Genomic DNA, 55,439 nt, shown 5'->3' on the forward strand with positions numbered 1-55,439 from the left:
GCTTGGGTCGGCGCAAGTCGTGCAGGTTCGGGGAAGCGGTGCTCGAGAAAGTCGGCCAAGCGTGAAATCCAGGGGAGCATCAACACGATGCCGAGCAGATTGAACAGAGTGTGGAACAGGGCCAGCTTGAGCGGCCAGGCCGTTTCGGCCAGTCCCACCAGTTCGGCGACGGCATCCACCAGCCAGGCCAGCGGCACCAGCAAAGCCAGGGCGACCGCGGCGGTGGCAAGATTGAAGATCACATGGGCGCCGGCCAGGCGCCGGGCGGCGATCCCCGCCGACAGGGCACCCAGCACGGCGGTTACGGTGGTGCCGATATTGGCGCCGATGGCGATGGCCAGAGCGGGCAGGTAGGGTAGCTGACCCGAAGCCAGGGCGGTCAGGGTGAGCAGTAGCGTGGCATGGCTCGACTGCATTACCACCGTGGCGACAATGCCGGCCAGTACGAACAGTGGCCAGTGCCACAGCCGGTCGCCGGCCAGCCCGTCCAGGCGAATCCCATCCTGCCACGTCTCGAAGCCGAGCTTCATGAAGTCGATGCCGAGAAACAGCAGGCCAACGCCCAGCAGCAGCCCAGCGATACCGCCCAGGGAACCGCTCAGCCGATAGCGGCCGAGCAGACCGAGGGCGAGCAGCGGCATCGCGTAATGGGCCAGGTCGAAGCGCAGGCCGAGCGAGGCGATCAGCCAGGCCCCGGTAGTCGTGCCCAGGTTGGCGCCGAACAACAGGGCGATGGCGCCGGGCAAGGCGACCAGGCCGGCACTGACGAAGGACATGGCCAGCAGCGTGATGAGTGAACTGGACTGGACCAGGGCGGTAGCCAAGGCGCCGACGCCGATGGCCCGCCCGGGATGACTCGTGGCGGTGTGTAGCCAGCGATCGAGGGTGCCGCCGGAGAGCCGCTTGATGGCTTCTTCCAGCAGTGTCATGCCCCACAGGAACAGGCCCAGGCCGGCGGCAAGAGTGGAGAGGTCGGGGCGTGACACCAGCAAGGCGGCCGCCGCCGCCAGGCCGAGCAGTTCCAGATACCCCCGCCTACCTCGGTGGTGCCCTGCGCCGGGGGTTGCTGCGCCTGACACTCTCAACGGCTCCGGGGGTCGAGGATCCTCACGGTCTGGATGGTGTTGCGCTGCTGCTCCTCGCGCTCACGGTTGACGCGCGTCTCCAGTTCGGCAGCCGTCTCGTCCACGATCGGTGCCTGCTCGAAGAAATCGCAGCTGACACAGTCGCGATAACGCACGCCGTTCTGCTCCCAGGAGCGAATGCGGTCCATCTCGGCACAGCGGGGACAGATAGCGCCGGCAATGAAACGTTTCTGAACGGCCATGGAACCTCCGAAGAGTGGCCGCCGGAGTGGTCCCGGCGGCGGTGTGGCTAACGATACCTTGCCGCGTTCGTGTTGTCAGGCGGCGCGAATGCCGCTATGTCGCAGCAGCGGTTCGACGCTGGGCTCGCGACCGCGGAAGGCCCGGAACAGCTCCGCGGCATCGCGAGCGCCACCCTGCTCGAGGATCTCGCGACGGAAGCGATGCCCGGTTTCCGGGTCGAAGATGCCGGCCTCCTCGAAGGCGCTCCATGCGTCGGCGGAGAGTACCTCGGCCCATTTGTAGCTGTAGTAGCCCGCTGCATAGCCGCCGGCGAAGATATGGCTGAAGCCGTTCTGGAAACGATTGAAGTCGGCCTTCGGCACGACCGACACGGCGTCGCGCACCTCGTCAAGCAGAGCCTGTACCTCGGCCGCGGTTGGCGCGCTGAGCTCATGATGCAGGCGCAGGTCGAACAGCGAGAACTCCAATTGGCGCAGCAGGCCCATGGCCGACTGGAAGTTCTTGGCGGCCTGCAGGCGCTCCAGCAGCTCGGCGGGAAGTGCCTCGCCGCTATCGACGTGTCCGGCGATCAGGTCGAGGCCCTCGCGCTCCCAACAATAGTTCTCCATGAACTGGCTGGGCAGTTCCACTGCATCCCAGGCCACGCCGTTGATGCCGGAGACTTCGGCGACCGTTTGCCGGGTCAGCATGTGGTGCAGGCCATGGCCAAACTCATGGAACAGGGTGGTGACTTCATCATGGGTCAGCAGCGCCGGCTTGTCGCCCACCGGGCGGGTGAAGTTGCAGGTCAGGTAGGCCACCGGCAACTGAAGCCCGCCATTCTCGTGGCAGCGGCGTACCCGGCACTCGTCCATCCAGGCTCCGCCGCGCTTGCCTTCGCGGGCGTAGAGGTCGAGGTAGAAGCCGGCAATGGGCTCTCCGTTCTCCAGGATGCGGAAGTAGCGAACCTCAGGATGGTAGCGGGGCGCCTGGAGATCCTCCTCGAAGGTGACGCCGTAGAGTCGTTCGACCACCTGGAACAGGCCGTCGACCACTCTTGGTGCGGGAAAGTAGGGGCGCAACTGCTCCTGGGAGATGGCGTGGCGGGCCTCGCGCAGCTTTTCGCTGGCATAGCCAATATCCCAGGGGGCAAGCTCGGGGAGGTCCAAGGTTTCACGAGCATAGGCTGCGAGTTCGGCGAACTCCTCCCGCGCTTGAGGTACCGCGCGGCGGGCAAGGTCCTCGAGAAAATCCAGCACTTGGCGGGGGGACTCGGCCATCTTGGTGGCCAAGGACAGGTCGGCATAGCTGGCGAAGCCCAGCAACTCGGCCAACTCTCGGCGCAGGGCCAGGGTCTCCTCGATGATCGGGGCATTGTCGTACTCGCCGGCATTGGGGCCCTGGTCCGAAGCGCGGGTGACGAAGGCGGTATAAACCTCGCGGCGCAGCTCGCGGTCGTCGGCGAAGGTCAGTACCGGGTAGAAACTGGGAAAATCGAGGGTGATGCGATAGCCCTTGACGCCCTTGGCCTCGGCATTGGCGGCCAGTGTCGCCAGGGCACTCTCCGGCAGACCGGCCAGCCTGGCCGTGTCGTCGAGGTCCTTGTGCCACGCCTGGGTGGCATCGAGCAGCTGGTTGGAGAAGGTGTTGGAGAGTTCCGACAGGCGTGCCTTGATCTCTCCGTAGCGCTTCTTCTGTGCTGTCGGCAGGTCGACCCCTGCCAGGCGGAAATCGCGGAGGGTATTGTCGACGCTGCGGCGCTGGGCTTCATCCAGCTCGGCCCAGGCCGGCCCCTCCTTGAGTGCCTGCCAGGCGCGGAAAAGCCCCTCGTGCTGGCCCAGCCAGGTGCTGTAGTCGGAGAGCTTGCCCAGGCAGGCCTGATAGGCCTCGCGCAGGGCCGGCGAATTCATGGTGCCGTTGAGGTGCGAGACCGGCGACCAGGCGCGGGACAATCGGTCGTTGAGCGCCTCGAGCGGAGCGGCCAAGCTCTCCCAGGTCGGCGCCTCCTGCTGCGCGCGTTCGACCAGAGCCTCGGTGCCAGCACGATTGTCGGCAAGCAGTTTCTCGATCGCCGGTACCACGTGTTCCGGCTTGATCTCGGCAAAGGGGGGCAGCTCATGGGGCTCAAGCAGCGGATTGTGGGACATGCGCACCTCGGGGTTGGAGTGGGCAGGGAAAGCGAATAGCCATTAGATGCGGCCGCCGGGGGCGGGTTTCAATGCCGCCAAGGGATTGGTGGCGGCGAGCCGGGCTGATAGGCTTGCGCCTCCACGAAAGTCGAGGTTAACGGCATGAACGCAACCCTGGAGCGCTGGAGCACACGGCGGGCCTTCATTCTGGCGGTAACGGGCGCTGCGGTGGGGCTTGGCAATATCTGGCGCTTCCCGTACATCACCGGTGAGAATGGCGGCGCTGCCTTCCTGTTGCTCTATGTGGTCTTCGTACTGTTGCTGGGTCTGCCGGTCATGATGGCCGAGATCCTGATCGGCCGCGCCGGACGGCGCGCGCCCATGCAGTCGCTGGGACACTTGGCCGGCTTGGCCGGAGCCAGCCCCCACTGGCGTTGGCTGGGGTTGTTCGGCGCCTTTACCGTGTTCTGCATTCTGTCGTTCTACTCCGTGGTCTCGGGATGGTCCATCGAGTTTCTCATCGCGGCGGTGAACGGCAACTTCGAGGGCCGTGGCGCCGCCGAGATCGCGGCCGGCTTCGAGGCCTTTCTCGGCGACTCGCGCCGAATGGCCTTCAATCACACGCTGTTCCTGTTCATGACCATGACCGTGGTCGCAGCGGGCGTGGCCAAGGGGCTGGAACGGCTCAACAACCTGCTGATGCCGCTGCTCTACCTGCTGTTGCTACTGCTTGCCGGCTACGCGGCCACCACCGAGGGGTTCGGCACGGCGTTGGCCTGGCTGTTCCGGCCGGACTTCTCGGCCATCACCCCGCTGGTGGTCATGCATGCCATGGGGCACGCCTTCTTCACCTTGGCGGTTGGCGCCTGTGCACTGATGGCCTACGGTGCCTATATGCCGGAGCGCCAGAGCCTGCCTCGTGCGGCCGGTGCGGTGGCCGTACTCGACGTCGGCGTGGCACTGCTGGCCGGCATCGCCATTTTCTCGGTGGTGTTCACCCAGGGCATGGACCCCGGCGAGGGGCCGGGGTTGATGTTCGTCACCCTTCCCATCGCCTTTGCCGAGCTGCCCTGGGGGGCGCTATGGCTCAGCGTGTTCTTCCTGCTGCTGCTGCTGGCAACCTGGACCTCGTCGATCAACCTGGCCGAGCCCATGGTGGCCACCCTTCAGGGGATGGGGCTGAGCCGCGGCAAGGCCGCTGCGGTGATCGGTATCTCGGTGTGGCTGGTGGGGCTGCTGTCGGTACTGTCGTTCTCTACCCTGGCCGAATGGCGCCCTCTGTTCGGCATGAACGCTTTCGACTTGGTCACCACGATTCCCACCGAGATTTTCCTGCCGGTGGGCGGTCTGTTGATCGCCGTCTTTGCCGCCTGGATCATGCCGCGGCGTGAGGCCCAGGCGGCCTTGGGTGTCGGCGGGACAGGCTTTCGCCTGTGGCACGTGGTGGTACGCTGGGTTTCGATCCCCCTGGCCGTCGTGGTGCTGGTGGCTGGGCTGCTGTAAATCATTTTGATGCGACCGGCCAGGTGCCGGCCTGGAGACATGCATGAGCGCGAACGATCCCATCCGCAGTTGGCAGGGCACACGGCCCACCCTGGGGGCGAGAGTCTACGTGGACCCGGCCAGTGTGGTGCTGGGCAACGTGACCTTGGGCGACGACTGTTCGGTCTGGCCCATGGCGGTGATCCGCGGTGACATGCATCGCATCCGCATCGGTGCGCGTACCAGCGTGCAGGATGGCAGCGTACTGCACATCACCCACGCCAGCGATTTCAACCCCGACGGTTTTCCATTGACCATCGGTGACGACGTCACGATCGGTCACAAGGCGATTCTGCACGGCTGTACCCTGGGCAATCGCATCCTGGTGGGCATGGGCGCCATCGTCATGGACGGCGCCGTTGTCGAGGACGAGGTGATCATCGCCGCCGGTGCCGTGGTGACGCCGGGCAAGCGTCTCGAAAGCGGTTTCGTCTATGCCGGCAACCCGGCCAGGGCGCTGCGTCCGTTGAAGGACAAGGAGCGCGCCTTCTTCCCCTATACCGCTGGCAACTACGTCAAGCTCAAGGATCAGTATCTGGCTCAACAAGGCGAGCCGTCGGCGGAGTAACGCTGCATTGCGTGCTTGACGATAAGAACCATCCAAGCCTTTGTTTCCCCGCGCTGGGCAAGCGATAATCTGTATATTTAAACAGTCTATAGAGGGTTTGCCCGGCATGGCTGATTTTCGCACCCATCTGAGCGCTGCCATAGGCGGCGGCGCCCTGTTGGCCTTTACCGGCTGGCAGGCGGAGTTCTGGACTCCGGGCGAGGCGCTGCCGCTGGGGGCGTTGACCGCCTTCGGCGGTATCCTGCCCGATATCGATGCCGACCATTCCCATGCCGTGCGCCTGATCTTCAATACCATGGCCGTGATGGCGGTGGTGGTGGGAGTACTCTTGCTGCACGCTCGACTCGAGCCGGGAGCGCTGCTGATGGTGTGCGGTGGGCTCTATTTAGGGGTGCGTCTCGTACTGAGCCCGATCTTCAAGCGTTTTTCCGTACATCGCGGCATCTGGCACTCGTTGCTGGCGGCCATGCTGTGCGGACTGGCGGTCAGCGTGGCCGGCTACCAGTGGCTCGACCAGCCGGCCTGGCTTGCCTGGGCCCAAGGGTTGGCGCTGCTGCTGGGCTATTGCATCCATCTGCTGCTCGATGAACTCTACAGCGTGGATCTGACCGGTGCGCGGCTCAAGCGTTCCTTCGGCACGGCACTCAAGCCGTTCGATTACCGCGCGCCAGGCAACTCTCTGCTCATGCTGCTTATCGCGATGAGCCTGCTGCCCTGGCTGCCGCCCTTCGCTTCCCTTCAGGAGCTGTTGCTTCAGGGCTCGACCTTTTGGCGGTAATCCTCGGCCCTGAGGCCATATTTCTTCAGCTTGTCGTAGAGTGTCTTGCGCGGCAGGCCGAGGTGCTCGCAGACCTCCGTGATACGCCCACGGTGACTGACCAGCGACTGGCTGATCAGGCTCTTCTCGAACAGTTCCACCTGCTGCGGCAGGGCCAGCTCGGCATTGTCGGCCTCGACGCCTTCCAGCAGCGCGTCGAGGCGATGATCGAAAGCGGAACCCAGCAACACGTATCGCTCGGCCAGGTTGCGTAGCTCACGTACATTGCCGGGCCAGTCATGGGCCATGAGGGTAGAAATGCCGCCGGCGCCCAGCGGTGGGGCTTCTTGCCCGCTGCGGTTGGCCGCAACCACGGCGAAATGCTGGAACAGCAGGGGAATATCCTCTCGCCGCTCGCGCAGTGGCGGGATCGGCAGGGTGACGACGTTGAGCCGATAATAGAGATCCTCGCGGAATTCGCCGGCCTCTGCGGCCAGCTTGAGATCGACCTTGGTCGCGGCGATGACGCGGATGTCCAGCGGTACGGCTTCATTGGCACCGAGACGCTCGACGCATCGTTCCTGCAGTACCCGTAGCAGCTTGACCTGAAGCGCCAGCGGCATGGATTCGATTTCGTCGAGAAACACGGTGCCGCCGTTGGCGTACTCGAACTTGCCGATGCGCCGCTCAACGGCGCCGGTAAAGGCGCCTTTCTCGTGACCGAACAGTTCCGATTCGATGATGCTTTCCGGTACTGCACCGCAGTTGATGGCGACGAAGGGATGCCCGCCGCGGGGGCTGCGCTCGTGGATGGCACGCGCTACCAGGTCTTTGCCGGTACCGGTCTCGCCGAACAGCAGCACGTCGGTTTCCACCTGGGCGATGCGCTGCACCATGGAGGCGAGGCGCTGGATGGCGGGCGTTCTTCCCACCAGCCGCGGGCCCGGCGCGGCCTGCTGTGCTTCCAGTTCAGCCTTCAGTTGGCGGTTCTCCAGGCTCAGGCGTCGCTTGTCGACCCCGCGGCGCACCATTTCGACCAGCCGCTCTCCGGCAAAGGGCTTCTCCAGAAAGTCCCAAGCGCCCTCACGCATGGCTTCCACGGCAGTGGAGATATCGCCGTGACCGGTGATCAGAATGACCGGCAGGTCGGGGTCGCGCAGGCGAACTTCACGCAGCAGGGCCATGCCGTCCATGCCGGGCATACGGATGTCGCTGACGATCACACCGGGAAAGTCGGGTGCGAGCGCTTCCAGGGCACTCTCGGCGCTGGCGTGGGGTTCCGGCTGGTAACCGGCCAACTCCAGGGTCTGGCCGGCGGTAATGCGCAGGTGGGGTTCGTCGTCGATGATGAGTACCGGGATGGCCGCCGGGTCATGCATGTGAGCGCTGCTCCTGGGTTGGCGATGACTGGGACGCGTCGGGACATTCCTCGCGGGGCAGGGTAATGGTGAAACAGGCACCTGCGCCAGGTTGATTGGTGGCTTCGATGCTGCCTCCCAGATCGGTGATGATGCGCGCCGAGATCGACAGGCCCAGGCCCAGCCCGCTGCCGGGGGATTTGGTGGTGAAGAAGGGCTCGAAGATCCGCGCCAGGTGCGGTTCGGGAATGCCCGGGCCGGTATCGGTGACGCTGATCCGCACCTGAGCCAGCTCGACCTCGATACTCAGCGTGAGCTTGGGCGCGGGCGATTCCGTCATGGCCTGGAGCGCATTGCCGATCAAGTTGACCAGCACCTGCTCGAGGCGTACCAGATCGGCATGCACCCAGACCTCGCCACTCCAGCAGCGTATTACCTCGACGTCGCGCAGGCGGTTCTGGTAGAGCCGCAGCGCATAATCGAAGCATGCCTGCACCGATACCGCCGTCAGTGAGCTGTCGCTCTTGCGCGAGAACTGGCGCAGTTGGGCGCTGATTTCGGCCATGCGCTCGGTCAGTTCGACGACCTGGGCCAGGTTGGCATCGACGGCTTCCAGACGCTGACGCTCGAGGAAGGCGCGAGCGTTCTCGGCATAGGCACGAATGGCGGCCAGCGGTTGGTTGAGTTCATGGTTGATGCCGGCGGCCAGTTGGCCGAGTACGGCAAGCTTGGCGGCCTGGATCAGTTCGTCGCGGGTCTGGCGAAGATTCTCCTCGGCCCGGCGTCGCTCCTCGATCTCGTCGGAGAGCAGGCGGTTGGTCTCCAGCAAGTCGCGGGTACGGTGCTCGACATTGCGCTCCAGCTCGTCCCGCGCTCGGGCCAGGGTATGGCGCTCGCGCTCGGCGAACAGCTCCCGTTCCCGGCGCAACCGCAGGCGCTGCCAGCCGATGCCGCCGGCCAGGACAACCACGCCGTAGAGTCCTCCGGCCAGCGCAGCGGCCAGCCATTGTGCCCGGTAGACGGTGCCGAGCGGCTTGAGGATGTGCATGTTCCACCCGAATGCCTCCATGGGGCGGGCCAGGCCGAGGTAACGGTTGCCGTTCAGCGGCCCCTGGGTGAAGTGCACCAGTTGGCTGCCATCGCTGCGCTGGGCGAAGACTTCGATACCGGATGGGGAGAGCGGCTCGTCGGCGTAGCGGCGGGTAGCCAGCAATGCCTGTCGCTCCTGCTCGGAGAGTGGGTGCAGTGCAGCCATGCGCAGGGCGGAATGGCTGGCCATGAAGATGATATCGTCCTCGTCGGTCACCATCAGCTCAGCGTCCTGCTCGGCCCAGCTCTCCTCGATCGCGTCGAGCAGCACCTTGATCACCATCACCCCGCTGGGACGGGCGTCAGGGGCGGTATCGTCGAGCCACACTGGGGCCGAGAAATAGTAGCCGCGCTCAAGCGACTGCACGCCCAGCCCGTAGAAACGGCCGCGTTTACCCTTGATCGCATCCTGATAGTAGCTGCGGAAGGCGTAGTTCTGGCCAATGAAGGTGTCGGGCCGATGCCAATTGCTGGCGGCCACGGTATTGGCGTTGGCATCCAGCAGGTAGACGTCCGAAACATCGGCGGTGGCACGGAACTGGTCGAGCAGCAGGTTGAGCGGCATCGGGTCCTGCTCTCCCTGATTGAGCAGGAAGCGTTGCACCATCTCACGCGAGGCCAGCAACTGCGGCAGGTAATCGTGGCGTGTCAGGTGGCCTTCCAGGCCGGCGGCGGAAAGACGCAGCTCGTTTTCTGCCTCTCGCATCAGGGTCTGCAGTGCCTGCTCGCGCGCCACCTGCGCGGCCTGCCACATGACCAGGATCAGGCCGAGCGGCAGCAGTAACAGCAGCAGCCAGCGTAGAGGGAGCGGCAGGCGAGGCGGACGATGTGGGCCTTTCACGAGACGGTTCCCTACAGCTGGATTTCCGGCAGCGCCTGGGCGCGTCTTAGTGCCCGCTGGGCGCGGGTCTCCGCCCGCTCCATCTCGAGCAGTTCCTCCTCGACGAAGACCAGATGCTCGTGTGACCGCGCTCGCGCATCCTCGGCCCGTCCTTCGAGGATGGCGTCGAGCAGGGCACGGTGCTGCTTCATCAGCATTGGCCGCGATTGAGGCTTCTCGAACAGGTGGGCGAGGTTGTCGACGATACTCTTTTCCAATAAATGGAAGATGCCACGAATGGTGTGCAGCAGCAGCACGTTGTGCGCCGCTTCGGCAATGGCCAGGTGGAAGGCTGCATCCGCCTTGGCTTCAAGCTCCGGGTCGCGGCCGGCGAAGCAGGCTTCCAGCTCTTCGAAGCGCTTGATAAGCATCGCGCGATCGGCCGGGGTGGAGCGAAGGGCGGCATAATAGGCCGAAATTCCCTCCATGGCATCGCGGAACTCGAGCAAGTCCAGATGGAACTCCTGATGCCTGGCCAGCATGTCGAGCAGCGGATCGCTGTAGCCGCTATTGAGCTCGCGCGTGACGAAGGTGCCGCCGCCCTGACGGCTGGTCAGCAGGCCACGGGTCGCCAGCTTCTGAATGGCTTCACGCAGCGAGGGGCGTGAGACACCGAAGCGTTCGGCCAACTCGCGCTCCGGTGGCAGGCGCTGGCCCGGTTTGAGGCTACCCTCGAGGATCATCGCCTCGAGCCGTTCGGTGATGACGTCGGCCAGCCGTGGCTGGCGTACGTTCTGGTAGGTCATGCGAGACTTCCTTGGAGAGCCCATGTCCGCTTAATTGGTCTTACCAATAATGGCCTGAAATAAGCCGCCTTGCAAACGGCTTGCGCTCATCTGCTTTTCAGCACGGCCAATGCAAACAGTATGTTTTGTTGCCATTTAGACGAAAGTCTATGCAAATCCAGCGCATAATGCAGAGCTCGGCGTTGACACTGGCAGTGGTGGGCCCTAAGGTTCAACGACTTTCGCGGGTAAATTGGTTTGACCAATTATCCAGGAGGGCTCAAAGCTATAATCAGCAAGACCGTTACTGCCCACGGCCGACAGTGAGGGAGCCTCATGACGCCAGTCAAGCTATACCCGCCCAAGCCGGAGAAGGTTTACTTCTTCGGTACCTGCCTGATCGATCTCTTCTACCCTGACGCCGGCCTGGATGGCATACGTCTGCTTGAGAGAGAAGGCATCGAGGTGATTTTTCCTCAGGGCCAGACCTGCTGCGGCCAGCCGGCCTATACGTCTGGCTATCACGACGAGGCTCGGGCCGTGGCGGCGGCGCAGCTCGATCTCTTCCCCGAGTCCTGGCCGATCGTTGTTCCTTCTGGCTCGTGCGGCGGCATGATGCGCACCCACTACCCTCAGCTCTTCGCCGGTGCCGAGCAGGAAGAACAGGCAAAAGAAGTGGCCGGGCGGATCTTCGAGCTGACCGAATTCCTGCTGCACGTATGTCAGCTCAGGCTCGAGGACCGCGGGCAGCCCGAAAAAATTGCCATGCATACTTCTTGCAGTGCCAGACGTGAGATGGGGCTGGCCGAAACCGGTCCGACACTGCTGGCGCGAATGGGTCAGGTCGAGCTGGTGGAACAAGCCCGAGCTGCCGAGTGCTGCGGTTTCGGTGGTACCTTTGCGGTGCGCCATCCGGAGGTTTCCGCCGCCATGGTCGAGGACAAGACCCTGGCAATCGAGGCCACCGGTGCGACGCGTTTCGTTACCTCCGACTGCGGCTGCCTGATGAACATTGCCGGCCGGTTCGAGCATCAGGACAAGGCGGTCGAGGGCGAGCATATCGCCAGCTACCTGTGGCGGAGAACCTCATGAGCTCAGCACACGAGTCGGTGCAGACCTTCACTCCGCGCGAGTTTCATCGTCAAGCCCACGATGCCCTCGGCAATCCCCAGATACGCGCCAACTTCCGTCGGGCCATGGATGGCCTGATGGCCAAGCGGCGCGACGTATTCAGCGACTGGGACCTCGAGACCCTGCGCGAGCTCGGCGCCAACATTCGCCTGCGAGCGCTGGCCAAGCTGCCCGACCTGCTCGAGCGGCTCGAGGCCAACTGCCAGGCCAACGGCATCCAGGTGCACTGGGCCGAGAACGGCGACGAGGCGTGCCGAATCATCCGCGATATCTGTCGGCGCCACGATGCCAAGGCCGTGATCAAGGGCAAGTCGATGGTCTCCGAGGAGATGCATCTCAATGCCCATCTGGAGGAGGCGGGCATCGAGGCGTTGGAGTCCGACCTCGGCGAGTATCTTGTGCAGCTCAACGAGCAGACCCCCTCCCATATCATCATGCCGGCGATTCATCTCAACACCGACGAGATCTCCGAGATCATGCACGACAAGACGGGTACCGAGCGTACCCGCGATGTCGACTATATGACCGCGGCGGCGCGAGCCCAACTGCGCGAACGCTTCATGGCCGCCGATGTCGGTATCTCGGGAGTCAACTTCGCGGTAGCCGAGACCGGCACCCTGTGCCTGGTGGAGAACGAAGGCAATGGGCGGATGACCACCGCCGTGCCGCCGGTGCATATCGCCGTCACCGGCATCGAGAAGGTTGTCGAGCACCTGCGAGACGTGCCGCCTCTATATGCGCTGCTCACCCGCTCGGCTACCGGCCAGCACGTCACCACCTACTTCAATATGGTCAGTTCGCCGCGAAAGCCCGGCGAGCGCGATGGGCCGAAAGAGGTCCACCTGGTGTTGGTCGACAGCGGTCGCTCCAATATCTATCAGGACGACGAGCTGCTCGATACCCTGCGCTGTATCCGCTGCGGCGCCTGCATGAACCACTGTCCGGTCTATACCCGAGTGGGCGGACATACCTACGGGACCACCTATCCGGGCCCCATCGGCAGCATCCTGATGCCGCACATGATGGGGCTGGAAGAGACCAAGGACCTGCCTACCGCCTCTAGCCTGTGTGGCGCCTGCGGCGAGGTGTGCCCGGTGAAGATCCCGATTCCCGATCTGCTGGTGCGGCTGCGCCGTGAGGCGGTGGGTGAGGGGCGAGGCAACGTGCCCGGCGCCGGCGTCAAGCGCACGAAGAAGGAAGCGGCAGCGTGGAAGGGCTTCCAGTGGCTGGCCACGCATCCCGCTGCCTGGCGCAGCGGCACGGCGCTTGCCGGTAAGCTGCGGGTATTGGCTCCGTCGAAGCTGGGGCCGTGGACCGAGTACCGCACAGCGCCCAAGCCGGCCAAGAAAACGCTGCATGAACTGGTCAGGCGGCACCAGGCGGAGAAGGCAAAAGGGGAGGAGCGTACATGAGCGCCCGCGAGAATATTCTCAAGCGCCTGCGCGAACGCGCCGACGGCCCGTTGACGGCTCCCGAGAGCGACTTCGCCGTGGTGACCGGGCGTGGCTGGAGCCAGGAGGAGCGGTTGGCCCGCTTCGAGCGGCTGATCATTTCGGTGCATGGCGAGGTGATCCATACCGCCCGCGACGCATGGACCTCGGCGCTGGCCGAGTTGCTCGAGGCCAAGGGCATCCAGCGCCTGGCGCTCGGTCGTAAGCATCCCGTGGCTGCCGAGGCACGTATGGCCTTGGCCGAGCGTGACGTTTCCCTGCTCGACGCCGATCGCGATGTCGAAGTCTGGCAGCGTGAGCAATTTCAGGAGACGGATGCCGGGCTGACCTCCACCCGCGGCGCCATTGCCGAGACCGGCAGCCTGTGGCTGTGGCCGACCCCCGACGAACCGCGCCTGCTGAGCCTTGTGCCGCCGATTCATATCGCCGTGCTGGATGTCGACACCATTGAGGACACCTTCTTCGACGTGATCGAAGCTCACGCCTGGGCTGGCGGCATGCCCACCAATGCCCTGCTGATCTCGGGGCCGAGCAAGACCGCCGACATCGAGCAGACCCTGGCCTACGGTGTGCATGGCCCTCGAGAGCTGGTGGTGCTGGTGCGCCACAGCGAGGAGCGTCCATGACGGCTGCAACGATGGCGCCGCCTGCCGACGCCTGGCGGGAACTCAGGCGTGAACTGCTCGCGATCATGCCTGCCGAGCGACTCATCGACGACCCGCTGCGCACCCTGGCCTACGGTACCGATGCCAGCTTTTACCGGCTGATTCCCAGGCTGGTGATACGTCCGGCGAGCGAAGACGAATTGGTGGCGGTGCTGGCCGGATGTCGCACGCGCAAGCTGCCGGTAACCTTTCGCGCCGCCGGCACTTCGCTTTCTGGGCAGGCCGTGACCGACTCGGTGCTGATCCAACTGCGTGAAGGCTGGCGCGGGCACGAGATCCTCGACGGCGGTCGGGCCATCCGCTTGCAGCCCGGCGTGATCGGTGCCCGGGCCAACCAACTGCTGGCGCCTTTCGGACGCAAGATCGGCCCCGACCCGGCCTCTATCAACAGCTGTATGGTTGGCGGCATCGCCGCCAACAATGCCTCGGGCATGTGCTGCGGCACAGCGCAGAACAGCTACCGTACGGTGCGCGACATTCGTATGATTCTGGCCGATGGCACCCGGCTGGATACCGCCGACCCGGCCAGCCGCGAGGCGTTCCGGCGTAGCCACGCCGAACTCGTCGAAGGCCTCGAGCGGCTCGCCGCCGAGACGCGGGCCAACGCGCCGCTGGCCGAGAAGATCCGCCACAAGTACCGGCTCAAGAACACCACCGGTTACGCGCTCAACAGCCTGGTCGACTTCGACGACGGTATCGAGATCCTCAAGCACCTGATGATCGGCTCTGAGGGCACGCTCGGCTTCATCAGCACCATCACCTACGACACCGTGATCGAGGAGCCACACAAGGCGGCGGCGCTGGTCTTTCTACCCGACATGGCCACCACCTGCCGTGCCACCATCGCGCTCAAGCCGGCGCCGGTCTCGGCGATGGAGCTGATGGATCGCGCCGCGCTACGCTCGGTGGAGGCCAAGCCGGGCATGCCCGAAGTGCTCAAGACCCTTCCTGACGGGGCGGCGGCACTGCTGATCGATGTGCGCGGCAACGACGAGGCGCAGCTCGAGTCCAGGCTCGATGCAGTGCAGGCCATCTTCGAGGGTATCCACACCCTGGAGCCGGTTACCTTTACGCGCGAGAAGAGCCTCTACGAGCTCTACTGGAAGATTCGCAAGGGGCTCTTTCCCGCCGTGGGTGCGGTGCGCGACACCGGCACCACGGTGATCATCGAGGACGTCGCCTTTCCCATCGAGCGCCTCGACGAGGGCGTGCTGGCACTGACCGAGGTTTTCCATCGCCACGGCTACTCGGAGGCGATCCTGTTCGGTCATGCGCTGGAGGGTAATCTGCACTTCGTCTTCCCCCAGGGCTTCGAGAGACCGGGCGAGGTGGAGCGCTACCAGGCGCTGATGGACGAGGTCGCGCAGTTGGTCGGTGTCGAGTACGGCGGTTCGCTCAAGGCCGAGCATGGTACAGGGCGCAACATGGCGCCCTATGTGGAGCTTGAGTGGGGGCCTGAGGCCTATGCGCTGATGTGGCAGATCAAGGCGCTATTCGACCCCGATAACCTGCTCAACCCCGACGTGATCCTGAGCCGCAACCCGACCCTGCACCTGGAGAATCTCAAGCCGCTGCCAGCCGCCGATCCAATCGTCGACAAGTGCATCGAGTGCGGCTTCTGCGAGCATGTCTGTCCTTCCCGCGACCTCACCCTGACGCCGCGGCAGCGCATCGTCATCGCGCGCGAGATGGCCCGGCTCGAGGCGTTGGGCGACGGCCTGGATGCTGAGGAGGTCGAGCGGCTGAAACGACTGCGCGAGGATTATCGCTACGCCGGCGACGAGACCTGTGCCGTCGACGGCCTGTGCGCTACCCAGTGCCCGGTAGGCATCAACACCGGCGAACTGATCCGCGAGCTGCGTCATGAACGGCTGGCTCAGCATGCTGATATGGCGCGGCGGGTAGGTCGGCATTTCTCCGGTACCACGCGGCTGGCGAGGGGCATGCTCAACCTGGCCGGTGCCGGGCGCGCCGTGCTGGGCGAAAAGGGCCTCTCCAAGGTGAGTGGCACCATCACCCGGGTCAGCGGCGGCAAGGTACCCCAATGGGTGCCCACCCTGCCCAAGGCGGCACCGGTACGCGTGCTGAGCCGGAAGCGGACTACTGATAGCGTGCGTGACAAGGTGGTCTATTTTCCTTCCTGCGCCACCCGGGTCTTCGGCGCCGCCCATGGCGACGGCGAGAGTCGCTCGATCATGGAGATCACCCTTTCACTATTGGAGAAGGCCGGCTTCGAGGTGATCGTGCCGGAAATGCCGGGGCATCTCTGCTGCGGCATGGCGTTCCAGTCCAAGGGCCAGTTCGAGGAGGCGACGCACAAGGCGCGCGAGCTCAACCGCGAGCTGCTGGTGGCCAGCCAGAACGGCCGCTATCCCATTCTCAGTGACACAAGCCCCTGCGTGCTGCATATGCAGGGACGGCTGGACGAACGTCTCAGCGTTCAGGAGCCGGTGGCCTTTGCCCACGATCACCTCCTGCCGCGGCTCAATGTCACTCCGCTCGACGAGCGCATAGCGGTTCACGTGACCTGCTCGAGTACCCATATGGGGCTCGCCGAGCGCATGGTAGCCCTGGCTAGGGCCTGCGCCCGTGAAGTCGTGGTGCCGGCCGAGATCACCTGCTGCGGCTTCGCCGGCGACAAGGGGCTGGTCACGCCGGAACTCAATGCCTCGGCCCTGAAGGGGCTGGCCGATCAGGTGGGCGATTGCGATGCGGGGTATTCCAACTCGCGTACCTGCGAGATCGGCCTGTCGCTGCATGGCGGCATCCCGTATCGTTCGATCCTGTCACTGCTTGACCGTGCCAGTCGCGAGCGCAAGGAATTGGTCGACATGGCTTGAATCATCCACAACCGCTCGCTTACGAGCGGTTGTGGATAAGCTTTGCGTCACTCCCCTGAAATTTTTTTACAAACGGCCCTTGCAGGGGCGCGGGGAAAACCGTAAAGTACGCATCCGCTGCCGGCAACGGGCAACGTTGCCAGCGGTGGAGAGAGTGGTAAGTGGCTGTCTTGCTTTGGGTTTTTCGAATCGCTTCGCAAAAATCCCACTTGACGCCCACGGCGGATTCGGTAGAATGCGCCCACTCATGAGAGGCCTCGCTGAGGGCTCTCGCGACCCCTGCGACGCAGGGCTTCACGGCCAGGTTCACCTCGGTGACGACCATGAAGCGAGTTGACAAGCTCGGTCGAATCGGTAGAATACGCCTTCCTCGCAGGGCGCTGGCGAGCCCCCTCGGTCCTTGGGTCGACGGCCACGGCAGCAAGCGAGACGCTCCACTCTTCATGTTGTGTTTTGAAGAGGGTTTGGAGCCGCTCTTTAACAATCGATCAGGTAATTCATGTGGGCGCTTGTCGACGAGGTGGTGAGAAGTCACACCATATCGAGGCAAGCGACTCGTCGAAGACCTTCGGGTCTTTTTGAGAAGCTTTGACCTTGAGCCAAGTTTGGTTCGCTTTTGTCCTTTTCTTCGGGAAGGGATGAGTAAGAACCGCAATGATTTGAAACTGAAGAGTTTGATCATGGCTCAGATTGAACGCTGGCGGCAGGCCTAACACATGCAAGTCGAGCGGCAGCACGGGAAGCTTGCTTCCTGGTGGCGAGCGGCGGACGGGTGAGTAATGCATAGGAATCTGCCCGGTAGTGGGGGATAACCTGGGGAAACCCAGGCTAATACCGCATACGTCCTACGGGAGAAAGCAGGGGACCTTCGGGCCTTGCGCTATCGGATGAGCCTATGTCGGATTAGCTGGTTGGTGAGGTAATGGCTCACCAAGGCGACGATCCGTAGCTGGTCTGAGAGGATGATCAGCCACATCGGGACTGAGACACGGCCCGAACTCCTACGGGAGGCAGCAGTGGGGAATATTGGACAATGGGCGCAAGCCTGATCCAGCCATGCCGCGTGTGTGAAGAAGGCCCTCGGGTTGTAAAGCACTTTCAGTGGGGAAGAAAGCCTTCCGGCCAATACCCGGGAGGAAGGACATCACCCACAGAAGAAGCACCGGCTAACTCCGTGCCAGCAGCCGCGGTAATACGGAGGGTGCGAGCGTTAATCGGAATTACTGGGCGTAAAGCGCGCGTAGGTGGCTTGATAAGCCGGTTGTGAAAGCCCCGGGCTCAACCTGGGAACGGCATCCGGAACTGTCAGGCTAGAGTGCAGGAGAGGAAGGTAGAATTCCCGGTGTAGCGGTGAAATGCGTAGAGATCGGGAGGAATACCAGTGGCGAAGGCGGCCTTCTGGACTGACACTGACACTGAGGTGCGAAAGCGTGGGTAGCAAACAGGATTAGATACCCTGGTAGTCCACGCCGTAAACGATGTCGACTAGCCGTTGGGTCCTTCGCGGACTTTGTGGCGCAGTTAACGCGATAAGTCGACCGCCTGGGGAGTACGGCCGCAAGGTTAAAACTCAAATGAATTGACGGGGGCCCGCACAAGCGGTGGAGCATGTGGTTTAATTCGATGCAACGCGAAGAACCTTACCTACCCTTGACATCCTCGGAATCTGCCGGAGACGGCGGAGTGCCTTCGGGAACCGAGTGACAGGTGCTGCATGGCTGTCGTCAGCTCGTGTTGTGAAATGTTGGGTTAAGTCCCGTAACGAGCGCAACCCTTGTCCCTATTTGCCAGCGATTCGGTCGGGAACTCTAGGGAGACTGCCGGTGACAAACCGGAGGAAGGTGGGGACGACGTCAAGTCATCATGGCCCTTACGGGTAGGGCTACACACGTGCTACAATGGTCGGTACAAAGGGTTGCGAGCTCGCGAGGGCAAGCTAATCCCAGAAAGCCGGTCTCAGTCCGGATCGGAGTCTGCAACTCGACTCCGTGAAGTCGGAATCGCTAGTAATCGTGAATCAGAATGTCACGGTGAATACGTTCCCGGGCCTTGTACACACCGCCCGTCACACCATGGGAGTGGACTGCACCAGAAGTGGTTAGCCTAACCTTCGGGAGGGCGATCACCACGGTGTGGTTCATGACTGGGGTGAAGTCGTAACAAGGTAGCCGTAGGGGAACCTGCGGCTGGATCACCTCCTTAAACGACGTATCACGCCTCGCGGCAAGTGCCCACAATGAATTACCTGATCGGCCAGAGCAAAGACTGTTTGGGTCGCCGACCCAGTGGTTGTAAGCCGGGTCTGTAGCTCAGTTGGTTAGAGCGCACCCCTGATAAGGGTGAGGTCGGCAGTTCAAATCTGCCCAGACCCACCATTCTCGAGCTTCGGCCGGGTCTGTCGCTCAGTTGGTGAGAGCGCACCCCCGGAAGTGCTGTCAAGAGAAGGGTGAGGTCGCCGGGTTTATTTCAAATCTGCCCAGACCCACCAAATTTGCGTGATACGTTGTTGAAAGTCTCACACAAATTACTTTCGGGGCCATAGCTCAGCTGGGAGAGCGCCTGCCTTGCACGCAGGAGGTCAGCGGTTCGATCCCGCTTGGCTCCACCAAACTTCCTGATGCGTCGTTGAAAGGCTCCTCGCATAGCGAACTATGCGTCGTCACCTTTCGCCTAGCCTCAGATCGTTTGGCTTCGCCACTTCCCCACAGTCTACCTGATCGGATCTGCAGTCATAAGCCAGCGTCGCACCGTGCGATGTCGGGTTTATGACTGTCGATTGACAGTCTGCTCTTTAACAATGTGAATCATGCTGACACGTTTTCTCCGCAAGGAGAAAGCAAAAGTGATACGTCTCAAGCGTATCCGGCAATTGTCGTACGTAATCGCGGACCAGACCCTTTCGGGTTATATGGTCAAGCGATTAAGCGCATACGGTGGATGCCTTGGCAGCCAGAGGCGATGAAGGACGTTGTAGCCTGCGATAAGGCTCGGTGAGGTGGCAAACAACCTGTGACCCGGGCATTTCCGAATGGGGAAACCCACCCAGCACAAGCTGGGTATCCCACACTGAATCCATAGGTGTTGGGAGGCGAACCGGGGGAACTGAAACATCTAAGTACCCCGAGGAAAAGAAATCAACCGAGATTCCCCCAGTAGCGGCGAGCGAACGGGGACTAGCCCTTAAGCATGTGACTGGTTAGGCGAACGAGCTGGGAAGCTCGACCATAGCGGGTGATAGTCCCGTAGCCGAAAACCTGAGCATGTGAAATCGAGTAGGTCGGGGCACGTGAAACCTTGACTGAACATGGGGGGACCATCCTCCAAGGCTAAATACTCCTGGCTGACCGATAGTGAACCAGTACCGTGAGGGAAAGGCGAAAAGAACCCCGGCGAGGGGAGTGAAATAGATCCTGAAACCGTATGCGTACAAGCAGTGGGAGCATGCAAGTCATGTGACCGCGTACCTTTTGTATAATGGGTCAGCGACTTATTTTCAGTGGCGAGCTTAACCGAATAGGGGAGGCGTAGCGAAAGCGAGTCTTAACTGGGCGACCAGTCGCTGGAAATAGACCCGAAACCGGGCGATCTATCCATGAGCAGGTTGAAGGTTGAGTAACATCAACTGGAGGACCGAACCAGGATCTGTTGAAAAAGATTTGGATGACTTGTGGATCGGAGTGAAAGGCTAATCAAGCCCGGAGATAGCTGGTTCTCCTCGAAAGCTATTTAGGTAGCGCCTCACGTATCACCACCGGGGGTAGAGCACTGTTTCGGCTAGGGGGCCATCCCGGCTTACCAACCCGAGGCAAACTCCGAATACCGGTGAGTGCAAGCGTGGGAGACACACGGCGGGTGCTAACGTCCGTCGTGAAAAGGGAAACAACCCAGACCGTCAGCTAAGGTCCCGAAATCCTGGTTAAGTGGGAAACGATGTGGGAAGGCTCAGACAGCTAGGAGGTTGGCTTAGAAGCAGCCATCCTTTAAAGAAAGCGTAATAGCTCACTAGTCGAGTCGGCCTGCGCGGAAGATGTAACGGGGCTAAACCAGGTACCGAAGCTACGGGCTTGCCGAATGGCAAGCGGTAGAGGAGCGTCGTGTAAGCCGATGAAGGTGGATTGAGAAGTCTGCTGGAGGTATCACGAGTGCGAATGCTGACATGAGTAACGACAAGGGGAGTGAAAAACTCCCCCGCCGGAAGACCAAGGGTTTCTGTTCGACGCTAATCGGAGCAGAGTGAGTCGGCCCCTAAGGCGAGGCCGAAAGGCGTAGTCGATGGGAAACGGGTCAATATTCCCGTACCTCACTGTATTGCGATGGGGGGACGAAGAAGGCTAGGTGAGCCAGGCGTTGGTTGTCCTGGTGAAAGCCCGTAGGCTGGGGATTCAGGCAAATCCGGATCCCCAAGGCCGAGAGGCGAGACGAACTGACCACGGTCAGGAAGTCATCGATGCCACGCTTCCAGGAAAAGCCTCTAAGCTTCAGATACAGTGGGACCGTACCCCAAACCGACACAGGTGGTCAGGTAGAGAATACCAAGGCGCTTGAGAGAACTCGGGTGAAGGAACTAGGCAAAATGGTGCCGTAACTTCGGGAGAAGGCACGCCGGCGTAGGGTGAAGGCACTTGCTGCTGGAGCTCGAACCGGTCGAAGATACCAGGTGGCTGCAACTGTTTATTAAAAACACAGCACTCTGCAAACGCGCAAGCGGACGTATAGGGTGTGACGCCTGCCCGGTGCCGGAAGGTTAAGTGATGGTGTTAGCCCTCGGGCGAAGCTCTTGATCGAAGCCCCGGTAAACGGCGGCCGTAACTATAACGGTCCTAAGGTAGCGAAATTCCTTGTCGGGTAAGTTCCGACCTGCACGAATGGCGTAATGATGGCCACGCTGTCTCCACCCGAGACTCAGTGAAATTGAAATCGCAGTGAAGATGCTGTGTACCCGCGGCTAGACGGAAAGACCCCGTGAACCTTTACTATAGCTTCACACTGGACGCTGATGTTGCTTGTGTAGGATAGCTGGGAGGCTAGGAACCCCGGACGCCAGTTCGGGTGGAGCCAACCTTGAAATACCAGCCTGGCATCATTGGCGTTCTAACTCAGGTCCGTGATCCGGATCGAGGACAGTGTGTGGTGGGTAGTTTGACTGGGGCGGTCTCCTCCCAAAGAGTAACGGAGGAGCACGAAGGTACCCTCAGCACGGTCGGAAATCGTGCATTGAGTGCAAGAGCATAAGGGTGCTTGACTGCGAGACAGACACGTCGAGCAGGTACGAAAGTAGGTTCTAGTGATCCGGTGGTTCTGTATGGAAGGGCCATCGCTCAACGGATAAAAGGTACTCCGGGGATAACAGGCTGATACCGCCCAAGAGTTCACATCGACGGCGGTGTTTGGCACCTCGATGTCGGCTCATCACATCCTGGGGCTGAAGTCGGTCCCAAGGGTATGGCTGTTCGCCATTTAAAGTGGTACGCGAGCTGGGTTTAGAACGTCGTGAGACAGTTCGGTCCCTATCTGCCGTGGGCGTTGGATGTTTGAGAAGAGCTGCTCCTAGTACGAGAGGACCGGAGTGGACGCACCTCTGGTGTTCCGGTTGTCACGCCAGTGGCATTGCCGGGTAGCTACGTGCGGACGGGATAACCGCTGAAGGCATCTAAGCGGGAAGCCCCCTTCAAGATGAGACATCCCCGAGGCCTCGAGCCTCCTGAAGGGCCCAGCGAGACCAGCTGGTTGATAGGCCGGGTGTGGAAGCGCTGCAAGGCGTTGAGCTAACCGGTACTAATGGCCCGTGAGGCTTGACCATATAACCCCAAGGGGTCTGCGCATTGCGCACACGATTGACGGATACGCAGGCACGGTGAGCGCCGTGCCGAGACGATCACGCCAGCATGATTCCAACCGTTTTCGCCTGACGACCATAGCGAGTGGGAACCACCTGATCCCATGCCGAACTCAGCAGTGAAACCGCTCAGCGCCGATGGTAGTGTGGGGCCTCCCCATGCGAGAGTAGGTCATCGTCAGGCATCTATTCAGAAACCCAGCTTCGAAAGAGGCTGGGTTTCGCCGTTTCAGGGCCTCCCATGGAGCGTAGCGGAGCGCCGCCCGCCGGATGGCCGGCCCGAACATCGTCAGGCATCACTCCCAAAACCCCGAGTTCGAAAGAGCTCGGGGTTTTTCTTTATCCAAACAACGCGTTTCCGCAGAAGCGGCAGTTCGCTAGAATGAATCTTTTCCCATTGGGGCACAGGGCATGACCATTGGCGACCTCATTCGTCTGCTGAGTGATGGAGAGTTCCACTCCGGCGAGCAGTTGGGCGAACGGCTGGGCGTATCCCGTACCGCGGTCTGGAAGCAACTGAAGAAGCTCGAGGCGATGGATATCCCGCTCGAAGCGGTCAAGGGGCAAGGCTATCGCTTGTCCGCGCCGCTGGAGCTGTTGGATGGCGGTATGATCGTGGCCGGTCTGTCACGGCGAGGGCGCCAGCATCTTGCCAGGTTGTTCGTCGAGGAAACTCTGCCATCCAGTAATGAATTCATTCGTCAGCGCTTCGCACAGGGCGCTGGTCACGGTGAGGTTTGCTTGGTCGAGCAGCAAAGTGCGGGGCGTGGCCGACGAGGGCGGGTCTGGTCGACCCCTTGGGGCCGGGCCCTCATGCTATCCGTTGGCTGGCGTTTCGAGACCGGGATCGCATCGCTGGAGGGGCTGAGCCTGGCGGTGGGCGTGGCATTGGCACGGACGCTGGAGCGCCATGGTGTGGCTCCCAGCCTCAAGTGGCCTAACGACGTACTGCTTGCCGATGGAGAGGGGTGTCTCGGCAAGCTGGCCGGAATCCTGGTCGAGATCAGCGGAGACACGGCGGGCCCTTGTGAGGTGGTGGTCGGCATGGGGATCAACTTCGATTTGCCGACCGGCTTTCGCGAGAGGATCGAGCAGCACGTGGCGGCGGTTCACGATCAGGCTCCCTCTCTGTCGCGTAATCGCCTGGCTGCGGAATTGTTGGACGAGCTGATGCCGCTGCTGGCAGGCTACGAGTCGGCCGGCTTTGCTGCCTGGCAGGGAGAGTGGAATCAGCGGCATGCTTTCCAGAATTGTGAAGTCGAGGTACTGCGCGGACAGCAGCGCCTCGTAGCAACGGCCGATTCCGTAGACGAGTCGGGCAACCTGTGGATCCGATATGGCGATCGACGAGAACGCTTGGGGGGAGGGGAGATCAGCGTGCGTGGGCGTACATGATCCTTGATCTGGATATCGGCAACACACTTTCCAAGTGGCGATTGAAGGATGCCGACAGCAGCGAGATACGCTCGCGTGGCGCCGTCTGGACCCGCGAGGAGTGGAAGCCTGGCTCCGATATCCCCGACCTGGATGTGGTCGAGGCGGTGCGTATTTCCAGTGTCGCTCGCCAGGCCGTGCTAGAGCAGACCGTGGCGCTGCTGCAGAGCCGTGTGCGCGGCGTTCACGTGGCGCGTTCTGTGCCGGAGGCGCTTGGCGTCGTGAATGGCTACGAAGAGCCTCATCGACTGGGTGTCGACCGCTGGATGGGAGTGCTGGCCGGTTACCAGTTGGCCGGTGGCTGCTGTGCCGTGGATTGCGGCAGTGCCATCACCATTGATTTTGTGCTTCCTGGGGGGCGCCACCTGGGGGGGTATATTCTGCCCGGCCTGCGCCTGATGAAAGAGAGCCTTCAGCTGGGTACGCGGAACGTGGCCATCGATCCTGACAGCGAGGCAGAGGAGCTTCTGCTGCCGGGGCGTCGTACCGTCGAAGCCGTGAATCACGGTATCTACCTGGCGGCCGTCAGCGCCGTGAACCGTATCTATGCCGAGGTTTGCGACCGCGAGGGAGTGGCACTGCCGATGCTGCTGACCGGTGGGGATGCGCGAGTCGTGGCGCGCGGCGTGCATTCCCCTCATGCGGTATGGCCCGACATGGTCTACGGTGGCCTGGAGGCCTGCTTCCCACTGACCGCGGCAGAGCGGGCCGGTCGCATGTCGGGGGCGCCGCGCGTGCCCGCCCCGGCAGGGCTGGAAAAAATCCGAGCCGGCCTTGCATTCTCGATGTTGCTTTGACACAATGCAGCGCGTTCCGAAGCCAAGGGCTCGCTCGCTCGGTGTGCGCCAAAGGCAAGTGGCTGAAAAACAAGCACTTGACATGGCTTTGGTAGGCGGTAGAATAGGCCGCCATCTGGAGGGGTTCCCGAGTGGCCAAAGGGAGCAGACTGTAAATCTGCCGCGAAAGCTTCGAAGGTTCGAATCCTTCCCCCTCCACCAGATTGTCCGGTCGAGACCTCGGTCTGGGCTGGAAGAGTGGGTAGGCGGGCATAGTTCAATGGTAGAACCTCAGCCTTCCAAGCTGATGGTGCGGGTTCGATTCCCGCTGCCCGCTCCAGGTATCCTGCTGGGCAGGTAGGTGTTGAGCAGGTGAGTTTTGGTAAAGTTGCGCTCATGTAGCTCAGGGGTAGAGCACACCCTTGGTAAGGGTGAGGTCGACGGTTCAAATCCGTCCATGAGCTCCAATTCGGAAGGCGAGCAATAGCTCGCCTTTCTTTTCTTCGCGGCGATGGTTCGTCGGGAAGGGTTGTCAGTCGGCGGTTCATCCGCTATCATGGCGCCCGCTGTTGTGCATGCTGCCTGCAAGAGGTAATGCATACCAGATACAGGCCAGTAGCTCAATTGGCAGAGCAGCGGTCTCCAAAACCGCAGGTTGGGGGTTCGATTCCCTCCTGGCCTGCCAACCTTCCCCAGGTTGGCATCTTCATACGAACATACTCGATTGCCGCACCCTGAGGAGTCTCGTTTTCATGAAACACAGCGCCGAGGTGCAGGAGTCGCGCCGCGACGGGCTCAAGTGGGCGGTTGTCGTCACCTTGGTAGTGCTGGCGGTGGTGGGGAATACCTATTTTGCCGACCAGGCGCTTCTCTATCGCGTGCTGGGTGTCGTCGTGCTTTGTGCGGGTGCCGCGGCTGTCGCGCTGACTACCGCCAGAGGGCGAGATCTCGCCGAACTGGCCAAGAATGCCAAGAAAGAAATACAGCGCGTGGTGTGGCCGACCCGTCCCGAGACCGTGCAGACGACCGCCATCGTGTTGGTGGCCGTGCTGGTCGTCGGGCTGATGCTGTGGCTGATCGACACCATTCTTAGCTGGGCGATGTCCGGCGTCATCGGTTAGGAGTCTTCATGTCCAAGCGTTGGTACGTCGTTCACGCCTACTCCGGCTTCGAGAAGCATGTCATGCGTTCCCTGAAGGAGCGCGTGAAGATGTACGCCATGGAAGATCGCTTCGGCGAGATCCTGGTGCCGACCGAAGAGGTCGTCGAGGTGCGTGACGGCAAGCGCCGCAAGAGCGAGCGCAAGTTCTATCCCGGCTATGTACTGGTCGAGATGGAAATGGACGACGCGACCTGGCACCTGGTGAACGAGACGCCTCGCGTCATGGGGTTTATCGGTGGCACCAAGGAGAAGCCGGCGCCGATCACCCAGAAAGAGGCCGACGCCATCCTGCGTCGGGTGCAGGATGGCAGCGACAAGCCGCGGCCCAAGACGATGTTCGAGCCGGGCCAGTCCGTGCGTGTCGTCGATGGCCCTTTCGCCGACTTCAATGGCGTGGTCGAAGAGGTCAACTACGACAAGAGTCGCCTGCAGGTCAGTGTACTGATCTTCGGCAGGGCGACGCCGGTCGAGCTGGAGTTTTCCCAGGTCGAGAAAGAGTGACGCTTCTCGATCGTTGATTTGCTGTGCGGCCACTGCGGTGGCCGTTTAACCCGGGGAGCCGCGAGGCGCTACTACCCAACTGGAGTCCATCATGGCCAAGAAAGTACAGGCTTACATCAAGCTGCAGGTCGCAGCAGGTAAAGCCAACCCGAGTCCCCCCGTGGGCCCCGCGCTGGGTCAGCACGGTGTCAACATCATGGAGTTCTGCAAGGCGTTCAACGCTGCTACCCAGGACATCGAGCCGGGTCTGCCGACTCCCGTGGTGATTACCGTCTATTCCGACCGCAGCTTCACCTTCATCACCAAGACGCCGCCCGCGGCCGTTCTGCTGAAGAAGGCGGCTGGCATCAAGTCCGGCTCTGGTGAGCCGAACAAGAAGAAGGTCGGTACCGTGACCCGCGAGCAGCTCGAGGAGATCGCCAAGACCAAGGAGCCGGATCTGACGGCTGCCGATCTCGACGCCGCGGTGCGTACCATTGCCGGCAGCGCCCGTAGCATGGGCCTCAACGTGGAGGGTCTCTGATCATGGCCAAGCTATCCAAGCGCGCACAGATGATTCGCGAGAAGGTCGATGCCACCAAGGCTTATTCCCTCGAGGAAGCCGTGGCGCTGCTCGCTGAGCTCTCCACCGTCAAGTTCAAGGAGTCTTTGGACGTCGCCATCAATCTGGGCGTCGATCCGCGTAAATCCGACCAAGTGGTGCGTGGTGCCACCGTGATGCCCAACGGTACCGGCAAGGACGTGCGCGTCGCCGTGTTCACCCAGGGCGCCAACGCCGATGCTGCCAAGGAAGCCGGTGCCGACATCGTCGGCATGGACGACCTGGCCGAGCAGGTCAAGAAAGGCCAGCTCGACTTCGACGTGGTCATTGCCTCGCCGGACGCCATGCGCGTCGTCGGTCAGCTGGGTCAGATCCTCGGTCCGCGCGGCCTGATGCCGAACCCCAAGGTCGGTACCGTGACGCCGGACGTGGCGACTGCGGTCAAGAATGCCAAGGCAGGCCAGGTGCGCTTCCGTACCGACAAAAACGGCATCATCCATACCACCCTGGGCAAGGTCGATTTCGATGCCGACGCGATCCGGGGCAACCTGGAAGCGCTGGTCGCCGACCTCAAGCGTCTCAAGCCGAGCACGTCCAAGGGTATCTACTTCAAGAAGGTCACGCTGTCCACCACCATGGGCCCGGGCGTGACCCTCGATCACTCTGCCTTCGCCTAAGGCGCGAGCAGAGCGAAGCGTAGCAAGAACTTTGCGGTCCCCGAGGTCCTGTCAGCAGGACAGGAGGGGCGCCGTCAAAGACCGCAGGTGCCGCCCTCTTTCGAGTGGGTGGCTTAATCTCCCCTAGAGGGATGCCTGCGCAGATGGTGTGGCCGCCAGAACGCTGGTGAGCACCATCACCCGGGACTTCCGCCGACGCCTGGCGTCAGCGGAAGAGATGGTAACCTCCGGAGCCTGCTGTAAGCGGTTCCGGCACGAAGGAGTGATCACTGTGCCACTAGCACTCGAAGGCAAGAAGGCGATTGTTGCCGAGGTCAGTGAAGCTGCCAAGAGCGCACTCTCCGTCGTAGTTGCCGATTCTCGTGGCGTCACGGTCGAGAAGATGACCGGTCTGCGTAAGCAGGCGCGCGAGAATGGTGTCCAGTTGCGTGTTGTTCGCAACACCCTGGCACGCCGCGCCCTCTCCGGCACTCAGTGGGAGTGTCTGAATGAGAGCTTTGTGGGTCCGACTCTGCTGGCGTTTTCTACCGAGCACCCGGGCGCTGCCGCCCGCTTGTTCAAGGATTTTGCCAAGCAGGATCAGAACTTCGAAGTCAAGGCGCTGGCCTACGAAGGCGAGCTGATTCCGGCAAGCGACATCGACCGTCTGGCAACCCTGCCGACTTATGACGAAGCCATTGCCAAGCTGATGTCCGTCATGAAAGAGGCATCCGCAGGCAAGCTGGTTCGTACTCTGGCCGCGCTGCGCGACCAGAAGCAGGGAGAGGCCGCCTGATCGGCGAACTCATTGCTGCAGCCTGAATCGAACACTGAACAGAGCGCTCGGTGCGCCGAGGCTCCCGCAAAGTTAGGAATATCGAAATGGCACTGACCAAAGAAGACATCATCAACGCCGTCGCCGACATGTCCGTCATGGAAGTCGTCGAGCTGATCGAAGCGATGGAAGAGAAGTTCGGCGTTTCCGCCGCTGCCGCCGTCGTGGCTGGCCCGGCTGCTGGCGGTGACGCCGCTGCTGCCGAAGAGCAGACCGAGTTCGACCTGGTGCTGACCAGCGCTGGCGACAAGAAGGTCAACGTGATCAAGGCTGTTCGCGAGATCACCGGCCTGGGCCTGAAGGAAGCCAAAGGTGCCGTCGACGGCGCTCCGGCAACCATCAAGGAAGCGATGTCCAAGGACGAGGCCGAAGCGGCCAAGAAGAAGCTGGAAGAAGCCGGCGCTACCGTGGAACTCAAGTAACCCTTTGGTTTCCATGGCTTCACGCGCTGCGTAAGCTTCCATGGCTGGTGGCGGGCCTTCCCGCTGCCGGCCTTTTTCTGTTGCACTAGCGCCTCGCTGTCGCAGCGTCGCTAGAAGAATCCCGACGGCGAGCTATCCCTTGTGGAGCTTGCCGTCAGCGCCTGACGGGGGCGGTCTCGTCGGGCGGCGCCGACCACGCATCGGTCACCCATGGTGAACAAGCTGGGGAATACAGATGGCTTACTCATACACTGAGAAAAAACGCATCCGCAAGGATTTCGGCAAACTGCCCCAAGTGATGGATGTGCCCTACCTGCTGGCGATCCAGCTTGATTCCTACTACGACTTCCTCCAGCAGGACCGCTCGCCCGAGGAGCGCCTCGAGGTGGGGCTGCACGCGGCGTTCAAGTCCGTGTTCCCGATCGAGAGCTTCTCCGGCAACGCCGCGCTCGAGTACGTCAGCTATCGCTTCGGCACCCCGGCATTCGACGTCAAGGAGTGCCAGCTGCGCGGTGTGACCTACTCCGCGCCCCTGCGAGTCAAGGTTCGCTTGATCATCTATGATCGCGACTCCTCGAACAAGGCCATCAAGGACATCAAGGAGCAGGAAGTCTACATGGGGGAGATCCCCCTGATGACCGAGAACGGCACCTTCGTGGTCAACGGCACCGAGCGCGTTATCGTCTCCCAGCTGCACCGTTCACCGGGCGTGTTCTTCGACCATGACAAGGGCAAGAGCCACTCCTCCGGCAAACTGCTCTACTCTGCTCGCGTGATTCCTTATCGCGGCTCCTGGCTCGACTTCGAGTTCGATCCCAAGGACAACGTCTTCGTGCGTATCGACCGTCGCCGCAAGCTGCCGGCCACGGTGCTGTTGCGTGCACTGGGCATGAGCGCCGAAGAGATCCTCGACGAGTTCTTCGACACCAGCACCTTCCACATCGAGAAGAGCGGTTTCTCCGTGGAGCTGGTGCCGTCGCGCCTGCGCGGCGAGACCGCGACCTTCGACATCAAGGATGCCGACGGCAACCTGATCGTCGAGGAAGGTCGCCGCATCACCCAGAAGCATATCCGCCAACTGGAGAAGGTCGGCCTCGAGCGTCTCGAGGTGCCGATGGATTATCTGTTCGGCAAGACCCTGGCCAAGGATCAGGTCGATGCCAGCACCGGTGAGCTGATCTGTCCCTGCAACAGCGTAATCACTCCCGAATTGCTGGAGAAGATCGGTCAGGCCGGGATCACCAAGCTCGAGACCCTCTATACCAACGATCTCGATTGCGGCCCGTTCGTCTCCGAGACGTTGCGCCTGGATACCACCGGCTCCCAGCTCGAGGCGCTGGTCGAAATCTATCGCATGATGCGTCCCGGCGAGCCGCCGACCAAGGAAGCGGCCGAGACGCTGTTCCACAACCTGTTCTTCACCGAAGACCGCTACGACCTGTCCGGCGTCGGTCGCATGAAGTTCAACCGTCGCCTGCGCCGCGAAGGCGATACCGGCTCCGGGGTGCTCGACAACCGTGACATCCTCGATGTGCTCAAGGAGCTGATCTATATCCGCAACGGCTTCGGCGAAGTCGACGATATCGATCACCTGGGCAACCGTCGCATCCGCTGCGTCGGTGAGATGGCCGAAAACCAGTTCCGCGTCGGCCTGGTGCGCGTCGAGCGCGCGGTCAAGGAACGCCTCTCGATGGCTGAGAGCGAAGGCCTGATGCCGCAGGACCTGATCAACGCCAAGCCCGTTGCCGCGGCGGTCAAGGAGTTCTTCGGTTCGAGCCAGCTCTCCCAGTTCATGGACCAGAACAATCCGCTCTCCGAGGTCACCCACAAGCGCCGCGTCTCCGCGCTTGGTCCGGGCGGCTTGACCCGCGAGCGTGCCGGTTTCGAAGTGCGCGACGTTCACGCCACGCACTATGGTCGCCTGTGTCCAATCGAGACGCCGGAAGGTCCGAACATTGGCCTGATCAATTCGCTGGCCACCTACAGCCACACCAACAGCTATGGCTTCCTCGAGACGCCGTACCGCAAGGTGGTGGATCGCCAGGTGACCGACGAGGTAGTGCACCTCTCGGCGATCGAGGAGGGCGACTTCGTCATCGCCCAGGCCTCGGCCACCGTGGATGAGTCCAACAAACTGGTCGACGACCTGGTGCAGGTGCGCCACAAGGGCGAAACCACTTTCATGCGTCCCGAGCAGGTGACGCTGATGGACGTCTCCCCACGCCAGGTGGTATCCGTGGCGGCGGCGTTGATCCCGTTCCTCGAGCACGACGACGCCAACCGCGCTCTGATGGGCTCGAACATGCAGCGTCAGGCGGTGCCCACCCTGCGTGCCGAGAAGCCGCTCGTCGGTACCGGTATGGAGCGCTTCGTTGCGCGCGACTCCGGTGTGTGCGCGGTGGCCCGTCGTGGCGGCGTAATCGACTCGGTCGACGCCAAGCGCATTGTCGTACGCATCAATGAGGATGAGATCATCGGCGGCGAAGCCGGCGTTGATATCTACAACCTCACCAAGTACGTGCGTTCCAACCAGAACACCTGCATGAACCAGCGCCCCATCGTGCGCCCCGGCGACGTGGTGGCGCGCGGTGACATCCTGGCCGACGGTCCCTCCGTCGACATGGGCGATCTGGCCTTGGGTCAGAACATGCGCATCGCCTTCATGCCCTGGAACGGCTACAACTTCGAGGACTCGATCCTGCTCTCGGAGCGCGTGGTGCAGGAGGATCGCTTCACCACCATCCACATCCAGGAGCTGACCTGCGTCTCTCGCGACACCAAATTGGGGCCGGAGGAGATCACCTCCGATATTCCCAACGTCGGCGAATCGGCGCTCTCCAAGCTCGATGAGGCCGGCGTGGTCTACATTGGCGCCGAAGTGGGCCCGGGCGACATTCTGGTGGGTAAGGTCACGCCCAAGGGCGAGACCCAACTGACGCCGGAAGAGAAGCTGCTGCGGGCAATCTTTGGCGAGAAAGCCTCCGACGTGAAGGATACCTCGCTGCGTGCGCCGACCGGGATGAAGGGTACGGTCATCGATGTTCAGGTCTTCACCCGCGACGGCGTGGAGAAGGATTCCCGAGCGCTTGCCATCGAGCAGATGCAGCTCGACGAGGTGCGCAAGGACCTGCAGGAGACCTACCGCATCGCCGAGGATGCCACCTTCGAGCGCCTCAAGCGCACGCTTGGCGGCCAACCGGTCAATGGAGGCCCCAAGCTGAAGAAGGGCGACCTGCTCTCCGACAGCTATCTCGAGGAGTTGCCGCGTCAGCAGTGGTTCAAGCTGCGCCTGCAGGACGAGTCGCTCAACGAACTGCTGGCCCAGGCCGACGAGCAGCTGGAGAACCGTCGCAAGGAGATGGAGGAGCGTTTCGAGGACAAGAAGCGCAAGCTGACCCAGGGCGACGACCTGGCGCCGGGCGTGCTCAAGATCGTCAAGGTCTACATGGCAGTCAAGCGCCGCATTCAGCCGGGCGACAAGATGGCCGGCCGCCACGGTAACAAGGGCGTCATCTCGGCGATCATGCCGGTAGAGGACATGCCTTTCGACGATAACGGTGTGCCGGTGGACATCGTCCTGAACCCGCTGGGCGTGCCGTCGCGGATGAACGTAGGCCAGATCCTCGAGACCCACCTGGGACTGGCGGCCCAAGGGCTCGGTGTCAAGATCGATGCACTACTACGCGATGCCCGCAGCCAGCAGGTGGCCGAGATCCGTGAATTCCTGGGGCAGGTCTACAACACCACGACGGGAACGCGGGTAGAAGATCTCGACTCGCTCTCCGACGACGAGATCATCGCCCTGGCCAAGAACCTGCGTGGTGGCGTACCGATGGCATCGCCGGTGTTCGACGGTGCCGCCGAGAACGAGATCAAGCATCTGCTGCGCCTGGCCGATCTGCCGGATTCCGGCCAGATGGCCCTGTACGACGGGCGCACCGGTGACGCCTTCGATCGCCCGGTGACGGTGGGCTACATGTACATGCTCAAGCTCAACCACCTGGTGGACGACAAGATGCACGCCCGTTCCACTGGCTCCTACTCGCTCGTTACCCAGCAACCGTTGGGCGGTAAGGCGCAGTTCGGCGGCCAGCGTTTCGGTGAGATGGAGGTGTGGGCGCTGGAAGCCTACGGCGCTGCCTACACCCTCCAGGAGATGCTCACGGTGAAGTCCGACGACGTGGAAGGTCGCACCAAGATGTACAAGAGCATTGTCGACGGCGACCACACCATGCATGCCGGCATGCCGGAGTCCTTCAACGTACTGGTGAAGGAAATCCGTTCGCTGGGCATCGATATCGAGTTAGAGAGCTAGGAGCCGACTCCATGAAAGATTTGGTGAAAGTCCTCAAATCGCAGTCACAGTCCGAAGAGTTCGACGCGATCAAGATCTCGCTCGCCTCCCCGGACATGATTCGCTCCTGGTCCTACGGCGAGGTCAAGAAGCCCGAGACCATCAACTACCGCACCTTCAAGCCGGAGCGGGACGGGTTGTTCTGCGCCAAGATCTTCGGGCCGGTGAAGGATTACGAGTGCCTGTGCGGCAAGTACAAGCGCATGAAGCACCGCGGCATCATCTGCGAGAAGTGCGGCGTCGAGGTGACCAAGGCCGCCGTTCGCCGCGAGCGCATGGGCCACATCGAGCTTGCAAGCCCGGTGGCCCACATCTGGTTCCTCAAGTCGCTGCCGTCGCGCATCGGCATGTTCCTCGACATGACCCTGCGCGACATCGAGCGGGTGCTCTACTTCGAGAGCTTCGTGGTCATCGACCCGGGCATGACCACGCTCGAGCGCGGCCAGTTGCTCAATGACGAGCAGTACTTCGAAGCGCTCGAGGAGTTCGGCGACGACTTTGATGCCCGCATGGGCGCCGAGGCGATCCAGGCGCTGCTCAAGGACATCGACCTCTCCGAGGAGGTCGATCGCCTGCGCGAGGAGATCCCTCAGACCAACTCCGAGACCAAGATCAAGAAGCTCTCCAAGCGGCTCAAGCTGCTCGAGGCCTTCCTCAACTCCGGCAACGATCCGGCGTGGATGGTGATGGAGGTGTTGCCGGTGCTGCCGCCGGACCTGCGTCCGCTGGTGCCGCTGGACGGCGGCCGTTTCGCCACTTCCGACCTCAACGACCTGTACCGTCGGGTGATCAACCGCAACAACCGCCTGAAACGCCTGCTCGACCTCAATGCGCCGGACATCATTGTGCGCAACGAGAAGCGCATGCTGCAGGAAGCGGTCGATGCGCTGCTCGACAACGGTCGTCGCGGTCGTGCCATTACCGGCTCCAACAAGCGTCCGCTGAAGTCACTGGCCGACATGATCAAGGGCAAGCAGGGGCGTTTCCGTCAGAACCTGCTGGGCAAGCGCGTCGACTACTCCGGCCGCTCGGTCATTACCGTCGGTCCGACCCTGCGTCTGCACCAGTGCGGCCTGCCCAAGAAGATGGCGCTCGAGCTGTTCAAGCCGTTCATCTACTCCAAGCTGCAGTCGCTGGGCTATGCGTCCACGATCAAGGCGGCGAAGAAGATGGTCGAGCGTGAGCTGCCCGAGGTGTGGGACATCCTTGCCGACGTCATCCGCGAACACCCGGTACTGCTCAACCGTGCACCGACCCTGCACCGCCTGGGCATCCAGGCGTTCGAGCCGCTGCTGATCGAAGGCAAGGCGATTCAGCTGCACCCGCTGGTGTGTGCCGCCTACAACGCCGACTTCGACGGCGACCAGATGGCGGTACACGTGCCGCTGACGCTGGAAGCCCAGCTCGAGGCGCGGGCGCTGATGATGGCCACCAACAACGTGCTGTCGCCGGCCAACGGTGATCCGATCATCGTGCCGTCCCAGGACGTGGTGCTGGGCCTCTATTACATGACTCGCGAGAAGATCAACGCCAAGGGCGAGGGCATGGTCTTCTCCGGTCTCAATGAGGTCGAGCGTGCCTTCGGCAGCCAGAACGTGTCGCTGCACGCCCGCGTCAAGGTGCGCCTCACCGAGGTGCTGGCCGACGAAGAGACCGGTGAGCTGAGCACGACTCGCACCATCTATGACACCACCGTGGGTCGTGCGCTGCTGTTTCGCATCCTGCCCGACGGCGTGCCCTTCGAGCTGGTCGACCAGCCGATGAAGAAAAAGGCGATCTCGAAGCTTCTCAACGAGGTGTATCGTCGTGCCGGTCTCAAGCCGACCGTGATCTTTGCCGACCAACTGATGTACACCGGTTTCCGCATGGCGACCTGGTCGGGTGCTTCCATCGGCGTCAACGACTTCGTCATCCCGGAGGCCAAGACCGAGATCGTCGAGGCGGCCGAGGCCGAGGTCAAGGAGATCGAGGATCAGTTCTCCTCCGGCCTCGTCACCGCCGGCGAGAAGTACAACAAGGTCATCGACATCTGGTCCAAGGCCAACGACAAGGTGGCCAAGGCGATGATGGCGGGCATCTCCAAGGAGACCGTGGTCGATCGCGACGGCAACGAGGTGGAGCAGGACTCGTTCAACAGCGTGTTCATCATGGCCGACTCCGGGGCCCGGGGTAGCGCCGCCCAGATCCGTCAGCTGGCGGGCATGCGAGGCCTGATGGCCAAACCGGACGGCTCGATCATCGAGACGCCGATCGTGGCCAACTTCCGTGAGGGCCTCAACGTACTTCAGTACTTCATCTCGACCCACGGTGCGCGAAAAGGTCTGGCCGATACGGCACTCAAGACCGCCAACTCCGGTTACCTGACCCGTCGCCTGGTCGACGTGGCCCAGGACATGGTGATTACCGAGCCTGACTGCGGCACCGAGCAGGGCCTGACGCTGCACCCGGTCATCGAAGGCGGTGACATCATCGTCTCTCTGGCCCAGCGCGTGTTGGGCCGCGTGGTGGCCCAGGACGTCATCGATCCGAGCTCCGAGGAGGTGCTGATCGAGAAGGGTACGCTGCTCGACGAGGCGTGGTGTGAGCGTCTCGATACCATGGGTGTCGACGAGATCGTGGTGCGTAGCGCCATCGCCTGTGAATCGACTCACGGCGTCTGCTCGACCTGTTACGGTCGCGATTTGGCGCGTGGGCACCAGGTCAACATCGGCGAGGCGGTCGGTGTTATCGCTGCTCAGTCGATCGGTGAGCCGGGTACCCAGTTGACCATGCGGACCTTCCACATCGGCGGTGCCGCGTCGCGCGCCTCGGCGGTGGACAGCGTTCAGGTCAAGCACGGCGGCAAGGTGCGCCTGCACAACATGAAGTTCGTCGAGCGCGCCGACGGCAAGCTGGTGGTGGTGTCCCGCTCCAGCGCCCTGGCGGTGGCCGACGACCATGGACGCGAGCGCGAATACTACAAGCTCCCCTACGGCGCCGAGCTGTCGATCAAGGATGGCGATGCGGTCGAGGCCGGCCAGATGGTCGCCAAGTGGGATCCGCACACCCACCCGATCATCGCCGAGGTCGAGGGCAAGGTGCAGTACGTCGACATGGTCGAAGGTGTCACCATCCACCGCAGCGTGGACGAGATGACCGGCCTGTCGTCGATCGAGGTGATCGAGTCGGCGGCGCGTCCGCAGGCGGGCCGCGACAGTCGACCGATGATCCTGCTCACTGACGAGAGCGGCGAGCCAATCAGCGTGACCGGCTCCAACACCCCGGTGCAGTACCTGCTGCCGGGCAAGTCGATCGTCTCGGTCGACAACGGCGCCAAGATCGGTATTGGCGAGATCGTCGCGAGGATTCCGGTCGAAGCTTCGGGCAACAAGGACATCACCGGTGGTCTGCCCCGCGTGGCCGACCTGTTCGAGGCGCGCAAACCGAAGGAGCCCGCCATCCTCGCCGAGGTCAGCGGTACGATCAGCTTCGGCAAGGAGACCAAGGGCAAGCGTCGCCTGACGATTACGCCGGAAGACGGCAGCGATCCGTTCGAGGCGCTGATTCCGAAGTGGCGCCAGATCGCGGTCTTCGAAGGCGAGACGGTGGAGAAGGGCGAGGTTATCTCCGACGGTCCGAGCAACCCGCACGACATCCTGCGGCTGCTGGGCGTGGCGGAGCTGGCCAAGTACATCACCGCCGAGATCCAGGAGGTCTACCGCCTGCAGGGCGTGGGCATCAACGACAAGCACATCGAAGTGATCGTGCGTCAGATGCTGCGCAAGGTGGAGATTACCGAGTCCGGCGACTCCGAGTTCATCCCTGGCGATCAGGTCGAACTGGTGCGAGTGCTCGAGGAGAATGCCCGCCTGGTACAGGCCGAGAAGTTCCCGGCCAAGTACCAGCGCGTGCTGCTGGGTATCACCAAGGCCAGCCTGGCCACCGAGTCGTTCATCTCCGCGGCCTCCTTCCAGGAGACCACGCGGGTGCTGACCGAGGCGGCGGTTACCGGCAAGCGCGATTACCTGCGTGGCCTGAAGGAGAACGTGGTGGTGGGTCGCCTGATCCCGGCGGGAACGGGGCTGGCTCATCATCAGGAGCGTCGCCGCAAGCGGGAAGATACCGAGCGTCTGCTCCATCCGTCGGCCTTCGACGTCGAGCAGGAGCTGGGTGCCCAGCTCACCGCGCTCGATTCTGACGACGACGAGCTGTAGGCGGTGCGGGGCGTCAAGGCGTGGGCCAAGCCCAATCGCTTGACGCCCCACCCCGTTAGACCTTAGAATTCGCAGCCTTTAACAGTGGGGTGGGTGCGCCCGCGCCCGCTGAAAAGGCAAGGCAACCATTGGAGTCAGCTACACAACATGGCAACGATCAATCAGCTCGTGCGCAAGCCGCGCAAGCGCCCCGCCGCCAAGAGCGACGTGCCGGCGCTACAGGCCTGCCCACAGAAGCGCGGTGTCTGCACCCGCGTCTATACCACTACCCCGAAGAAGCCGAACTCGGCCCTGCGTAAGGTCTGTCGCGTGCGTCTGACCAACGGGTTCGAAGTGTCGTCCTACATCGGCGGTGAAGGCCATAACCTTCAGGAGCACTCCGTCGTGCTGATCCGCGGCGGCCGTGTCAAGGACTTGCCGGGTGTGCGTTACCACACCGTACGCGGCGCCCTCGACACCTCCGGCGTGCAGAACCGTAAGCAGGGCCGTTCCAAGTACGGCACCAAGCGTCCCAAGTCCTGATCGGCCTCGGTACGCATCCAGAATCAATTTTGGTCTGATAAGAGTAAGGTCGGGCGTCGCGAGTTCGAAGAGAGCGTGCGGGAGTTCCGGGTTTGCCTGAAAGACCCTTCGCTAGAGGGCTTGTCATGCCTAGAAGAAGAGTAGTAGCCAAGCGCGAAATCCTGCCGGATCCCAAGTTCGGAAGCGAGCGCCTGGCCAAGTTCATGAACCACTTGATGGTCAGCGGCAAGAAGTCCACAGCTGAGCGTATCGTTTACGGTGCGCTGGACACGGTTGCCGAGCGTAGCAAGGAAGAGCCGCTGGAAATCTTCGATCGCGCGCTGGAAGCCATCCAGCCGATGGTCGAGGTCAAGTCCCGCCGCGTCGGCGGTGCGACCTATCAGGTGCCGGTAGAGGTTCGCCCCTCGCGCCGCCAGGCGCTAGCCATGCGCTGGCTGGTGGATGCGGCACGCAAGCGCGGTGAGAAGACCATGGTGCAGCGTCTCGCTGGCGAGATGCTCGATGCCGCCGAAGGCAAGGGTTCTGCGGTCAAGAAGCGTGAAGACGTGCATCGCATGGCTGAGGCCAACAAGGCGTTCTCGCACTACCGCTTCTAAGTGCAGCGCTTCTAAACGCATCGCCAATCAACGGGGAGTTCCACCGTGGCTCGCAAGACTCCACTCAACCGCTATCGTAATATCGGCATCGTCGCCCACGTCGATGCCGGCAAGACCACCACGACCGAGCGTGTCCTGTTCTACACCGGTCTCTCCCACAAGGTGGGCGAGGTTCATGATGGCGCGGCCACCATGGACTGGATGGAGCAGGAGCAGGAGCGTGGCATCACCATCACCTCCGCGGCGACCACCTGCTTCTGGCAGGGCATGAACAAGCAGTTCGATGAGCATCGCATCAACATCATCGATACGCCCGGACACGTCGATTTCACCATCGAGGTGGAGCGCTCGCTGCGCGTGCTCGACGGTGCCGTGGTGGTGCTGTGCGGCTCCTCCGGCGTACAGCCGCAGACCGAGACCGTCTGGCGTCAGGCCAACAAGTACGAAGTGCCGCGCATGGTGTTCGTAAACAAGATGGATCGCACCGGTGCCGACTTCTTCATGGTCGTCGATCAGCTCAAGAAGCGCTTGAATGCCAATGCCGTGCCGATCCAGATCAACTGGGGCACCGAGGAGGAGTTCAAGGGCGTCATCGACCTGATCCAGATGAAGGCTATCCTGTGGGATGAGGAGAGCCTGGGCATGAACTACGAGCTGGTCGATATCCCGGCCGAGCTCCAGGAGACTGCCGAGGAGTACCGCGAGCAGATGGTCGAAGCCGCTGCCGAGGCCTCCGAAGAGCTGATGGACAAGTACCTCGAAGAGGGCGAGCTTTCCATCGAGGAGATCAAGTCCGGCTTGCGTCGTCGTACGCTCGACAACGAGATCGTGCTGGTCACCTGTGGTTCGGCGTTCAAGAACAAGGGCGTGCAGGCCGTGCTCGACGGTGTCATCGAGTACATGCCGTCACCCACCGAGGTCAAGGCCATCGAGGGTGAGCTGGACGACCGGGATGGTACCGTCGCGACTCGCGAGGCGGACGACAGCGCCCCCTTCGCTGCGCTGGCGTTCAAGATCGCCACCGACCCCTTCGTCGGCACGCTGACCTTCATTCGCGTCTACTCCGGCGTTCTCAACTCCGGTGACAGCGTCTACAACTCGGTCAAGCAGAAGAAGGAGCGCGTGGGTCGTATCGTGCAGATGCACGCCAACTCGCGTGAAGAGATCAAGGAAGTGCGGGCCGGCGACATCGCCGCCTGTATCGGCCTGAAGGACGTCACTACCGGTGATACCCTGTGCGATCTGGAGAACAAGATCGTTCTCGAGCGCATGGAGTTCCCGGATCCGGTCATCTCCGTGGCCGTGGAGCCGAAATCCAAGGCCGACCAGGAGAAGATGGGCGTAGCGCTGGGCAAGCTGGCCCAGGAGGATCCGTCGTTCCAAGTGAGGACCGACGAAGAGACCGGCCAGACCATCATCTCCGGCATGGGCGAGTTGCACCTCGACATCATCGTCGACCGCATGCGTCGCGAGTTCAAGGTCGAAGCCAACATCGGCAAGCCGCAGGTGGCCTACCGCGAAACCATTCGTGGCAAGGTCGAGCAGGAAGGCAAGTTCGTGCGTCAGTCCGGCGGTCGTGGCCAGTACGGCCATGTCTGGCTGCGCATCGAGCCGCTCACCGAGGCGGACAAGGGCGAAGACGAAGACATGCACTTCAAGTTCGCTTCCGAGATCGTCGGCGGTGTGGTACCCAAGGAGTACGTGGGTGCCGTCGAGAAAGGGGCCTATGAGCAGCTGCAGAACGGCGTCATCGCGGGTTACCCGATGATCGACGTCAAGGTCACGCTGTACGATGGTTCCTACCATGACGTGGACTCGAACGAGAACGCGTTCAAGGTCGCCTCTTCCATGGCAGTCAAGGAAGGGGCCCGCAAGGCCAAGGCCGTGCTGCTGGAGCCGGTGATGAGGGTCGAAGTCGTGACGCCCGAGGATTTCATGGGTGACGTCATGGGTGACCTGAACCGTCGCCGTGGTCTGGTGCAGGGCATGGATGATTCTTCCTCTGGCAAGATCATCCGCGCGATGGTGCCTCTGGGCGAGATGTTCGGTTATGCGACCGACCTGCGCTCCCAGACCCAGGGTCGTGCGAGCTACACCATGGAGTTCGCGAGCTACGAAGAGGCGCCCTCCAGCATCGTTGAAGCCGTCATCAACCAGAAAGGCTAACCGCTAGCAAACGTAAAGAGGTTATCGAAGTGGCTAAGGAAAAATTCGAACGTTCCAAACCGCACGTCAACGTCGGCACCATCGGTCACGTCGACCACGGCAAGACCACTCTGACTGCGGCCCTGACTCGCGTTTCTGCTGAGGTCTTCGGCGGTGAATGGCGTCAGTTCGACTCCATCGACAACGCTCCGGAAGAGCGTGAGCGTGGTATCACCATCGCTACCTCTCACGTCGAGTACCAATCCGAGCAGCGCCACTACGCGCACGTCGACTGCCCCGGGCACGCCGACTACGTCAAGAACATGATCACCGGTGCCGCCCAGATGGACGGCGCTATCCTGGTCTGTTCCGCTGCCGACGGCCCCATGCCGCAGACTCGCGAGCACATCCTGCTGTCGCGTCAGGTTGGCGTGCCTTACATCGTCGTGTTCCTGAACAAGGCCGACATGGTCGATGACGAGGAGCTGCTCGAGCTGGTCGAGATGGAAGTTCGCGAGCTTCTGAACGAGTACGACTTCCCGGGCGACGACACTCCGATCATCACCGGTTCCGCGCTGATGGCGCTGAACGGTGAGGACGAGAACGGCATGGGCACCACTGCCGTTGCCAACCTGATCAAGGCGCTGGACGATTACATCCCGGAGCCGGAGCGTGCCATCGATCAGCCGTTCCTGATGCCGATCGAGGACGTGTTCTCCATCTCCGGTCGCGGTACCGTGGTTACCGGTCGTATCGAGCGTGGCATCGTCAAGGCCGGCGAGGAAGTCGAGATCGTCGGTATCAAGGACACCACCAAGACCACCGTTACCGGTGTCGAGATGTTCCGCAAGCTGCTCGACGAAGGTCGTGCCGGTGAGAACGTCGGTGCCCTGCTGCGTGGTACCAAGCGTGACGAAGTCGAGCGTGGTCAAGTTCTGGCCAAGCCGGGTTCCATCAACCCGCACACCGTCTTCGAAGCCGAAGTCTACGTGCTGTCCAAGGAAGAGGGTGGTCGTCACACCCCGTTCTTCAAGGGCTATCGTCCGCAGTTCTACTTCCGTACCACTGACGTGACCGGTACCTGTGAACTGCCGGAAGGCGTCGAAATGGTCATGCCGGGTGACAACGTCAAGATGGTCGTCACCCTGATCGCTCCGATCGCCATGGACGAAGGTCTGCGTTTCGCCATCCGTGAAGGCGGTCGTACCGTCGGCGCCGGCGTCGTGGCCAAGATCGTTCAGTAAGCTTCAGGCTTCTGACTGATCGAAGGGGGCTCCGCGAGGAGCCCCCTTTCTGCGCACCCTGGAGGAGTGTTTGACTCTCGCCCTCGGCGTGCATATAATGCGCATCCTTTGAATGCGTGGGTAGGCGGCAGGTTGCCGTCGACTTCCATTGGAGTTTAGGGCAAATGCAGAACCAGAAGATTCGCATTCGGTTGAAGGCATTCGACCATCGCCTGATCGACCAGTCCGCCGCGGAGATCGTTGATACCGCCAAGCGGACCGGTGCGCAGGTGCGTGGTCCGATCCCGCTGCCGACGAACCGTGAGCGCTACACCGTACTGATTTCGCCGCACGTCAACAAGGATGCGCGCGATCAGTACGAGATCCGCACTCACAAGCGCGTGCTCGATATCGTCGAGCCGACCGAAAAGACTGTCGATGCCCTGATGAAGCTCGACCTCGCCGCCGGCGTGGACGTGCAGATCAAGCTCGACTAACCACACTAGACACCCGCGGCCCAGCGCTCTTTCAAACGAGTTGGAGCAGCAGCCGCCACGCCGTGATGGCGTCATACAACGTGCTAGTGGAATGCTCTGGAAAGGGCAGCCATAGCGGGTGATAGCCCCGTACACTAAAGGAGACTGAGAATGACTATCGGTTTGGTCGGTAGAAAGGCCGGTATGACCCGTGTCTTTACCGAAGATGGCGCCTCCGTGCCCGTAACCGTGATCGAGGTTGAGCCGAATCGCGTCACCAGCGTCAAGACCGTCGAGTCCGACGGCTACGCGGCGATTCAGGTCACAACCGGCTCCCGCAAGGCCAAGCATCTCACCAAGGCGCAAGCAGGTCAGTTCGCCAAGGCAGGTGTCGAGGCCGGTCGTTCGCTGATGGAGTTCCGTTTCGCCGAAGGCGATGAGGCTCCGGAAGTGGGCGGCGAACTCACCGTATCCCTCTTCGAAGCTGGTCAGATGGTCGATGTGACCGGCACCTCCAAGGGCAAGGGCTTCCAGGGCGCCGTCAAGCGCTGGAACTTCCGTACCCAGGACGCCACCCACGGCAACTCTCTGTCGCATCGTGCGCCGGGTTCCATCGGTATGTGTCAGACCCCGGGACGCGTGTTCAAGGGCAAGAAGATGGCCGGTCAGATGGGCAATGTCCGCTGTACCGTCCAGAGCCTTGAAGTCGTGCGGGTCGATGCCGAGCGCAACCTGCTGCTGATCAAGGGCGCCGTGCCTGGTGCTACTGGCAGCGACGTCATCGTTCGTAGCGCCGTCAAAGCTGGCTGAAGGGGATAGAACCGATGAATCTGAATCTTGCTGCAGGCGCGGGTACTGTCGAAGTCGCCGACGCCACCTTTGGCAAAGAATTCAACGAGGCGCTGGTTCACCAGGTCGTCACCGCCTATCTGGCTGGTGGTCGTCAGGGTACCCGTGCCCAGAAGAACCGTTCCGACGTGCGTGGTGGCGGCAAGAAGCCGTGGCGCCAGAAGGGTACCGGTCGCGCACGCGCCGGGACCATTCGCTCGCCCCTGTGGCGTAGCGGTGGCGTGACCTTCGCGGCGCGTCCGCAGGATCACTCGCAGAAGGTCAACCGCAAGATGTACCGCGCAGCAATGCGCTCCATCCTGTCCGAGCTGGTGCGTCAGGAGCGCCTGGTCGCCATCGACGAGTTCACCGTCGATGCACCCAAGACCAAGCAGCTGGTCGCCAAGCTCAGCGAGCTGGGCCTGGAGAAGGCGCTGATCGTCACCGAAGAGGTCGACGAGAAGCTCTATCTGGCCGCTCGCAACATCCCCAACGTGGATGTGGTGGATGTGGCTGCCGCCGATCCGGTGAGCCTGATCGCCTTCGACAAGGTGCTGGTCACCGTCTCTGCTCTGCGTAAATTCGAGGAGAAGCTGGCATGAACCAGGAGCGCGTATTCAAGGTTCTGCTTGGTCCGCACGTGACCGAGAAGGCCGCTTTCGCCGCCGAGCGCAACCAGTATGTGTTCAAGGTGGCCAGCGACGCGACCAAGCCGGAAATCAAGCAGGCCGTGCAGGTGCTGTTTGGCAAGAAGGTCGATCGCGTCCAGGTGCTGAACATGAAGGGCAAGACCAAGCGCAGTGCGCACGGTCTGGGCCGCCGCCAGGGCTACCGCAAGGCCTATGTGACCCTGGCTGCTGGTGAAACGCTCGAAGACTTCACTGGCGCCGAATAAGGGCAGGAGTACGGATCATGGCAATCGTCAAGACAAAACCCACATCCGCCGGTCGTCGCCACGTCGTCAAGGTCGTCAGCGAAGGCCTGCACAAGGGCAAGCCCTACGCTCCGCTGCTCGAGAAGCAGTCGCGTAACGGCGGTCGCAACAACAACGGTCGCATCACCACCCGTCACGTGGGCGGTGGTCACCGTCAGCACTACCGGCTGATCGATTTCAAGCGCACCAAGGATGGCGTTCCCGCCGTCGTTGAGCGTCTCGAGTACGATCCCAATCGTAGCGCTCACATCGCGCTGCTGAAGTATCTGGACGGCGAGCGTCGCTACATCATCGCGCCCAAAGGCGTGAGCGTGGGTGACAAGCTCGAGTCCGGCGTGAATGCGGCGATCAAGAAGGGCAATACCCTTCCGCTGCGCAACATCCCGCTGGGTTCCACCGTTCACTGCGTCGAGCTCAAGCCCGGCAAGGGTGCGCAGATCGCTCGCAGTGCCGGTACCAGTGCTCAGTTGGTCGCTCGTGAAGGCAGCTATGCCTCCCTGCGTCTTCGCTCCGGCGAAATGCGCAAGGTGCTGGCGGACTGCCGCGCGACCCTGGGTGAAGTGGGCAACTCTGAGCACAGCCTGCGTCAACTTGGCAAGGCCGGTGCGAAGCGCTGGAGAGGCGTGCGTCCGACCGTTCGCGGTGTGGCCATGAACCCGGTGGATCACCCGCATGGTGGCGGTGAAGGCCGTACCAGCGGTGGTCGTCACCCGGTGACCCCGTGGGGCGTTCCCACCAAGGGCCACAAGACCCGTAAGAACAAGCGCACTGACGCGCTGATCGTTCGTCGCCGCAAGGCCAAGTAACAGACATTAAGGGGTAACGGCTGTGCCACGTTCACTGAAGAAAGGTCCTTTTATCGACCTTCATCTGCTGAAGAAGGTTGAGGCTGCAGTGGAGAAGAACGACCGCAAACCGATCAAGACCTGGTCGCGTCGTTCCATGATCCTGCCGAACATGGTCGGGCTCACCATTGCTGTCCATAACGGTCGCCAACACGTCCCGGTGCACGTCTCCGAGGAAATGGTTGGCCACAAGCTGGGCGAATTCGCTGCCACCCGCACCTATCGCGGTCATGCGGCGGACAAGAAAGCCAAACGGTAAGCCAGAGAGGATTGAGAGATGGAAGTCACAGCTAAGCTGCGTGGCGCTCGTTTATCCGCCCAGAAGGCCCGTTTGGTGGCTGACCAGGTGCGCGGTAAACCGGTCGCCGAGGCGCTCGACCTGCTGACCTTCTCACCGAAGAAGGCTGCCAAGCTGGTCAAGAAGGTGCTGCAGTCCGCCATCGCGAATGCGGAAGAAAACAACGGCATGGATATCGACGAGCTGCGTGTCTCGACCATCTGCGTCGATGAGGGCATGACGCTCAAGCGCATCAAGCCGCGGGCCAAGGGTCGTGCGGATCGCATCCTGAAGCGCACTTGCCACATCACCGTCAAGGTAGCCGAGAAGTAGGAGTCGACCAGATGGGTCAGAAAGTACATCCGACAGGTATTCGGCTGGGTATCGTCAAGGACCACTCCTCGGTGTGGTATGCCGAGCGCGGTGCTTATGCCGACAAGCTGAACAACGATCTCGAGGTGCGTCGCTTCCTCGAAGAGCGTCTGAAGAATGCGTCCGTGAGCCGCATCCATATCGAGCGTCCGGCCAACAACGCCCGTATCACCATTCACACCGCCCGTCCGGGTATCGTGATTGGCAAGAAGGGCGAGGACGTCGACAAGTTGCGTCGTGACGTCACCGCGATGATGGGCGTGCCCGTGCACGTCAACATCGAGGAAGTCCGTAAGCCGGAGCTGGACGCCAAGCTCGTCGCGCAGAACATTGCCGGCCAGCTCGAGCGTCGCGTCATGTTCCGTCGTGCCATGAAGCGTTCCGTGCAGAACGCCATGCGCCTGGGTGCAGGTGGTATCAAGGTGATGCTGTCAGGTCGCCTCGGTGGCGCCGAAATCGCACGTACCGAATGGTACCGCGAGGGCCGCGTGCCGCTTCACACCCTGCGTGCGGACATCGACTACGCCACCTACGAAGCAAAAACCACCTACGGCATCATCGGTGTCAAGGTTTGGGTCTTCAAGGGTGAAATCCTCGGGGGCATCGAAGAGGTCCGCGCCAAGGCCAAGCAACAGCCGCAGGCAGCGCCCTCCAAGAAGAAAGGTTCCAGGTAAGGGGAGAGCGAGTCGATGTTACAGCCCAAGCGCATGAAATTCCGCAAGATGATGAAAGGCCGCAATCGTGGCCTGGCGCATCGCGGAAGCAAGATCAGCTTCGGGGAATACGGCCTCAAGGCAACCGGTCGTGGCCGCATCACTGCGCGTCAGATCGAAGCCGGCCGTCGTGCGATCACCCGTCACGTCAAGCGTGGCGGCAAGATCTGGATCCGCGTCTTCCCCGACAAGCCGATTTCCAAGAAGCCACTCGAAGTCCGTATGGGTAAGGGCAAGGGTTCCGTCGAGTACTGGGTTGCACAGATCCAGCCGGGCCGGGTCCTGTATGAAATCGAAGGTGTGTCGGAAGAGTTGGCCCGTGAGGCCTTCACTCTCGCCGCCCAGAAGATGCCCATATCCACCACCTTTGTGAAACGGACGGTGATGTGATGAAAGCCCAGGAAATTCGTGAAAAGTCAGTCGAGCAGCTCCAGGAGCAGCTCTTCGAACTCCTCCGCGAGCAGTTCAACCTGCGCATGCAGAAGGCCACCGGCCAGCTCAGCCAGACTCATCTGCTCAAGCAGGTTCGTCGGGACATCGCCCGGGTGAAGACTGTGCTCAACGAGAAGGCAGGTGACTGAGATGGCCGAAGAGAAGAAAGCCCGTACGCTCACCGGCAAGGTGGTGAGCGACAAGATGGAAAAATCCATCGTCGTCATGATCGAGCGCCGCGAGCGGCACCCGATCTATGGCAAGTACGTCAAGCGCTCCACCAAGCTGCACGCCCATGACGAGGCGAACCAGGCCAAGGCCGGCGACACGGTATCCATTCAGGAATGCCGTCCGCTGTCCAAGAAGAAGGCCTGGACGCTGGTCGAGGTGATCGAGCAGGCCAAGGGCTGAGCTCGGCGAGAGCAGTCAGATTAGGTTTGGAGAAAACCGATGATTCAGACTCAGACAATGCTGGATGTCGCCGACAACAGCGGAGCGCGCCGGGTGCAGTGCATCAAGGTGCTTGGCGGCTCACACCGCCGCTACGCGCGGGTCGGTGACATCATCAAGGTCACGGTGAAGGAAGCCATTCCGCGTGGCAAGGTCAAGAAAGGCCAGGTTCTCAAGGCGGTGGTGGTTCGCACCCGCAGCGGTGTCCGTCGTTCCGACGGCTCGCTGATCCGCTTCGATGGAAATGCGGCAGTTCTGTTGAATAACACCAACGAGCAGCCGATCGGCACCCGTATCTTCGGGCCGGTGACTCGTGAACTTCGCACCGAGAAGTTCATGAAGATCATTTCCCTGGCGCCTGAAGTGCTGTAAGGAGCGAAGCGGACATGCAAAAGATCAAACGTGACGATGAAGTGATCGTCATCGCCGGCAAGGACAAGGGCAAGCGTGGCACCATCAAGCGCGTCCTAAAGGACGAACGCTTCGTCGTGTCCGGTGTGAACATGATCAAGCGTCACACCAAGCCCAATCCTATGGCGGGCAATCAGGGCGGTATCGTCGAGCGCGAGGCTCCGATTCACGCGTCCAACGTGGCGATCTTCAACTCGGAGACCGGTAAGGCGGATCGCGTCGGCTTCCAGGTAAAGGAAGACGGTACCAAGGTACGTATCTACAAGTCGACGCAGACGCAGATCGACGCCTAACGCGAGTCGGGTAGCAAAATGGCGAACTTGAAAGAACGTTATCAGAACGAGGTGGTGGCTCAGCTCAAAGAGCAGTTCAGCTACGCCAACGTGATGCAGGTGCCGCGGATCACCAAGGTGACCCTCAACATGGGCATCGGTGACGCGACCAGCGACAAGAAGCTGATCGAGAATGCCATCGGCGACCTGGAGAAGCTCTCCGGTCAGAAGCCGCTGGTGACCAATGCGCGCAAGTCCATCGCGGGCTTCAAGGTGCGCGAAGGTTGGCCGATCGGCATCAAGGTGACCCTGCGTGCCGAGCGCATGTGGGAATTCCTCGATCGTCTGGTCAACATCGCGATCCCCCGCGTACGTGACTTCCGTGGTCTCAACCCGAAGTCCTTCGACGGTCGCGGCAACTACTCCATGGGTGTGCGTGAGCAGATCATCTTCCCGGAGATCGAATATGATAAGATCGACCGGATTCGTGGTCTGGATGTCACCATCACCACTACTGCCAACACCGACGAGGAAGGTCGTGCGCTGCTGAGCGCGCTGAACTTCCCGTTCAAGAAATAAGGGTGGGATCATGGCAAAGAAGAGCATGATTGAACGCGAGCTCAAGCGCACCAAGCTGGTCGCGAAGTATGCGGCCCGCCGTGCCGAGCTCAAGGCGATCATCCAGAACGTGAATACTTCCGACGAAGAGCGCTTCGAGGCGACGCTGAAACTGCAGCAGTTGCCGCGCGACTCCAGCCCGGTTCGTCAGCGTAACCGCTGCCGGATCACCGGTCGTCCGCACGGCTACTACAACAAGTTCGGCCTTGGCCGTAACAAGCTGCGTGAAGCCGCTATGCGTGGCGAGGTCCCTGGGCTGAAGAAGTCCAGCTGGTAAGCCGCCACGGAAACATCAGGAGCGCAATGTAAATGAGCATGCAAGACACTCTGGCGGATATGTTCACCCGTATCCGCAATGCGCAGATGGCCACCAAGGAGACGGTTACCATGCCGTCCTCCACGCTCAAGGTCGCGGTGGCCCGCGTTTTGAAGGAAGAGGGCTATATCACCGACTTCGCGGTCGCTGAAGGTACCAAGCCCGAACTGACCGTGACCCTCAAGTACTTCGAGGGCAGGCCGGTCATCGAGCACCTGCAGCGGGTATCCAAGCCGTCTCTGCGCCAGTACAAGGGCAAGGATGCACTGCCCAAGGTGGCGGACGGCATGGGTGTGGCGATCGTCACCACCTCCAAGGGCGTGATGACCGACCGTGCCGCTCGCCAGGCGGGCGTCGGTGGCGAAGTCATCTGCACCGTATTCTAGGAGTCTGGAATGTCCCGCGTAGCCAAATATCCGGTTAAAGTGCCCGCCGGCGTCGACGTCAAGCTCGACGGCGACCAGCTGACCGTCAAGGGCAGCCAGGGCACGCTGTCCATGACCGTTCACCCGGACGTGGCCATCGGTCAGGAAGAGGGTCAGCTGACCTTCAACCCGAGCGAGAGCGCCAAGTCCTGGGCCATGGCCGGCACCACTCGTGCTCTGGTCCAGAACCTGGTCACCGGCGTCTCCGAGGGTTTCACCAAGACCCTCGAAATCGTTGGCGTCGGCTATCGTGCCCAGGCAAGTGGCCAGACGCTGAATCTGTCACTGGGCTTCTCACACCCGGTCGAGTATTCCCTGCCTGAGGGTGTCTCCGCGGAAACGCCGAAGAACACCGTCATCGTGCTGAAGAGCGCGGACAAGCAGAAGCTGGGCCAGGTCGCCGCCGAGGTTCGTGCCTTCCGTCCGCCTGAGCCCTACAAGGGCAAGGGTGTGCGGTATGCCGACGAGCAAGTGCGTCGTAAAGAAGCCAAGAAGAAGTAAGGCAGGGTTATGAACGCGAAGAAAGAATCTCGTCTCCGTCGTGCCCGCCGCGCTCGTGCCAAGATGCGCGAGCTGGGCGTGTATCGCCTGTGCGTCAACCGTACCCCGCGTCACATCTACGCGCAGATCATCTCGCCGGATGGTGGCAAGGTGCTGGCCAGCGCTTCGACGCTGGACAAGGACCTGCGCGAGGGGGCGACCGGCAACTCGGACGCCGCCGCCAAGGTGGGTGCGCTGATTGCCGAACGCGCCAAGCAGGCTGGCATCACCCAGGTGGCCTTCGATCGTGCCGGTTACAAGTACCACGGTCGTGTGAAGGCCCTGGCCGACGCCGCACGTGAAGGCGGCCTGGAATTCTAAAGGGTTTTACGATGGCGAAGAACGAACAGAACACCGGCGACCTGCAGGAAAAGCTCGTGCAGGTCAACCGCGTCGCCAAGGTGGTCAAGGGTGGCCGAATCTTCGGTTTCACCGCTCTGACCGTCGTGGGCGACGGCAATGGTCGTGTCGGCTTCGGCCGCGGCAAGGCGCGTGAAGTGCCGGTCGCGATCCAGAAAGCCATGGACCAGGCGCGTCGCAACATGGTCAAGGTGAGCCTCAAGGGCCATACCCTGCAGTACCCGGTCAAGGCCCGTCACGGCGCCTCCAAGGTGTACATGCAGCCGGCCTCCGAAGGTACCGGGATCATTGCCGGCGGCGCCATGCGCTCCGTGCTCGAGCTGGCTGGCGTCCATGACGTCCTGGCCAAGTGCTACGGCTCCACCAATCCGGTCAACGTGGTGCGCGCGACCGTCAAGGGTCTCGCTTCCATGCAGTCGCCGGACGACATCGCCGCCAAGCGCGGTCTGTCTGTCGAAGCGATCACGGGGTAAATACCATGGCAGCCACACTCAAGGTTACCCAGACCCGTAGCACCATCGGCACATTGCCCAAGCACAAGGCCACCATGAAGGGCCTGGGGCTGCGCCGCATCGGTCATACGGTTGAACTGGAAGACACCCCTGCCGTGCGCGGCATGATCCACAAGGTCAACTACCTTGTGCGGGTAGAGGGAGAGTAATCCATGAAACTCAATAGCCTGAGCCCGGCACCGGGCTCCAAGCATGCCGAGAAGCGCGTCGGTCGTGGCATCGGCTCCGGTCTGGGCAAGACCGGCGGCCGTGGTCACAAGGGCCAGAAGTCGCGTAGCGGCGGCAGCGTGAAGCCCGGTTTCGAAGGCGGTCAGATGCCGCTGCAGCGGCGTCTGCCCAAGTTCGGCTTCACCTCCATGAAGTCGCTGGTCTCCGAAGAGGTGCGTCTGAGCGAGTTGGCCAAGGTCACAGGTGACGAAGTCACCCTCGAGACCCTGAAGCAGGCCAACGTGCTCAAGAATGCCACTCTGCACGCGAAGATCATTCTTTCCGGCGACGTCAACAAGGCGGTCACGGTTCGCGGTATCAAGGTCACCAAGGGTGCCCGGGCCGCGATCGAAGCCGCTGGCGGCAAGGTAGAGGACTAAATGGCCAAGTCAGGAAACATGCCGGCGATGGGCAGCGGTCTGAGTGAACTGTGGGCGCGTCTGCGCTTCGTGCTCCTCGCCATCGTGGTGTACCGTATCGGTGCCCATATTCCCGTTCCCGGTATCAATCCTGACCAGCTTGCTGCCTTGTTCAGGGAGCAGCAGGGCACCATCCTGGGACTGTTCAACATGTTCTCGGGTGGTGCGCTGGAGCGCATGAGTATCTTCGCCCTGGGCATCATGCCCTACATCTCGGCGTCGATCATCATGCAGCTGCTGACCGCGGTCTCGCCCCACCTCGAGCAGTTGAAGAAGGAGGGCGAGGCCGGCCGTCGCAAGATCAGCCAGTACACCCGCTACGGTACGGTGGTGCTGGCCTTGGTGCAGGCCACCGGCATGTCGGTGGGTCTGGCCAGCCAGGGCATCGCCTACACTGCTGATTTCAGCTTCTATTTCACTGCCATCGTCACTTTCGTGTCGGGTGCGGTGTTTCTGATGTGGCTGGGTGAGCAGATCACCGAAAAGGGTATCGGCAACGGTATCTCGCTGCTGATCTTCGCCGGCATCGTCGCTGGCCTGCCGGGTGCGGTGGGGCAAGCGTTCGAGCTGGCTCGCAACGAAGGTGCGTGGAACGTGCTGCCGTTGCTGGCCCTCTCCGTGCTGGGCGTTGCGACCGTGGCCTTCGTGGTGTTCATCGAGCGCGGCCAGCGCCGCATCACGGTGAACTATCCGCGGCGTCAGGTCGGTAACAAGATGTATGCCGGGCAGAGCAGCTACCTGCCGCTGAAAGTGAACATGGCGGGCGTTATTCCGCCCATCTTCGCTTCCAGCATCCTGCTGTTCCCTGCCTCCATTGGGCAGTGGGTCGGTGCCGGCGACGGCATGGAGTGGCTGCAGCGGGCGTCCCAGGCCCTGGGGCCGGGACAGCCGTTGTACATCTTGCTTTTCGCGGCGGCGGTGGTATTCTTCTGCTTCTTTTACACAGCGCTGGTCTTCAACCCCAAGGATGTCGCTGACAATCTCAAGAAGTCAGGGGCGTTCCTGCCGGGTATTCGTCCTGGTGAGCAGACCGCTCGCTATGTCGACAAGGTCATGACCCGTCTGACCCTGTTCGGTGCCCTTTACATCACTGCGGTTTCCCTGATGCCCCAGTTCCTGATCGTGGCGTGGAACGTGCCGTTCTTCTTCGGCGGTACCTCGTTGCTGATCGTGGTCGTGGTCATCATGGACTTCATGGCTCAGGTGCAATCGCACCTCATGTCGCACCAGTACGAGTCGGTGATGAAGAAGTCCAACCTGAAAGGCTATGGCAGCGGCGGCATCATGCGCTGAGTCGCGCCGCCGGTGATCTGGCGCGCCGTGTGTCGATTTTGGAGAAGGAACGATGAAAGTTCGAGCTTCCGTCAAGAAGATGTGCCGCAACTGCAAGATCATTCGGCGTAATGGCGCGGTCCGCGTCATCTGCACCGAGCCGCGGCACAAGCAGCGCCAGGGTTGATTCTGGCGCTCATGAAAAGCGGTGCCAGCGTACCCCTTGCCCGAAGGTGGGTAAAGGGGTATGCTGTTGCGCCTTTTGTAGTAACTAATCGAGCAAGCCGCTCAAATTTCGGAGAAAGCTGATGGCCCGTATTGCAGGCGTCAATATCCCGGACAACAAGCATGCGGCGATCTCGCTGACCTATATCTTCGGGATTGGCCGCACGCGTGCACAGGAAATCTGTGTCGCTACCGGCATCGCGCCGACCACCAAGATCCAGGAGCTCTCCTCTGAAGAGGTCGATGCCCTGCGTGCCGAGGTTGGCAAGTACACCGTGGAAGGCGACCTTCGTCGTGATGTGACGCTGAACATCAAGCGTCTCATGGACCTGGGTTGCTATCGTGGTCTGCGTCATCGTCGTAGTCTTCCGCTGCGTGGTCAGCGGACCAAGACTAACGCGCGTACCCGTAAGGGCCCGCGTAAGCCGATCCGCAAGTAACACGCACGTTCTGGCGTAAAGACAGGAATAGACATCAACATGGCTAACCCGCGTAGCAACCGTAAAAAGGTTAAAAAGCAGGTAGTGGACGCCGTCGCGCACATCCACGCCTCTTTTAACAACACGATCGTGACGATCACAGACCGCCAGGGCAATGCCCTTTCCTGGGCAACAGCCGGTGGTTCGGGTTTTCGTGGTTCTCGCAAGAGCACCCCGTTCGCTGCTCAAGTGGCAAGCGAACGTGCAGCGACCGCTGCAGCCGAGTATGGTGTGAAAAACGTCGACGTGCTGGTCAAGGGCCCCGGTCCTGGCCGTGAATCCGCCGTGCGCGCACTGAGCGCTGCCGGCTTCCGCGTGCAGAGCATCACCGACGCGACGCCCATTCCCCACAATGGCTGCCGTCCGCCGAAGAAACGCCGCGTTTAAGGAGACAGATTCATGGCTCGTTATATTGGACCGAAGTGCAAACTGTCTCGTCGTGAAGGCACCGATCTCTTCCTCAAGAGTGGTGTGACTCCCTTCGAGAAGAAGTGCAAATCCGAGCAGATTCCGGGTGTGCACGGCCAGCGCCGTCAGCGTCTTTCCGACTACGGCTTGCAGCTTCGCGAGAAGCAGAAAGTACGTCGTATCTACGGCGTACTCGAAAAGCAGTTCCGCAGCTACTACAAGGAGGCCGCCCGTCGCTCCGGCGCCACCGGCGAAGTCCTGCTGCAGCTGCTCGAATCCCGACTGGACAACGTCGTCTACCGCATGGGCTTCGGTTCCACCCGTTCCGAGGCGCGCCAGCTGGTAAGTCACAAGGCGATCATGGTCAATGGCCGTGCCGTCAACGTGGCTTCCTATCAGGTCAAGCCCGGCGACGTGGTTTCCGTTCGCGAGAAGGCGAAGAACCAGGCGCGCATCCAGAGTGCGCTTTCCATCGCTGCCAACCGTGGCGAAGTCGCCTGGATCGAAGTCGACGCGAAGAAGATGGAAGGCACCTTCAAGGCTATCCCGGAACGCGGCGACCTGTCGGCCGACATCAACGAAAACCTGATCGTCGAGCTGTACTCGAAGTAAGCGTCGCTGATCGCGTCGTGCCGGCCCTCTCGGGCCGGCTACGAGTACCGAGTAACCGTTAGGCAGCCTCAAAGGTGTAGTTATGCAGCGTTCAGTGACAGAGTTTCTCCGTCCGCGCGATATCAAGGTCGAAGAGATCAGCGCGCATCACGCGAAGATCGTGCTCGAGCCGTTCGAGCGTGGCTTTGGCCATACCCTGGGCAATGCGCTGCGTCGCATTCTGCTCTCGTCCATGCCCGGCTGTGCCGTGGTGGAAGTCGAGATCTCGGGTGTCGAGCATGAGTACAGCGCGATCGAGGGTGTTCAGGAAGACGTCATCGAGATTCTTCTGAACCTCAAGGACGTGGCCATCCGCATGCACAGTCGCGACGAGGCGGTGCTCTCGCTGAACAAGCAGGGCCCGGCCTTGGTGACCGCGGGCGATATCGTCCTCGATCACGACGTCGAGATCGTCAACCCGGATCACGTCATCGCCCACGTCAACGAGGGTGCCGAGCTCAAGATGCAGCTCAAGGTCGCTCGCGGCCGTGGCTATGAGCCGGCGGATGCCCGGGTGGGCGCCGACGACGAATCGCGTGCCATCGGTCGCCTGCAGTTGGATGCCACCTTCAGCCCCGTGCGCCGCGTTTCGTATGCCGTCGATGCGGCACGTGTCGAGCAGCGTACCGACCTCGACAAGCTGATCATCGACCTGGAGACCGACGGCACCCTGGATCCCGAAGAGGCGATCCGTCGCAGCGCGACCATCCTGCAGGAGCAGCTGGCCGCGTTCGTCGACCTGGAAGCCGACAAGGAACAGGAGGTCGTGGAGGAAGAGGATCACGTCGATCCGATCCTGCTGCGTCCCGTAGACGATCTCGAGTTGACCGTCCGCAGTGCCAACTGCCTGAAGGCCGAGAACATCTACTACATCGGCGATCTGATTCAGCGCACCGAAGTCGAGCTGCTGAAGACGCCGAACCTCGGCAAGAAGTCTTTGAACGAAATCAAGGACGTGTTGGCTGCGCGCGGTCTTTCCCTTGGCATGCGGCTGGAGAATTGGCCGCCGGCGAGCCTGAAGGACGACAAGGCCTCCGCGTGAGCGTCGACTCGAGTCCCAGTTTGGTAAGGAATCACAACCATGCGTCATCGTAAGAGTGGTCGTCACCTCAATCGTACCAGCTCGCATCGCCAGGCCATGTTCAAGAACATGAGCGTGTCGCTGATCGAGCACGAAGTGATCAAGACAACCCTGCCCAAGGCCAAAGAGCTGCGTCGTGTCATCGAGCCGCTGATCACCCTGGCCAAGCAGGACAGCGTCGCGAACCGTCGTCTGGCCTTCAGCCGTACCCGCTCCAAAGAAGCGGTCGGCAAGCTCTTCAACGAGCTGGGTCCGCGTTACGTCGAGCGTCCGGGCGG

Annotated in this window: 55 protein-coding genes, 7 tRNA genes and 3 rRNA genes (2 of these 65 cut by a window edge); 59 read left to right on the top strand and 6 right to left on the bottom strand. The window is 61.9% G+C overall.

The annotated features are described in order from the left end of the window. From ACRWQA_RS02080 to prlC, 3 genes are all read right to left on the bottom strand, one after another. Positions 1–1,079, bottom strand: the 5' portion of a protein-coding gene (locus tag ACRWQA_RS02080; protein WP_434231042.1) for a Na/Pi cotransporter family protein. The gene continues 643 nt to the left of window position 1, outside the view; only the first 1,079 of its 1,722 coding nucleotides appear in the window; it begins with the start codon at positions 1,077–1,079; the stop codon falls past the left edge of the window. A 2-nt stretch (positions 1,080–1,081) separates the two neighbouring features. Next, on the bottom strand, positions 1,082–1,327 hold the full coding sequence (locus ACRWQA_RS02085; protein ID WP_263582270.1) for a YheV family putative zinc ribbon protein: 246 nt from the start codon (positions 1,325–1,327) through the stop codon (positions 1,082–1,084). A 75-nt stretch (positions 1,328–1,402) separates the two neighbouring features. Continuing rightward, positions 1,403–3,454, bottom strand: coding sequence for an oligopeptidase A (gene prlC / locus ACRWQA_RS02090; RefSeq protein ID WP_263582271.1), 2,052 nt, complete (start codon positions 3,452–3,454; stop codon positions 1,403–1,405). Between the two features lie 144 nt (positions 3,455–3,598). Between prlC and ACRWQA_RS02095 the strand changes: the two genes are divergently transcribed. From ACRWQA_RS02095 to ACRWQA_RS02105, 3 genes are all read left to right on the top strand, one after another. Next, positions 3,599–4,939 carry a sodium-dependent transporter gene (locus tag ACRWQA_RS02095; RefSeq protein ID WP_434231038.1) on the top strand — a complete coding sequence of 447 codons (1,341 nt, stop codon included), beginning with the start codon at positions 3,599–3,601 and terminating at the stop codon, positions 4,937–4,939. 43 nt (positions 4,940–4,982) lie between these two features. After that, on the top strand, positions 4,983–5,546 hold the full coding sequence (locus tag ACRWQA_RS02100) for a gamma carbonic anhydrase family protein (RefSeq protein WP_263582273.1): 564 nt from the start codon (positions 4,983–4,985) through the stop codon (positions 5,544–5,546). 106 nt (positions 5,547–5,652) lie between these two features. Then, a complete protein-coding gene (locus ACRWQA_RS02105) occupies positions 5,653–6,324 on the top strand; it encodes a metal-dependent hydrolase (protein ID WP_263582274.1) in 672 nt (223 codons plus the stop codon). On the opposite strand, the gene ACRWQA_RS02110 is transcribed toward ACRWQA_RS02105, so the two are convergent. Genes ACRWQA_RS02110 through ACRWQA_RS02120 form a run of 3 tightly spaced genes read right to left on the bottom strand, consistent with a single transcriptional unit; the run spans position 6,300 to position 10,376 of the window. After that, positions 6,300–7,682 (bottom strand): sigma-54-dependent transcriptional regulator, encoded by a 1,383-nt coding sequence (locus tag ACRWQA_RS02110; protein WP_263582275.1) that lies wholly within the window; start codon positions 7,680–7,682, stop codon positions 6,300–6,302. The genes ACRWQA_RS02105 and ACRWQA_RS02110 overlap by 25 nt on opposite strands. Next, positions 7,675–9,591, bottom strand: a complete 1,917-nt coding sequence (locus tag ACRWQA_RS02115; protein WP_434231033.1) for a sensor histidine kinase — start codon at positions 9,589–9,591, stop codon at positions 7,675–7,677. Before ACRWQA_RS02115 ends, ACRWQA_RS02110 begins: the two co-directional genes overlap by 8 nt. 11 nt (positions 9,592–9,602) lie before the next feature. Further along, the gene (locus ACRWQA_RS02120; RefSeq protein WP_197449397.1) at positions 9,603–10,376 is read right to left on the bottom strand and encodes a GntR family transcriptional regulator; all 774 of its coding nucleotides are present in this window, start codon (positions 10,374–10,376) and stop codon (positions 9,603–9,605) included. A 315-nt stretch (positions 10,377–10,691) separates the two neighbouring features. Here ACRWQA_RS02120 and ACRWQA_RS02125 point away from each other — a divergent pair, with 315 nt between their 5' ends. The 56 genes from ACRWQA_RS02125 to rplQ form a co-directional block, all read left to right on the top strand. Next, positions 10,692–11,447, top strand: coding sequence for a (Fe-S)-binding protein (locus ACRWQA_RS02125; RefSeq protein WP_434231031.1), 756 nt, complete (start codon positions 10,692–10,694; stop codon positions 11,445–11,447). After that, positions 11,444–12,898, top strand: coding sequence for a LutB/LldF family L-lactate oxidation iron-sulfur protein (locus tag ACRWQA_RS02130; protein WP_434231028.1), 1,455 nt, complete (start codon positions 11,444–11,446; stop codon positions 12,896–12,898). The genes ACRWQA_RS02125 and ACRWQA_RS02130 overlap by 4 nt, the downstream gene beginning before the upstream one ends. Then, positions 12,895–13,563, top strand: coding sequence for a LutC/YkgG family protein (locus tag ACRWQA_RS02135; protein ID WP_434231026.1), 669 nt, complete (start codon positions 12,895–12,897; stop codon positions 13,561–13,563). The genes ACRWQA_RS02130 and ACRWQA_RS02135 overlap by 4 nt, the downstream gene beginning before the upstream one ends. After that, entirely contained in the window at positions 13,560–16,442 is a 2,883-nt protein-coding gene (locus tag ACRWQA_RS02140; protein WP_434231024.1) for an FAD-binding and (Fe-S)-binding domain-containing protein, read from the top strand. Before ACRWQA_RS02135 ends, ACRWQA_RS02140 begins: the two co-directional genes overlap by 4 nt. A 662-nt stretch (positions 16,443–17,104) precedes the next feature. Beyond that, positions 17,105–18,644: ribosomal RNA gene (locus ACRWQA_RS02145) — 16S ribosomal RNA — on the top strand. A gap of 96 nt (positions 18,645–18,740) precedes the next feature. Further along, a tRNA-Ile gene (locus ACRWQA_RS02150) sits at positions 18,741–18,817 on the top strand. A 16-nt stretch (positions 18,818–18,833) separates the two neighbouring features. Next, positions 18,834–18,930 (top strand) — tRNA-OTHER (locus ACRWQA_RS02155). A gap of 44 nt (positions 18,931–18,974) precedes the next feature. After that, positions 18,975–19,050 (top strand) — tRNA-Ala (locus ACRWQA_RS02160). A gap of 302 nt (positions 19,051–19,352) precedes the next feature. Beyond that, positions 19,353–22,242 (top strand): 23S ribosomal RNA (locus ACRWQA_RS02165). 104 nt (positions 22,243–22,346) lie between these two features. After that, positions 22,347–22,462, top strand: a 5S ribosomal RNA gene (rrf, locus tag ACRWQA_RS02170). The 16S, 23S and 5S rRNA genes sit together here with 3 tRNA genes alongside, the layout of an rRNA operon. 227 nt (positions 22,463–22,689) lie before the next feature. Continuing rightward, the gene (locus ACRWQA_RS02175; RefSeq protein ID WP_434226927.1) at positions 22,690–23,673 is read left to right on the top strand and encodes a biotin--[acetyl-CoA-carboxylase] ligase; all 984 of its coding nucleotides are present in this window, start codon (positions 22,690–22,692) and stop codon (positions 23,671–23,673) included. Then, the gene (locus ACRWQA_RS02180; protein ID WP_263581373.1) at positions 23,670–24,509 is read left to right on the top strand and encodes a type III pantothenate kinase; all 840 of its coding nucleotides are present in this window, start codon (positions 23,670–23,672) and stop codon (positions 24,507–24,509) included. Before ACRWQA_RS02175 ends, ACRWQA_RS02180 begins: the two co-directional genes overlap by 4 nt. A 117-nt stretch (positions 24,510–24,626) precedes the next feature. Then, positions 24,627–24,710, top strand: a tRNA-Tyr gene (locus ACRWQA_RS02185). A 44-nt stretch (positions 24,711–24,754) separates the two neighbouring features. Beyond that, positions 24,755–24,828: transfer RNA gene (locus ACRWQA_RS02190), tRNA-Gly, on the top strand. Between the two features lie 52 nt (positions 24,829–24,880). Continuing rightward, positions 24,881–24,955 (top strand) — tRNA-Thr (locus ACRWQA_RS02195). A 142-nt stretch (positions 24,956–25,097) separates the two neighbouring features. Further along, positions 25,098–25,173, top strand: a tRNA-Trp gene (locus tag ACRWQA_RS02200). 67 nt (positions 25,174–25,240) lie between these two features. After that, entirely contained in the window at positions 25,241–25,609 is a 369-nt protein-coding gene (secE, locus tag ACRWQA_RS02205; RefSeq protein WP_263581372.1) for a preprotein translocase subunit SecE, read from the top strand. A gap of 8 nt (positions 25,610–25,617) precedes the next feature. Further along, complete coding sequence (nusG, locus tag ACRWQA_RS02210; protein ID WP_263581371.1) at positions 25,618–26,151, top strand: transcription termination/antitermination protein NusG; 534 nt, start codon at positions 25,618–25,620, stop codon at positions 26,149–26,151. A 91-nt stretch (positions 26,152–26,242) separates the two neighbouring features. Continuing rightward, the gene (rplK, locus tag ACRWQA_RS02215; RefSeq protein ID WP_071943762.1) at positions 26,243–26,674 is read left to right on the top strand and encodes a 50S ribosomal protein L11; all 432 of its coding nucleotides are present in this window, start codon (positions 26,243–26,245) and stop codon (positions 26,672–26,674) included. A 2-nt stretch (positions 26,675–26,676) separates the two neighbouring features. Beyond that, entirely contained in the window at positions 26,677–27,369 is a 693-nt protein-coding gene (rplA, locus tag ACRWQA_RS02220; protein ID WP_263581370.1) for a 50S ribosomal protein L1, read from the top strand. A gap of 271 nt (positions 27,370–27,640) precedes the next feature. After that, positions 27,641–28,144, top strand: coding sequence for a 50S ribosomal protein L10 (gene rplJ, locus ACRWQA_RS02225; RefSeq protein ID WP_263584023.1), 504 nt, complete (start codon positions 27,641–27,643; stop codon positions 28,142–28,144). A gap of 86 nt (positions 28,145–28,230) precedes the next feature. Further along, positions 28,231–28,605 carry a 50S ribosomal protein L7/L12 gene (rplL, locus tag ACRWQA_RS02230; RefSeq protein ID WP_263581369.1) on the top strand — a complete coding sequence of 125 codons (375 nt, stop codon included), beginning with the start codon at positions 28,231–28,233 and terminating at the stop codon, positions 28,603–28,605. 235 nt (positions 28,606–28,840) lie between these two features. Next, positions 28,841–32,920, top strand: coding sequence for a DNA-directed RNA polymerase subunit beta (rpoB, locus tag ACRWQA_RS02235; RefSeq protein ID WP_263581368.1), 4,080 nt, complete (start codon positions 28,841–28,843; stop codon positions 32,918–32,920). 11 nt (positions 32,921–32,931) lie between these two features. Continuing rightward, complete coding sequence (gene rpoC / locus ACRWQA_RS02240) at positions 32,932–37,152, top strand: DNA-directed RNA polymerase subunit beta' (RefSeq protein ID WP_263581367.1); 4,221 nt, start codon at positions 32,932–32,934, stop codon at positions 37,150–37,152. A 147-nt stretch (positions 37,153–37,299) separates the two neighbouring features. After that, a complete protein-coding gene (gene rpsL, locus ACRWQA_RS02245) occupies positions 37,300–37,674 on the top strand; it encodes a 30S ribosomal protein S12 (RefSeq protein WP_010626462.1) in 375 nt (124 codons plus the stop codon). A 125-nt stretch (positions 37,675–37,799) separates the two neighbouring features. After that, positions 37,800–38,270, top strand: a complete 471-nt coding sequence (gene rpsG, locus ACRWQA_RS02250; RefSeq protein ID WP_010626463.1) for a 30S ribosomal protein S7 — start codon at positions 37,800–37,802, stop codon at positions 38,268–38,270. A 45-nt stretch (positions 38,271–38,315) separates the two neighbouring features. Continuing rightward, positions 38,316–40,436, top strand: a complete 2,121-nt coding sequence (gene fusA, locus ACRWQA_RS02255; RefSeq protein WP_434226928.1) for an elongation factor G — start codon at positions 38,316–38,318, stop codon at positions 40,434–40,436. Positions 40,437–40,465: 29 nt separating this feature from the next. After that, positions 40,466–41,659, top strand: coding sequence for an elongation factor Tu (gene tuf, locus ACRWQA_RS02260; RefSeq protein ID WP_263581365.1), 1,194 nt, complete (start codon positions 40,466–40,468; stop codon positions 41,657–41,659). A gap of 164 nt (positions 41,660–41,823) precedes the next feature. Beyond that, positions 41,824–42,135 (top strand): 30S ribosomal protein S10, encoded by a 312-nt coding sequence (gene rpsJ, locus ACRWQA_RS02265; RefSeq protein ID WP_010626466.1) that lies wholly within the window; start codon positions 41,824–41,826, stop codon positions 42,133–42,135. 150 nt (positions 42,136–42,285) lie between these two features. Beyond that, on the top strand, positions 42,286–42,924 hold the full coding sequence (gene rplC / locus ACRWQA_RS02270; RefSeq protein WP_263581364.1) for a 50S ribosomal protein L3: 639 nt from the start codon (positions 42,286–42,288) through the stop codon (positions 42,922–42,924). A gap of 14 nt (positions 42,925–42,938) precedes the next feature. Next, on the top strand, positions 42,939–43,544 hold the full coding sequence (gene rplD / locus ACRWQA_RS02275; protein ID WP_263581363.1) for a 50S ribosomal protein L4: 606 nt from the start codon (positions 42,939–42,941) through the stop codon (positions 43,542–43,544). Next, positions 43,541–43,837, top strand: coding sequence for a 50S ribosomal protein L23 (rplW, locus tag ACRWQA_RS02280; RefSeq protein WP_010626469.1), 297 nt, complete (start codon positions 43,541–43,543; stop codon positions 43,835–43,837). Before rplD ends, rplW begins: the two co-directional genes overlap by 4 nt. Positions 43,838–43,854: 17 nt before the next feature. Next, positions 43,855–44,682, top strand: a complete 828-nt coding sequence (gene rplB, locus ACRWQA_RS02285) for a 50S ribosomal protein L2 (RefSeq protein WP_263581362.1) — start codon at positions 43,855–43,857, stop codon at positions 44,680–44,682. A 22-nt stretch (positions 44,683–44,704) separates the two neighbouring features. Then, the gene (gene rpsS / locus ACRWQA_RS02290; protein WP_009098993.1) at positions 44,705–44,980 is read left to right on the top strand and encodes a 30S ribosomal protein S19; all 276 of its coding nucleotides are present in this window, start codon (positions 44,705–44,707) and stop codon (positions 44,978–44,980) included. An 18-nt stretch (positions 44,981–44,998) separates the two neighbouring features. Beyond that, the gene (gene rplV / locus ACRWQA_RS02295; protein ID WP_010626471.1) at positions 44,999–45,331 is read left to right on the top strand and encodes a 50S ribosomal protein L22; all 333 of its coding nucleotides are present in this window, start codon (positions 44,999–45,001) and stop codon (positions 45,329–45,331) included. 11 nt (positions 45,332–45,342) lie between these two features. Beyond that, positions 45,343–46,044 carry a 30S ribosomal protein S3 gene (gene rpsC / locus ACRWQA_RS02300; RefSeq protein ID WP_167119225.1) on the top strand — a complete coding sequence of 234 codons (702 nt, stop codon included), beginning with the start codon at positions 45,343–45,345 and terminating at the stop codon, positions 46,042–46,044. A gap of 15 nt (positions 46,045–46,059) precedes the next feature. Next, complete coding sequence (gene rplP, locus ACRWQA_RS02305; RefSeq protein WP_167119222.1) at positions 46,060–46,473, top strand: 50S ribosomal protein L16; 414 nt, start codon at positions 46,060–46,062, stop codon at positions 46,471–46,473. Further along, the gene (gene rpmC, locus ACRWQA_RS02310) at positions 46,473–46,664 is read left to right on the top strand and encodes a 50S ribosomal protein L29 (RefSeq protein WP_010626474.1); all 192 of its coding nucleotides are present in this window, start codon (positions 46,473–46,475) and stop codon (positions 46,662–46,664) included. Before rplP ends, rpmC begins: the two co-directional genes overlap by 1 nt. 1 nt (position 46,665) lies before the next feature. Continuing rightward, positions 46,666–46,926 carry a 30S ribosomal protein S17 gene (rpsQ, locus tag ACRWQA_RS02315; protein WP_167119273.1) on the top strand — a complete coding sequence of 87 codons (261 nt, stop codon included), beginning with the start codon at positions 46,666–46,668 and terminating at the stop codon, positions 46,924–46,926. A gap of 39 nt (positions 46,927–46,965) precedes the next feature. Then, the gene (gene rplN, locus ACRWQA_RS02320) at positions 46,966–47,337 is read left to right on the top strand and encodes a 50S ribosomal protein L14 (protein WP_010626476.1); all 372 of its coding nucleotides are present in this window, start codon (positions 46,966–46,968) and stop codon (positions 47,335–47,337) included. A 14-nt stretch (positions 47,338–47,351) separates the two neighbouring features. Continuing rightward, on the top strand, positions 47,352–47,669 hold the full coding sequence (gene rplX / locus ACRWQA_RS02325; protein WP_010626477.1) for a 50S ribosomal protein L24: 318 nt from the start codon (positions 47,352–47,354) through the stop codon (positions 47,667–47,669). A gap of 18 nt (positions 47,670–47,687) precedes the next feature. Continuing rightward, positions 47,688–48,227 carry a 50S ribosomal protein L5 gene (gene rplE / locus ACRWQA_RS02330; RefSeq protein ID WP_228575003.1) on the top strand — a complete coding sequence of 180 codons (540 nt, stop codon included), beginning with the start codon at positions 47,688–47,690 and terminating at the stop codon, positions 48,225–48,227. A gap of 10 nt (positions 48,228–48,237) precedes the next feature. Then, a complete protein-coding gene (gene rpsN / locus ACRWQA_RS02335) occupies positions 48,238–48,543 on the top strand; it encodes a 30S ribosomal protein S14 (RefSeq protein WP_263581361.1) in 306 nt (101 codons plus the stop codon). A gap of 32 nt (positions 48,544–48,575) precedes the next feature. After that, positions 48,576–48,968, top strand: coding sequence for a 30S ribosomal protein S8 (gene rpsH / locus ACRWQA_RS02340; RefSeq protein WP_263581360.1), 393 nt, complete (start codon positions 48,576–48,578; stop codon positions 48,966–48,968). A 9-nt stretch (positions 48,969–48,977) separates the two neighbouring features. After that, positions 48,978–49,508, top strand: a complete 531-nt coding sequence (gene rplF, locus ACRWQA_RS02345) for a 50S ribosomal protein L6 (RefSeq protein ID WP_263581359.1) — start codon at positions 48,978–48,980, stop codon at positions 49,506–49,508. A gap of 9 nt (positions 49,509–49,517) precedes the next feature. Next, positions 49,518–49,868 (top strand): 50S ribosomal protein L18, encoded by a 351-nt coding sequence (gene rplR, locus ACRWQA_RS02350; protein ID WP_111413347.1) that lies wholly within the window; start codon positions 49,518–49,520, stop codon positions 49,866–49,868. An 11-nt stretch (positions 49,869–49,879) separates the two neighbouring features. Then, positions 49,880–50,380 carry a 30S ribosomal protein S5 gene (gene rpsE / locus ACRWQA_RS02355; protein WP_111413348.1) on the top strand — a complete coding sequence of 167 codons (501 nt, stop codon included), beginning with the start codon at positions 49,880–49,882 and terminating at the stop codon, positions 50,378–50,380. Positions 50,381–50,385: 5 nt separating this feature from the next. Further along, positions 50,386–50,568: a 50S ribosomal protein L30 gene (rpmD, locus tag ACRWQA_RS02360; RefSeq protein WP_066452141.1), complete on the top strand. Its 183-nt coding sequence runs from the start codon at positions 50,386–50,388 to the stop codon at positions 50,566–50,568. A gap of 3 nt (positions 50,569–50,571) precedes the next feature. Beyond that, positions 50,572–51,006: a 50S ribosomal protein L15 gene (gene rplO, locus ACRWQA_RS02365; RefSeq protein WP_263581358.1), complete on the top strand. Its 435-nt coding sequence runs from the start codon at positions 50,572–50,574 to the stop codon at positions 51,004–51,006. Further along, entirely contained in the window at positions 51,007–52,338 is a 1,332-nt protein-coding gene (gene secY, locus ACRWQA_RS02370) for a preprotein translocase subunit SecY (protein WP_263581357.1), read from the top strand. 52 nt (positions 52,339–52,390) lie between these two features. Continuing rightward, positions 52,391–52,504, top strand: coding sequence for a 50S ribosomal protein L36 (rpmJ, locus tag ACRWQA_RS02375; RefSeq protein ID WP_031384759.1), 114 nt, complete (start codon positions 52,391–52,393; stop codon positions 52,502–52,504). Positions 52,505–52,625: 121 nt separating this feature from the next. Then, the gene (gene rpsM / locus ACRWQA_RS02380) at positions 52,626–52,982 is read left to right on the top strand and encodes a 30S ribosomal protein S13 (RefSeq protein WP_197448629.1); all 357 of its coding nucleotides are present in this window, start codon (positions 52,626–52,628) and stop codon (positions 52,980–52,982) included. 39 nt (positions 52,983–53,021) lie between these two features. Then, on the top strand, positions 53,022–53,408 hold the full coding sequence (gene rpsK, locus ACRWQA_RS02385) for a 30S ribosomal protein S11 (protein ID WP_010626488.1): 387 nt from the start codon (positions 53,022–53,024) through the stop codon (positions 53,406–53,408). A gap of 12 nt (positions 53,409–53,420) precedes the next feature. Next, positions 53,421–54,041, top strand: coding sequence for a 30S ribosomal protein S4 (gene rpsD, locus ACRWQA_RS02390; RefSeq protein WP_263581356.1), 621 nt, complete (start codon positions 53,421–53,423; stop codon positions 54,039–54,041). Between the two features lie 82 nt (positions 54,042–54,123). After that, complete coding sequence (locus tag ACRWQA_RS02395; protein WP_263581355.1) at positions 54,124–55,122, top strand: DNA-directed RNA polymerase subunit alpha; 999 nt, start codon at positions 54,124–54,126, stop codon at positions 55,120–55,122. A 39-nt stretch (positions 55,123–55,161) separates the two neighbouring features. Continuing rightward, positions 55,162–55,439, top strand: partial view of a 50S ribosomal protein L17 gene (rplQ, locus tag ACRWQA_RS02400; RefSeq protein ID WP_263581354.1) — the 5' portion only. 118 nt of this gene lie beyond the right edge of the window; only the first 278 of its 396 coding nucleotides appear in the window; the start codon lies at positions 55,162–55,164; the stop codon falls past the right edge of the window.

It is taken from the genome of Billgrantia sp. C5P2 (genome assembly GCF_051062895.2).

Excerpts from the sequence above, each read along its gene's own strand:
- rpsN (WP_263581361.1), top strand. The coding sequence starts at position 48,238 with ATGGCAAAGAAGAGCATGATTGAACGCGAGCTCAAGCGCACCAAGCTG.
- prlC (WP_263582271.1), bottom strand. The coding sequence starts at position 3,454 with ATGTCCCACAATCCGCTGCTTGAGCCCCATGAGCTGCCCCCCTTTGCC.
- ACRWQA_RS02180 (WP_263581373.1), top strand. The coding sequence starts at position 23,670 with ATGATCCTTGATCTGGATATCGGCAACACACTTTCCAAGTGGCGATTG.
- rplF (WP_263581359.1), top strand. The coding sequence starts at position 48,978 with ATGTCCCGCGTAGCCAAATATCCGGTTAAAGTGCCCGCCGGCGTCGAC.
- rplO (WP_263581358.1), top strand. The coding sequence starts at position 50,572 with ATGAAACTCAATAGCCTGAGCCCGGCACCGGGCTCCAAGCATGCCGAG.
- nusG (WP_263581371.1), top strand. The coding sequence starts at position 25,618 with ATGTCCAAGCGTTGGTACGTCGTTCACGCCTACTCCGGCTTCGAGAAG.
- rpsK (WP_010626488.1), top strand. The coding sequence starts at position 53,022 with ATGGCTAACCCGCGTAGCAACCGTAAAAAGGTTAAAAAGCAGGTAGTG.
- rpsE (WP_111413348.1), top strand. The coding sequence starts at position 49,880 with ATGGCGAAGAACGAACAGAACACCGGCGACCTGCAGGAAAAGCTCGTG.
- ACRWQA_RS02085 (WP_263582270.1), bottom strand. The coding sequence starts at position 1,327 with ATGGCCGTTCAGAAACGTTTCATTGCCGGCGCTATCTGTCCCCGCTGT.
- rplP (WP_167119222.1), top strand. The coding sequence starts at position 46,060 with ATGTTACAGCCCAAGCGCATGAAATTCCGCAAGATGATGAAAGGCCGC.
- ACRWQA_RS02100 (WP_263582273.1), top strand. The coding sequence starts at position 4,983 with ATGAGCGCGAACGATCCCATCCGCAGTTGGCAGGGCACACGGCCCACC.
- rplR (WP_111413347.1), top strand. The coding sequence starts at position 49,518 with ATGAACGCGAAGAAAGAATCTCGTCTCCGTCGTGCCCGCCGCGCTCGT.
- rplV (WP_010626471.1), top strand. The coding sequence starts at position 44,999 with ATGGAAGTCACAGCTAAGCTGCGTGGCGCTCGTTTATCCGCCCAGAAG.
- rplN (WP_010626476.1), top strand. The coding sequence starts at position 46,966 with ATGATTCAGACTCAGACAATGCTGGATGTCGCCGACAACAGCGGAGCG.
- rpsH (WP_263581360.1), top strand. The coding sequence starts at position 48,576 with ATGAGCATGCAAGACACTCTGGCGGATATGTTCACCCGTATCCGCAAT.
- rpsD (WP_263581356.1), top strand. The coding sequence starts at position 53,421 with ATGGCTCGTTATATTGGACCGAAGTGCAAACTGTCTCGTCGTGAAGGC.
- rplL (WP_263581369.1), top strand. The coding sequence starts at position 28,231 with ATGGCACTGACCAAAGAAGACATCATCAACGCCGTCGCCGACATGTCC.
- ACRWQA_RS02140 (WP_434231024.1), top strand. The coding sequence starts at position 13,560 with ATGACGGCTGCAACGATGGCGCCGCCTGCCGACGCCTGGCGGGAACTC.
- ACRWQA_RS02135 (WP_434231026.1), top strand. The coding sequence starts at position 12,895 with ATGAGCGCCCGCGAGAATATTCTCAAGCGCCTGCGCGAACGCGCCGAC.
- rplA (WP_263581370.1), top strand. The coding sequence starts at position 26,677 with ATGGCCAAGCTATCCAAGCGCGCACAGATGATTCGCGAGAAGGTCGAT.
- rpoC (WP_263581367.1), top strand. The coding sequence starts at position 32,932 with ATGAAAGATTTGGTGAAAGTCCTCAAATCGCAGTCACAGTCCGAAGAG.
- rplD (WP_263581363.1), top strand. The coding sequence starts at position 42,939 with ATGAATCTGAATCTTGCTGCAGGCGCGGGTACTGTCGAAGTCGCCGAC.
- rplB (WP_263581362.1), top strand. The coding sequence starts at position 43,855 with ATGGCAATCGTCAAGACAAAACCCACATCCGCCGGTCGTCGCCACGTC.
- ACRWQA_RS02110 (WP_263582275.1), bottom strand. The coding sequence starts at position 7,682 with ATGCATGACCCGGCGGCCATCCCGGTACTCATCATCGACGACGAACCC.
- rpoB (WP_263581368.1), top strand. The coding sequence starts at position 28,841 with ATGGCTTACTCATACACTGAGAAAAAACGCATCCGCAAGGATTTCGGC.
- rpsQ (WP_167119273.1), top strand. The coding sequence starts at position 46,666 with ATGGCCGAAGAGAAGAAAGCCCGTACGCTCACCGGCAAGGTGGTGAGC.
- secY (WP_263581357.1), top strand. The coding sequence starts at position 51,007 with ATGGCCAAGTCAGGAAACATGCCGGCGATGGGCAGCGGTCTGAGTGAA.
- rpsG (WP_010626463.1), top strand. The coding sequence starts at position 37,800 with ATGCCTAGAAGAAGAGTAGTAGCCAAGCGCGAAATCCTGCCGGATCCC.
- rpmJ (WP_031384759.1), top strand. The coding sequence starts at position 52,391 with ATGAAAGTTCGAGCTTCCGTCAAGAAGATGTGCCGCAACTGCAAGATC.
- rpsM (WP_197448629.1), top strand. The coding sequence starts at position 52,626 with ATGGCCCGTATTGCAGGCGTCAATATCCCGGACAACAAGCATGCGGCG.
- ACRWQA_RS02125 (WP_434231031.1), top strand. The coding sequence starts at position 10,692 with ATGACGCCAGTCAAGCTATACCCGCCCAAGCCGGAGAAGGTTTACTTC.
- ACRWQA_RS02095 (WP_434231038.1), top strand. The coding sequence starts at position 3,599 with ATGAACGCAACCCTGGAGCGCTGGAGCACACGGCGGGCCTTCATTCTG.
- rplC (WP_263581364.1), top strand. The coding sequence starts at position 42,286 with ATGACTATCGGTTTGGTCGGTAGAAAGGCCGGTATGACCCGTGTCTTT.
- rplK (WP_071943762.1), top strand. The coding sequence starts at position 26,243 with ATGGCCAAGAAAGTACAGGCTTACATCAAGCTGCAGGTCGCAGCAGGT.
- ACRWQA_RS02175 (WP_434226927.1), top strand. The coding sequence starts at position 22,690 with ATGACCATTGGCGACCTCATTCGTCTGCTGAGTGATGGAGAGTTCCAC.
- ACRWQA_RS02395 (WP_263581355.1), top strand. The coding sequence starts at position 54,124 with ATGCAGCGTTCAGTGACAGAGTTTCTCCGTCCGCGCGATATCAAGGTC.
- secE (WP_263581372.1), top strand. The coding sequence starts at position 25,241 with ATGAAACACAGCGCCGAGGTGCAGGAGTCGCGCCGCGACGGGCTCAAG.
- rplW (WP_010626469.1), top strand. The coding sequence starts at position 43,541 with ATGAACCAGGAGCGCGTATTCAAGGTTCTGCTTGGTCCGCACGTGACC.
- ACRWQA_RS02120 (WP_197449397.1), bottom strand. The coding sequence starts at position 10,376 with ATGACCTACCAGAACGTACGCCAGCCACGGCTGGCCGACGTCATCACC.
- ACRWQA_RS02130 (WP_434231028.1), top strand. The coding sequence starts at position 11,444 with ATGAGCTCAGCACACGAGTCGGTGCAGACCTTCACTCCGCGCGAGTTT.
- rpsJ (WP_010626466.1), top strand. The coding sequence starts at position 41,824 with ATGCAGAACCAGAAGATTCGCATTCGGTTGAAGGCATTCGACCATCGC.
- rplE (WP_228575003.1), top strand. The coding sequence starts at position 47,688 with ATGGCGAACTTGAAAGAACGTTATCAGAACGAGGTGGTGGCTCAGCTC.
- ACRWQA_RS02105 (WP_263582274.1), top strand. The coding sequence starts at position 5,653 with ATGGCTGATTTTCGCACCCATCTGAGCGCTGCCATAGGCGGCGGCGCC.
- rpsC (WP_167119225.1), top strand. The coding sequence starts at position 45,343 with ATGGGTCAGAAAGTACATCCGACAGGTATTCGGCTGGGTATCGTCAAG.
- rpmD (WP_066452141.1), top strand. The coding sequence starts at position 50,386 with ATGGCAGCCACACTCAAGGTTACCCAGACCCGTAGCACCATCGGCACA.
- rpmC (WP_010626474.1), top strand. The coding sequence starts at position 46,473 with ATGAAAGCCCAGGAAATTCGTGAAAAGTCAGTCGAGCAGCTCCAGGAG.
- rpsL (WP_010626462.1), top strand. The coding sequence starts at position 37,300 with ATGGCAACGATCAATCAGCTCGTGCGCAAGCCGCGCAAGCGCCCCGCC.
- rplX (WP_010626477.1), top strand. The coding sequence starts at position 47,352 with ATGCAAAAGATCAAACGTGACGATGAAGTGATCGTCATCGCCGGCAAG.